Source organism: Aliarcobacter sp., assembly GCF_041672065.1.
Classification (GTDB): Bacteria; Campylobacterota; Campylobacteria; order Campylobacterales; family Arcobacteraceae; genus Aliarcobacter; species Aliarcobacter skirrowii.
Genome location: NZ_JBAZAH010000007.1, coordinates 1 through 52,092 on the forward strand (window position 1 = coordinate 1; position 52,092 = coordinate 52,092).

Annotated in this window: 57 protein-coding genes and 5 tRNA genes; 18 read left to right on the forward strand and 44 right to left on the reverse strand. The window is 28.3% G+C overall.

Features of this window, described 5'->3' with window-relative positions; all coding sequences use genetic code 11:
* The 3 genes from pyrC to WC168_RS01990 form a co-directional block, all read right to left on the reverse strand.
* Positions 1 to 775, reverse strand: a 775-nt coding sequence (gene pyrC / locus WC168_RS01980; RefSeq protein ID WP_372617249.1) for a dihydroorotase, incomplete at its 3' end; no start/stop codon positions are given.
* Positions 776 to 1,114, reverse strand: coding sequence for a P-II family nitrogen regulator (locus tag WC168_RS01985; protein ID WP_066162964.1), 339 nt, complete (start codon positions 1,112 to 1,114; stop codon positions 776 to 778).
* 56 nt (positions 1,115 to 1,170) lie between these two features.
* Positions 1,171 to 2,304, reverse strand: a complete 1,134-nt coding sequence (locus tag WC168_RS01990; protein ID WP_322897529.1) for an ammonium transporter — start codon at positions 2,302 to 2,304, stop codon at positions 1,171 to 1,173.
* Between the two features lie 280 nt (positions 2,305 to 2,584).
* Here WC168_RS01990 and WC168_RS01995 point away from each other — a divergent pair, with 280 nt between their 5' ends.
* Complete coding sequence (locus WC168_RS01995) at positions 2,585 to 4,516, forward strand: ankyrin repeat domain-containing protein (RefSeq protein WP_372617252.1); 1,932 nt, start codon at positions 2,585 to 2,587, stop codon at positions 4,514 to 4,516.
* An 11-nt stretch (positions 4,517 to 4,527) separates the two neighbouring features.
* Here WC168_RS01995 and WC168_RS02000 read toward each other — a convergent pair whose 3' ends face one another.
* Positions 4,528 to 5,004 carry an ankyrin repeat domain-containing protein gene (locus WC168_RS02000; protein ID WP_319057962.1) on the reverse strand — a complete coding sequence of 159 codons (477 nt, stop codon included), beginning with the start codon at positions 5,002 to 5,004 and terminating at the stop codon, positions 4,528 to 4,530.
* Positions 5,005 to 5,110: 106 nt separating this feature from the next.
* Here WC168_RS02000 and WC168_RS02005 point away from each other — a divergent pair, with 106 nt between their 5' ends.
* Entirely contained in the window at positions 5,111 to 5,515 is a 405-nt protein-coding gene (locus WC168_RS02005) for a DUF350 domain-containing protein (RefSeq protein WP_066162979.1), read from the forward strand.
* A 12-nt stretch (positions 5,516 to 5,527) separates the two neighbouring features.
* On the opposite strand, the gene chrA is transcribed toward WC168_RS02005, so the two are convergent.
* The 7 genes from chrA to tkt form a co-directional block, all read right to left on the reverse strand.
* Positions 5,528 to 6,682 carry a chromate efflux transporter gene (gene chrA, locus WC168_RS02010; protein ID WP_372617255.1) on the reverse strand — a complete coding sequence of 385 codons (1,155 nt, stop codon included), beginning with the start codon at positions 6,680 to 6,682 and terminating at the stop codon, positions 5,528 to 5,530.
* A 3-nt stretch (positions 6,683 to 6,685) separates the two neighbouring features.
* Positions 6,686 to 6,919: a thioredoxin family protein gene (locus WC168_RS02015; RefSeq protein ID WP_066352885.1), complete on the reverse strand. Its 234-nt coding sequence runs from the start codon at positions 6,917 to 6,919 to the stop codon at positions 6,686 to 6,688.
* Positions 6,920 to 6,922: 3 nt separating this feature from the next.
* A complete protein-coding gene (locus WC168_RS02020; protein WP_372617257.1) occupies positions 6,923 to 7,888 on the reverse strand; it encodes a permease in 966 nt (321 codons plus the stop codon).
* 12 nt (positions 7,889 to 7,900) lie between these two features.
* Positions 7,901 to 9,151: an arsenic transporter gene (locus WC168_RS02025; protein WP_372617259.1), complete on the reverse strand. Its 1,251-nt coding sequence runs from the start codon at positions 9,149 to 9,151 to the stop codon at positions 7,901 to 7,903.
* On the reverse strand, positions 9,145 to 9,456 hold the full coding sequence (locus WC168_RS02030) for a metalloregulator ArsR/SmtB family transcription factor (protein WP_066347080.1): 312 nt from the start codon (positions 9,454 to 9,456) through the stop codon (positions 9,145 to 9,147). Before WC168_RS02030 ends, WC168_RS02025 begins: the two co-directional genes overlap by 7 nt.
* A gap of 1 nt (position 9,457) precedes the next feature.
* Positions 9,458 to 9,868, reverse strand: coding sequence for an arsenate reductase ArsC (locus WC168_RS02035; protein WP_372617261.1), 411 nt, complete (start codon positions 9,866 to 9,868; stop codon positions 9,458 to 9,460).
* Between the two features lie 118 nt (positions 9,869 to 9,986).
* Positions 9,987 to 11,903: a transketolase gene (gene tkt, locus WC168_RS02040; RefSeq protein ID WP_319086856.1), complete on the reverse strand. Its 1,917-nt coding sequence runs from the start codon at positions 11,901 to 11,903 to the stop codon at positions 9,987 to 9,989.
* Positions 11,904 to 12,054: 151 nt separating this feature from the next.
* Here tkt and WC168_RS02045 point away from each other — a divergent pair, with 151 nt between their 5' ends.
* The 3 genes from WC168_RS02045 (at position 12,055) to WC168_RS02055 (ending at position 16,644) form a co-directional block, all read left to right on the forward strand.
* Positions 12,055 to 13,755: a transporter substrate-binding domain-containing protein gene (locus WC168_RS02045; RefSeq protein WP_066356233.1), complete on the forward strand. Its 1,701-nt coding sequence runs from the start codon at positions 12,055 to 12,057 to the stop codon at positions 13,753 to 13,755.
* Between the two features lie 61 nt (positions 13,756 to 13,816).
* Complete coding sequence (locus tag WC168_RS02050) at positions 13,817 to 15,898, forward strand: methyl-accepting chemotaxis protein (protein WP_372617264.1); 2,082 nt, start codon at positions 13,817 to 13,819, stop codon at positions 15,896 to 15,898.
* Between the two features lie 44 nt (positions 15,899 to 15,942).
* Complete coding sequence (locus WC168_RS02055) at positions 15,943 to 16,644, forward strand: hypothetical protein (RefSeq protein ID WP_372617266.1); 702 nt, start codon at positions 15,943 to 15,945, stop codon at positions 16,642 to 16,644.
* A 1-nt stretch (position 16,645) separates the two neighbouring features.
* Here WC168_RS02055 and WC168_RS02060 read toward each other — a convergent pair whose 3' ends face one another.
* The 3 genes from WC168_RS02060 to WC168_RS02070 are packed head-to-tail and all read right to left on the reverse strand — an operon-like array spanning position 16,646 to position 17,661.
* Positions 16,646 to 16,987, reverse strand: a complete 342-nt coding sequence (locus tag WC168_RS02060) for a TRL domain-containing protein (protein ID WP_066158653.1) — start codon at positions 16,985 to 16,987, stop codon at positions 16,646 to 16,648.
* A gap of 38 nt (positions 16,988 to 17,025) precedes the next feature.
* A complete protein-coding gene (locus WC168_RS02065) occupies positions 17,026 to 17,406 on the reverse strand; it encodes a biotin/lipoyl-containing protein (protein ID WP_279133190.1) in 381 nt (126 codons plus the stop codon).
* Between the two features lie 18 nt (positions 17,407 to 17,424).
* Complete coding sequence (locus tag WC168_RS02070) at positions 17,425 to 17,661, reverse strand: OadG family protein (RefSeq protein ID WP_167540780.1); 237 nt, start codon at positions 17,659 to 17,661, stop codon at positions 17,425 to 17,427.
* Positions 17,662 to 17,785: 124 nt separating this feature from the next.
* Here WC168_RS02070 and WC168_RS02075 point away from each other — a divergent pair, with 124 nt between their 5' ends.
* Positions 17,786 to 18,655: a GyrI-like domain-containing protein gene (locus WC168_RS02075; protein WP_066349842.1), complete on the forward strand. Its 870-nt coding sequence runs from the start codon at positions 17,786 to 17,788 to the stop codon at positions 18,653 to 18,655.
* A gap of 12 nt (positions 18,656 to 18,667) precedes the next feature.
* On the opposite strand, the gene WC168_RS02080 is transcribed toward WC168_RS02075, so the two are convergent.
* The 14 genes from WC168_RS02080 to WC168_RS02145 all read right to left on the reverse strand — a co-directional run bounded on the left by WC168_RS02080 (position 18,668) and on the right by WC168_RS02145 (position 26,349).
* Positions 18,668 to 18,744, reverse strand: a tRNA-Gly gene (locus WC168_RS02080).
* Between the two features lie 32 nt (positions 18,745 to 18,776).
* Positions 18,777 to 18,861, reverse strand: a tRNA-Leu gene (locus WC168_RS02085).
* A 41-nt stretch (positions 18,862 to 18,902) separates the two neighbouring features.
* Positions 18,903 to 18,979: transfer RNA gene (locus WC168_RS02090), tRNA-Arg, on the reverse strand.
* Between the two features lie 20 nt (positions 18,980 to 18,999).
* Positions 19,000 to 19,076 (reverse strand) — tRNA-His (locus WC168_RS02095).
* 19 nt (positions 19,077 to 19,095) lie between these two features.
* Positions 19,096 to 19,173 (reverse strand) — tRNA-Pro (locus WC168_RS02100).
* A 90-nt stretch (positions 19,174 to 19,263) separates the two neighbouring features.
* Positions 19,264 to 19,575 carry a divalent-cation tolerance protein CutA gene (cutA, locus tag WC168_RS02105; RefSeq protein WP_066159284.1) on the reverse strand — a complete coding sequence of 104 codons (312 nt, stop codon included), beginning with the start codon at positions 19,573 to 19,575 and terminating at the stop codon, positions 19,264 to 19,266.
* Positions 19,572 to 20,957: an NAD(P)H-hydrate dehydratase gene (locus WC168_RS02110; protein ID WP_372617270.1), complete on the reverse strand. Its 1,386-nt coding sequence runs from the start codon at positions 20,955 to 20,957 to the stop codon at positions 19,572 to 19,574. The genes cutA and WC168_RS02110 overlap by 4 nt, the downstream gene beginning before the upstream one ends.
* Positions 20,958 to 20,966: 9 nt before the next feature.
* The gene (locus WC168_RS02115; protein ID WP_260881472.1) at positions 20,967 to 21,314 is read right to left on the reverse strand and encodes a translation initiation factor; all 348 of its coding nucleotides are present in this window, start codon (positions 21,312 to 21,314) and stop codon (positions 20,967 to 20,969) included.
* Between the two features lies 1 nt (position 21,315).
* A complete protein-coding gene (tsaD, locus tag WC168_RS02120; RefSeq protein ID WP_372617272.1) occupies positions 21,316 to 22,311 on the reverse strand; it encodes a tRNA (adenosine(37)-N6)-threonylcarbamoyltransferase complex transferase subunit TsaD in 996 nt (331 codons plus the stop codon).
* Positions 22,308 to 22,859: an RBBP9/YdeN family alpha/beta hydrolase gene (locus WC168_RS02125; RefSeq protein WP_372617274.1), complete on the reverse strand. Its 552-nt coding sequence runs from the start codon at positions 22,857 to 22,859 to the stop codon at positions 22,308 to 22,310. The genes tsaD and WC168_RS02125 overlap by 4 nt, the downstream gene beginning before the upstream one ends.
* On the reverse strand, positions 22,852 to 23,145 hold the full coding sequence (locus WC168_RS02130) for a hypothetical protein (protein ID WP_066351878.1): 294 nt from the start codon (positions 23,143 to 23,145) through the stop codon (positions 22,852 to 22,854). Before WC168_RS02130 ends, WC168_RS02125 begins: the two co-directional genes overlap by 8 nt.
* The gene (gene dxr, locus WC168_RS02135) at positions 23,135 to 24,202 is read right to left on the reverse strand and encodes a 1-deoxy-D-xylulose-5-phosphate reductoisomerase (protein WP_066351879.1); all 1,068 of its coding nucleotides are present in this window, start codon (positions 24,200 to 24,202) and stop codon (positions 23,135 to 23,137) included. The genes WC168_RS02130 and dxr overlap by 11 nt, the downstream gene beginning before the upstream one ends.
* Entirely contained in the window at positions 24,199 to 24,957 is a 759-nt protein-coding gene (locus WC168_RS02140) for a phosphatidate cytidylyltransferase (RefSeq protein ID WP_279133175.1), read from the reverse strand. Before WC168_RS02140 ends, dxr begins: the two co-directional genes overlap by 4 nt.
* A gap of 63 nt (positions 24,958 to 25,020) precedes the next feature.
* Positions 25,021 to 26,349, reverse strand: coding sequence for an NFACT RNA binding domain-containing protein (locus WC168_RS02145; RefSeq protein ID WP_319046055.1), 1,329 nt, complete (start codon positions 26,347 to 26,349; stop codon positions 25,021 to 25,023).
* A 93-nt stretch (positions 26,350 to 26,442) separates the two neighbouring features.
* Between WC168_RS02145 and WC168_RS02150 the strand changes: the two genes are divergently transcribed.
* A complete protein-coding gene (locus tag WC168_RS02150; protein WP_115588028.1) occupies positions 26,443 to 26,763 on the forward strand; it encodes a cytochrome C in 321 nt (106 codons plus the stop codon).
* Positions 26,764 to 26,793: 30 nt separating this feature from the next.
* Here the strand turns inward: WC168_RS02150 and WC168_RS02155 are convergent, their stop codons facing one another.
* Entirely contained in the window at positions 26,794 to 27,300 is a 507-nt protein-coding gene (locus WC168_RS02155) for a hypothetical protein (protein WP_066351886.1), read from the reverse strand.
* Positions 27,301 to 27,405: 105 nt separating this feature from the next.
* On the opposite strand from WC168_RS02155, the gene thrS reads away from it, so the two are divergent.
* The 4 genes from thrS to rplT all read left to right on the forward strand — a co-directional run bounded on the left by thrS (position 27,406) and on the right by rplT (position 30,524).
* Positions 27,406 to 29,214, forward strand: coding sequence for a threonine--tRNA ligase (gene thrS / locus WC168_RS02160; RefSeq protein ID WP_372617278.1), 1,809 nt, complete (start codon positions 27,406 to 27,408; stop codon positions 29,212 to 29,214).
* A gap of 29 nt (positions 29,215 to 29,243) precedes the next feature.
* Positions 29,244 to 29,738, forward strand: a complete 495-nt coding sequence (gene infC, locus WC168_RS02165; protein WP_371317584.1) for a translation initiation factor IF-3 — start codon at positions 29,244 to 29,246, stop codon at positions 29,736 to 29,738.
* A 133-nt stretch (positions 29,739 to 29,871) separates the two neighbouring features.
* A complete protein-coding gene (gene rpmI, locus WC168_RS02170) occupies positions 29,872 to 30,069 on the forward strand; it encodes a 50S ribosomal protein L35 (protein ID WP_066157004.1) in 198 nt (65 codons plus the stop codon).
* Positions 30,070 to 30,167: 98 nt separating this feature from the next.
* Complete coding sequence (gene rplT / locus WC168_RS02175; RefSeq protein WP_066159323.1) at positions 30,168 to 30,524, forward strand: 50S ribosomal protein L20; 357 nt, start codon at positions 30,168 to 30,170, stop codon at positions 30,522 to 30,524.
* Positions 30,525 to 30,601: 77 nt separating this feature from the next.
* Here the strand turns inward: rplT and WC168_RS02180 are convergent, their stop codons facing one another.
* From WC168_RS02180 to glmM, 6 genes are all read right to left on the reverse strand, one after another.
* Positions 30,602 to 31,786, reverse strand: coding sequence for a rhodanese-like domain-containing protein (locus tag WC168_RS02180; protein WP_319046432.1), 1,185 nt, complete (start codon positions 31,784 to 31,786; stop codon positions 30,602 to 30,604).
* A 26-nt stretch (positions 31,787 to 31,812) separates the two neighbouring features.
* The gene (locus WC168_RS02185; protein WP_372617281.1) at positions 31,813 to 33,282 is read right to left on the reverse strand and encodes an NAD(P)/FAD-dependent oxidoreductase; all 1,470 of its coding nucleotides are present in this window, start codon (positions 33,280 to 33,282) and stop codon (positions 31,813 to 31,815) included.
* 85 nt (positions 33,283 to 33,367) lie between these two features.
* A complete protein-coding gene (gene mobA / locus WC168_RS02190; RefSeq protein ID WP_066159331.1) occupies positions 33,368 to 33,955 on the reverse strand; it encodes a molybdenum cofactor guanylyltransferase MobA in 588 nt (195 codons plus the stop codon).
* A 2-nt stretch (positions 33,956 to 33,957) separates the two neighbouring features.
* Positions 33,958 to 35,238 carry a 3-isopropylmalate dehydratase large subunit gene (gene leuC, locus WC168_RS02195; protein ID WP_372617283.1) on the reverse strand — a complete coding sequence of 427 codons (1,281 nt, stop codon included), beginning with the start codon at positions 35,236 to 35,238 and terminating at the stop codon, positions 33,958 to 33,960.
* 62 nt (positions 35,239 to 35,300) lie between these two features.
* On the reverse strand, positions 35,301 to 35,771 hold the full coding sequence (lspA, locus tag WC168_RS02200) for a signal peptidase II (RefSeq protein WP_066159337.1): 471 nt from the start codon (positions 35,769 to 35,771) through the stop codon (positions 35,301 to 35,303).
* A gap of 1 nt (position 35,772) precedes the next feature.
* Positions 35,773 to 37,107, reverse strand: a complete 1,335-nt coding sequence (glmM, locus tag WC168_RS02205; protein ID WP_066351902.1) for a phosphoglucosamine mutase — start codon at positions 37,105 to 37,107, stop codon at positions 35,773 to 35,775.
* A gap of 82 nt (positions 37,108 to 37,189) precedes the next feature.
* Here glmM and rpsT point away from each other — a divergent pair, with 82 nt between their 5' ends.
* Together rpsT and prfA are read left to right on the forward strand one after the other, a co-directional pair.
* Positions 37,190 to 37,450, forward strand: a complete 261-nt coding sequence (gene rpsT, locus WC168_RS02210; protein ID WP_066159343.1) for a 30S ribosomal protein S20 — start codon at positions 37,190 to 37,192, stop codon at positions 37,448 to 37,450.
* A gap of 3 nt (positions 37,451 to 37,453) precedes the next feature.
* Positions 37,454 to 38,521, forward strand: a complete 1,068-nt coding sequence (gene prfA / locus WC168_RS02215; protein WP_372617286.1) for a peptide chain release factor 1 — start codon at positions 37,454 to 37,456, stop codon at positions 38,519 to 38,521.
* A gap of 107 nt (positions 38,522 to 38,628) precedes the next feature.
* Here prfA and rpsU read toward each other — a convergent pair whose 3' ends face one another.
* On the reverse strand, positions 38,629 to 38,841 hold the full coding sequence (rpsU, locus tag WC168_RS02220) for a 30S ribosomal protein S21 (RefSeq protein ID WP_004511155.1): 213 nt from the start codon (positions 38,839 to 38,841) through the stop codon (positions 38,629 to 38,631).
* 114 nt (positions 38,842 to 38,955) lie between these two features.
* Here rpsU and moaC point away from each other — a divergent pair, with 114 nt between their 5' ends.
* The 3 genes from moaC (at position 38,956) to WC168_RS02235 (ending at position 39,989) form a co-directional block, all read left to right on the forward strand.
* Positions 38,956 to 39,426, forward strand: coding sequence for a cyclic pyranopterin monophosphate synthase MoaC (gene moaC / locus WC168_RS02225; protein ID WP_066159347.1), 471 nt, complete (start codon positions 38,956 to 38,958; stop codon positions 39,424 to 39,426).
* A complete protein-coding gene (locus WC168_RS02230; protein WP_066159351.1) occupies positions 39,423 to 39,686 on the forward strand; it encodes a YbeD family protein in 264 nt (87 codons plus the stop codon). Before moaC ends, WC168_RS02230 begins: the two co-directional genes overlap by 4 nt.
* Positions 39,687 to 39,794: 108 nt before the next feature.
* A complete protein-coding gene (locus tag WC168_RS02235) occupies positions 39,795 to 39,989 on the forward strand; it encodes a TIGR03643 family protein (protein ID WP_228137741.1) in 195 nt (64 codons plus the stop codon).
* A gap of 37 nt (positions 39,990 to 40,026) precedes the next feature.
* Here WC168_RS02235 and WC168_RS02240 read toward each other — a convergent pair whose 3' ends face one another.
* The 6 genes from WC168_RS02240 to WC168_RS02265 all read right to left on the reverse strand — a co-directional run bounded on the left by WC168_RS02240 (position 40,027) and on the right by WC168_RS02265 (position 47,498).
* Complete coding sequence (locus WC168_RS02240; RefSeq protein ID WP_066159356.1) at positions 40,027 to 40,290, reverse strand: hypothetical protein; 264 nt, start codon at positions 40,288 to 40,290, stop codon at positions 40,027 to 40,029.
* Positions 40,291 to 40,308: 18 nt separating this feature from the next.
* Entirely contained in the window at positions 40,309 to 41,094 is a 786-nt protein-coding gene (gene surE / locus WC168_RS02245) for a 5'/3'-nucleotidase SurE (RefSeq protein ID WP_372617290.1), read from the reverse strand.
* Positions 41,095 to 41,107: 13 nt separating this feature from the next.
* Positions 41,108 to 42,220, reverse strand: a complete 1,113-nt coding sequence (locus WC168_RS02250) for a restriction endonuclease (protein ID WP_372617292.1) — start codon at positions 42,218 to 42,220, stop codon at positions 41,108 to 41,110.
* Between the two features lies 1 nt (position 42,221).
* A complete protein-coding gene (locus tag WC168_RS02255; RefSeq protein ID WP_372617293.1) occupies positions 42,222 to 43,223 on the reverse strand; it encodes a DNA cytosine methyltransferase in 1,002 nt (333 codons plus the stop codon).
* 82 nt (positions 43,224 to 43,305) lie between these two features.
* Positions 43,306 to 46,854, reverse strand: coding sequence for a DNA polymerase III subunit alpha (dnaE, locus tag WC168_RS02260; RefSeq protein ID WP_372617295.1), 3,549 nt, complete (start codon positions 46,852 to 46,854; stop codon positions 43,306 to 43,308).
* A gap of 101 nt (positions 46,855 to 46,955) precedes the next feature.
* Positions 46,956 to 47,498 (reverse strand): DJ-1 family glyoxalase III, encoded by a 543-nt coding sequence (locus WC168_RS02265; protein WP_066409467.1) that lies wholly within the window; start codon positions 47,496 to 47,498, stop codon positions 46,956 to 46,958.
* Between the two features lie 119 nt (positions 47,499 to 47,617).
* On the opposite strand from WC168_RS02265, the gene WC168_RS02270 reads away from it, so the two are divergent.
* Positions 47,618 to 48,259, forward strand: coding sequence for a FlgO family outer membrane protein (locus WC168_RS02270; protein WP_372617297.1), 642 nt, complete (start codon positions 47,618 to 47,620; stop codon positions 48,257 to 48,259).
* Between the two features lies 1 nt (position 48,260).
* On the forward strand, positions 48,261 to 48,878 hold the full coding sequence (locus WC168_RS02275) for a FlgO family outer membrane protein (protein ID WP_164698902.1): 618 nt from the start codon (positions 48,261 to 48,263) through the stop codon (positions 48,876 to 48,878).
* Here WC168_RS02275 and recJ read toward each other — a convergent pair.
* Positions 48,873 to 50,438 carry a single-stranded-DNA-specific exonuclease RecJ gene (gene recJ / locus WC168_RS02280; RefSeq protein ID WP_066355435.1) on the reverse strand — a complete coding sequence of 522 codons (1,566 nt, stop codon included), beginning with the start codon at positions 50,436 to 50,438 and terminating at the stop codon, positions 48,873 to 48,875. The genes WC168_RS02275 and recJ overlap by 6 nt on opposite strands.
* Positions 50,438 to 52,054: a CTP synthase gene (locus tag WC168_RS02285; protein ID WP_372617300.1), complete on the reverse strand. Its 1,617-nt coding sequence runs from the start codon at positions 52,052 to 52,054 to the stop codon at positions 50,438 to 50,440. Before WC168_RS02285 ends, recJ begins: the two co-directional genes overlap by 1 nt.
* Positions 52,055 to 52,092 lie beyond the last annotated feature (38 nt).

Consider the following 52,092-nt stretch of genomic DNA (forward strand, 5'->3'; position numbering starts at 1 on the left):
CTGCTGCACAACCACAACACTCTTTTTTATGTTTTGGATGAGGAGCGCTATCACTTCCAAACATAAGTTTTGGATGAGCTTTTAAAGCTGCATTTAAAAGTGCATTTCTATCCTCTGGTCTTTTTGCAATTGGCTTACAAAAAAGATGAGGATCTAGCATTCCACCTGCTACATCATCTAAAGTTATTAATAGATGATGTAAAGTTACAGTTGCATATAAATTTGGATATTTATCTAGAAGCTCTACAGCATCTTTTGTTGTAATATGCTCCATTACTATTTTTAAATTAGGAAAAGCAATAGCCAAACTTTCATAAATTGGCATAAACTCTTTTTCTCTATCCATTACAAAACCATTTGTTTCCCCATGAATACAAAGAGGAATTCCAAGATGGCTCATATTTTCTAAAGTAGGTCTTAAAACTTCAATATCCATAGAAGAAACTCCAGTTTCAGAGTTTGTAGTAATTCCTGCTGGATAAAGTTTGATTCCAATTATCTCATCTTTAATATCTTCTAAAAATTCAAAACTATAGTTATTTTGAAAAAATAGTGTCATATATGGAGTAAAATTATCATCTTTACAAGCTTCTAAAATTCTACTTTTATAAGATAATAAAGCATCTTTTGAAGTAATAGGAGGAACTAAATTTGGCATTATTAAAGCTCCACTAAAACTATTTGAAGTTAGTGGACCCACTAACTTCAACATATCATTATCTCTTAAATGTAAGTGCATATCCAAAGGTTTATTTAAAACAAATATTTTACTCATTTAAATAGCTTCCTCATCCAACTCACCTGTTCTAATTCTTATAATTTTTTCAATTGGTGAAACAAATATTTTACCATCTCCAATTTTACCTGTTTTCGCAGCATCAATTATAGCAGTTGTTATACGTTCAACATCTTCATCTGCAACAATTAACTCTATTTTAATTTTTGGTAAAAAATCAACAACATACTCAGCTCCTCTGTAAAGCTCGCTATGACCCTGCTGTCTTCCATAACCTTTTACATCAGATACAGTCATACCAGCAACTCCAGCTTTTGCTAAGGCCTCTTTTACATCTTCAAATTTAAATGGTTTGATTATAGCTTCTATTCTTTTCAATATTAATCCTTTTTTTAGTTCAATTATTTTAACGAAATTTTATTAAACTAATATTATTAAAATGCTCGTTTAAATTCTGGATATGCTTCCATTCCGCACTCTTCAACATCAAGTCCTTGTAGTTGTTGATCTCTTCTGGCTCTTAAAGGTATAATTTTATTTATTAAATACAACACAATAAATGAGCTAATAAAAGCAAAAACTGCTACTACAAATACTCCTTTTAATTGACCTAAAAGTGTTATGTCATCACCATTTGAAGCAAAAATCCCAACTGCAATTGTACCCCAAATACCATTTAATAAGTGAACAGATAAAGCTCCAACAGGATCATCAATTCTTAGTTTATCAAACATAAAAACTCCACCAACTACTAATATCCCACCAATAGAACCTATTAGTATAGGTGTATAAATATCATATAAATTTGGACCAGCAGTAATTGCAACTAATCCTCCCAAAGCACCATTTAAAATCATTGTTATATCAAATTTTCTATACATTATCTGCATGATAATTGCAACCATAATTGCACCACTTAAACCAGCAGTATTTGTATTTAATATTGTAAGAGCTACTAAATTTGCATTTTCCTGTGAAGTTATTGAGCCTACACTTCCTCCATTAAATCCAAACCAACCAATCCATAATAAAAAAGCTCCAAGAGTTACAAGAGGAATATTAGAAGCTGGTATTGCTTTAATTGTTCCATCCTCCAAATATCTCCCCTCTCTTGAACCAATTATTAAAATAGCTGCAAGTAGTGCCCATCCTCCAGTGCTATGAATTACCGTAGAACCTGCTAAATCATACATTGATAAATCTAAAAAAGTTTCTTCTAAAAAGTTTGAACCCCATGTTATATTTACAACAGTTGGATATAGAAGTGAAGCCATTATTACAGTAAAAATCATCAAAGGGATTACCTTTGCTCTTTCACTAACACCACCACTCATAATATTAATAACCTTTCCAACGAAAGCCATTTGAAATAATAAAACTGCATATTTACTCACAGTATCGCTTCCTAAGTCGCCAAAAGCAAGTGAATAACCAAAAAGAAGAAAAGATAAAGATGCGATTGCATAAATAAGAATATTTATAGTTAAGACAGCGGTAACATTTTTTGTTCTTACAATTCCAGCTTCTAGCATAGCAAAACCAGGAACCATAAAAATGATTAATGTCATTGCAAACAATACGTAAAGTGTGTCAATAATGAAGGATAGAGAATCCATATGTTTGTCCTTTTTTGAGTATAAACTCCAGCGCTGGACGCGAAAATTGTACCAAAAAAAAATAAAACCAAGATAAAAAAATCTTACTTTTTACTTAAAATTATATTTTTTTATTTTAAAAAAAACAAATTGTTTCTTTTTGTTACATTTATTCTTTTTTTAATAGAAATTAACTTGAAAATTATTTATATTACTATATAATTTATACTTAATTTTAAACAATAGGAATGATATGCTAGAATTTTTATCTAATTTTAATAGATATTCAGATGAAGATTTTATTAAAGAGCTACTCAATCCAAATATAAATAAAGAAAATCTAGATAAAATTTATAAAAAATCAGATATTAACTTAAACAAACTATTTGTTGATGATGAACCTATACTAATAGTTTGTCTCAAAAAAAATCTTTTAAACAGCGCCTTATGGTTAATTCAAAATGATATTAATACTGAATTAAAAAATAGTTTAGATGAAACAGCAATATTTTATGCAATCTATAGTGATGATAAAAAAATACTAGAATCACTTTTGAAAAAAAATGCAAATATAGATCATCTTAATAACAATAAAAGAACTGCTCTTCAAGAGTCTATTTTTAATGCTAATAGCAAAATAACTAGATTTTTATTAAAAAAAACAATATCTTTGAAAAATAGTGATATAAATGGAAATAATGTTTTATTTGATGCTGTAAATAGTGGGAATCTAGTACTAATAGAAGAGATTTTAAAACTTGAAAAAATAGATTTAAATCATAAAAATAAAGAACAAAATAGCGTAATACATCTTTCTAATGCTTTAGAAAATTTAGATATTGGAAGCTTATTAATAGATTATGGTGCTGATCCTATTGGACAAAATAATAATGGAATAAGTTATATTTTTCATCTTGCAACAAAAGGCGAAAAAGCCTATAAGATTTTGAAAAAAATAGAAGAAAAAGGTTATAACCTAAATTTAAAAAATAGTGATGGTAAAAATATATTGATGTATGCAATAGAGTTTTTACAAACTATTAAAGATAGTGAAAGCATAGAATCTCAAGTAAATTTAATAAAAAGAATGTTCCAATTAAATATAGATAAAGATAGTTTAAACAATGAATCAGAAACATTTATTTTTGAAATAGCAAGAAGTGCAAATATAGATTTAATAAATTTTGTTTTTAATAATTTAGAGAAGCAAAATCTAAATAAACAGAATAAAAAAGGATTGACTCCACTATTTTTTCTAATTTTTGGTGCTTATGAAAATATTAATCAAATAGATTTATTTATTGAAAATGGTGCAAATATTAACTATAAAAATAGATATAATCTAGGAGTTGCTGAAATTTTAATCAACTCTATTTTATATTTTGAAAATAATAAAAATATAGATGAAAATATAAAAAAATATTTAGATAAGGAGTATGATTATAAAACTCTCTTAAAAATATTTATAGAAAAATATGATTTAAGTTTAGATGATTTGAACTCAAAAGATGAGCCACTATTTTTCTCTTCAATTTTAAATTTTAATTTTCCTCTATTTAAAATTTTAAGATTATCAAAAATAGATTTTAATAAAAAAGATAGCCAAGAAAATACAATTTTACATAAATTAGTTATGAAAAATTGTTCAAACAATCAAAAATGTATGGATACAGTTGAAAAAATTATAATAAATTTAATTAAAATTGGTATAAATATTGATGAACAAAATAGTGATGGTCAAACAGCTTTATCAATTTGTATGATAAATAAAAAAGATAGTTTAGTAAAACTTCTTATTGAAAATGGTGCTTCTGTAAATATATTAGATAAAAGTGGTAAAACTTTAATTCATACAGCAATATTTAATGATGCAGAAAAATATATTGATTTAATACATAAAAAAGATAGTGAAATTTTAAATAAAATAGATAACTTTGGAGTTAATGCTTTAAATTATTGTGCATTTATGGGTAAAATTGATTTAACTTTAAAACTAATTTCACTTGGAGCGAAGATAGAAAATGATGCACCTAAATCTATTAAAATTTTAGAATATTTAAAGAAATTTCATAAAAATATTCTTGCAATAAATTTTAAAATAACAGACACAAAAGAGAAAGTTGCACTTAGTAAACTAGCATCTAATATGATTGTTGAATTTAATATAGATATATCAAAAAGATAAATAATACTAAACTATTTTCTCTTTTCTAGTAGATTTTTTGCACAATTTCCCATAAAATCTTCTAGTTGTGTATCTGCTTTATGTGCTAATAAACACTCCATGCTTCTTTTTTTGTTATATAAAATAGAGTAAATAAGTGCTGAACACCCCAACTCATCAACATCATTTATATCAAATCCAGATTTTATTAAAGCTTCAATAGCTCTAACATCATCTAAACAAACAGCAAAATTAAGTGCACTTAAATGAAAATTTACTTTTAAATTAATACCTAAATCAATAAGAGGCTTTATATATTCATATTTTTTATTAGCAATAGCATAATATAAAATATTTCTACCTCTACAATCTCTGTAGTTAATATCTGCAACTCCTAGATTTAAAATCTGAATAATTTTATCCCAATCATTTTTTAAAATTAATCCTTCTAAAAGCTCTTTTGATTTCATATTATAGACTCTACTTTTTAAAACAAAATTACTGCACATACTCTATCCTTATATTAATGATAATTGATATCATAATATAGTTAATATTAAAGTTTGCTAAGCTTTATTAGATTTTCGATAAAATAAAATAAAAAAAGGATTTTTAATGGAAATAAATCTATTTCTAAGTTTTCTAGGATTTTTCTTTACAGCTCTTATTTTAATAGTTGCATTTCTTTATCTTTATGCAATCGTAACTCCATATGATGATTATAAACTTATATTTGAAGAGAAAAATGTTGCAGCGGCTTTAGGATTTTCAGGTGCAATTATTGGTGTTTCAATACCTTTATATAGTGCTTTATCAAACTCTATCTCATATATAGATTTTGCTATTTGGGGAGTTGTTGCTATTGTTATTCAACTTATTTTTGCATTTATTGTTACAAGAGTGAATGGTAAATTTTCATTTACAGAAAAAATCTCTCAAGGTGTTATTCCTGTTGGAATATTAATGGCTGGTTTATCAATCTCTATTGGTTTGTTAAATGCAGGTTCAATGAGTTACTAAAACTCATTGATTCTAAAGTAAAAAATCTTTTATTAAAAAAATAGCTACAAAAACAAAGATAATATAAAAAATATTAACTTTTAAATATCTAATCAAAACAAATCCACAAATTACAACTAAGATATCAAATAAAGAGTAAATTGCACTTGGAATAATTGTGTTTATTAATGTTGCAAATAATAAAGCTACAACTGCAGCATTTATTGCTTTTATAACTCTTGATAACTTATCATTTTGTGAAAAACTTTCATAACTTTTATAAAAAGTAAGTATTAGTAAAAATCCACCTAAAAATATTCCAAAAGTTGCAATAATTGCTCCTAAAAGTGGACTTTGCTTTATAATATCAGCTCCTAAATAAGTTGCTATTGTAAACATAGGACCACTTACTGTTTGAGCTAGTGAATATGCAATTAAAAATGTATCATTTATAACTTTTTCACCTAAACTCTCTTGCAATATTGGTAAAACAACATGACCACCACCAAAAACTAAACTACCACTTTTATAAAAATTAAAAAATAGATTTATTAGCTCATTTTTAAATTGAAATGTAAAAGCTAAAAACAGAAGAGCTAAAAATATGAATAATATGAAAAGATTTGGGAGAGTAATTTTTTCCTTAGTTTTAACTTCACTTTTAATAAATAAAAAACCAAAAACTGCACATAAAACTAAAATAAAAATTTGATTAAAAAATGAGCTAAAAAAGATAAGTAAAATAGATGCAAAAAAGAAGATAGATATTGTAATTTTATCTTTACAAAAGCTTTTAAACATACTAATTGTTGCATCAAGTACAATTACAACGGCAAAAAGTTTTAATGCATAAATAATAGAATTTATATATGCACTATCATCTTGAAATATTCCAAAGTACCAAATAAGATATAAAAATATAAAAGATGGAAGAGTAAAAGCTATAAAAGCTAAAATTGCTCCAACTATTCCGCCTCTTTTTAATCCTATTGTAAATCCAACTTGAGAAGAGCTAGGTCCTGGTAAAAATTGACTAAGAGCTACAATTTTTGTGTAACTCTCATCATCAAGCCATTTTAATCTATCTACAAAAGTTTTCTTAAAGTAAGCTATATGAGCTATTGGTCCACCAAAACTAAAAAGTCCTAATATTAGAAATCTGTAAAAAATATCTATTAAATTTAACATAATTTATTTTGATAAAATTTTTACAATTTCATCAACACTTAGTAATTTTCCAACCGATTTAACTTCACCATCAACTACAAGTGCTGGTGTACTCATAACACCATAGTTCATAATCTCAACTATATCTTCTACTTTTTTAACTTCATGAAATCCACCAATTTGAGCAACTGCTTTTTTTACAGCCTCTTCTAAAGCCTTACATTTTGTACAACCTGTTCCTAAAATCTCTATTTTCATCTTTTATCCTAATAAATAATTAAATAAATAACCAGCTAAAAGTATAGCCAGACCTACTACTGTAAAAAAGATTGCTATTAACTTCAAGCTTAAAATTCTTTTTAAAATCAAAGCTTCTGGAAGACTTAAAGCAACAACTGCCATCATAAATGATAGTGCAGTTCCAATTAACATACCTTTTTGTGTTAAAACCTCTACAAGTGGTAAAATTCCAGCTGCATTTGAATACATAGGAATTCCTATAACAACTGCAACTATTGGTGCATACCAAACATCTCCACCTGCATATTTACTTATAAACTCAGTTGGAATATATCCATGAATAAATGCTCCAATTGCAATACCAACAATTACATATAGATATATTTTTAGAAATATATCCTTTGTATATTCCCACGATTCTTTTAATCTTGAAGATATTAAAGTTCTATCTTCATTTGAATTTCCACAGCAACTATTTATTGGTTTTACCTCTATTAAAACCTCTTTTTCTAAATTTAAAGCTCCTATTATTAATCCTGCTACAATTGCTATTAACAGAGCAAAACCTACATAAAGTAAAGTAATTTTCCAACCAAAAAGTGAAATTAGTAAAGCAATAACAACCGCATCACTAAGTGGTGCTGAAATTAGATATGAAAAAGTAACTCCCAAAGGAATTCTAGCTTGTAAAAAACCTAAAAAAAGTGGAATTGCACTACAAGAACAAAAAGGTGTTAGCATTCCAAAAAATGCTGCAAAAATATGTCCAAAGATTTTATGTTTTCCAACTAAATAATCTCTTATTTTCTCAACAGGAAAATAACTTCGTAAAAATGTAACTAAAAAAATAATTGTAATTAAAAGTATAAATATTTTTATAGTGTCATAAATAAAAAAGTGTAAAGCCTCACCTATGTGGCTTCCTTTTTCTAATCCTAAAATATCAAATACAAATACCGCACTTAAATTAACTAACCAATCAAACATATAATTTATCCTTTAAATTGCTAATAGCACTATAAATAAAACAGGTGGTGTGATAATCAAACCAAATTTGCTGTATTGTGCAAATGAGATTTTTACACCTTTTTTTGCTAAAACATGAAGCCATAATAGAGTTGCAAGACTACCAAATGGTGTCATTTTTGGTCCAAGATTACATCCAACAATATTTGCATAAATCATAGCTTGATTTTGTATATCATTTAAAGCTATATCCATAATCATAATTGTTGGCATATTATTCATAATTGCACTTAAAAATGCTGCTATAAAACCTGTTCCTAAAACTGCAATTGTCTCACCTCTTACACTTAACTCTTTTAAAACAAGCGTTAAATAATCAGTTAATCCTGCATTTTTTAAACCATAAACAACAATATAAAGTCCAATACTAAACCATACAACTTGCCAAGGCGCTTCTTTTATAATTTTCAGAGGTTCAACAGATTTTGAAATAGTTGCAATAATTAAAAATATAGTTGCTCCACCTAATGCAAAGATTGAAATAGGTAAATCATAAGCATCTCCAAAAAAATAGGCACATAAAAGAAATGCTAAAAATACCCATGAAAAATAGAAGAGTTTCATATTTTTTATTACACTTTTTGGCTCTTTTAATAAAGTTATATCAACAGTTTTTGGAATATCTTTTCTCAAAATTAGCCATAAAAAAATTGTAGAAGCTATAACACTTACAATAAATGGAATTATCATATCAAAGAAATATTGTGCAAAACCTATACTAAAATAGTTTGCAGTTACTATATTTGTAAGATTTGAAAATACAAAAGGTAGTGATGCACTATCACTTATAAATCCACCTGCTAGTAAAAAAGCGATAATTGTTTTTAGGTTTAGTTGCAATATTCTCATTTTTGCTAATAATATTGGAGTTAAAATCAAAGCTGCTCCATCATTTGCAAAAAGAGCTGAAACGAACGCTCCAAGCAAAATTGAGTAGATAAACATTTTTATTCCACTACCATTTGAAAACTTTGCCATCTTTAAAGCTGCCCACTCAAAAAAACCAATCTCATCTAAAACTAAAGATAAAATAATAATTCCAATAAATGCTAAAGTTGCATCCCAAACTATATTTGTAACATCCAAAACATCACTAAAAGTTACAACTCCAAATATAAGTGCAATAAAAGCTCCAAAAATAGCACTCGTTCCAATTTGAATATTTTTTGGCTGAACAATTACAAAAGTTAAAGTTATAATAAATATTAAACTAGCAATTAGCATATATCACACTCTTTTTTTAAAATTGGAATGTCAAGTTGTAAATAACTTATCTCTTTTAAAATAGATTCTCTAAAAATATCTAAAGGTGTTCTAATACTATAATAAGCCCATCGACCTTTTCTATCTACTTTTAAAAACCCTGCATCTTTTAAAATTTTAAGATGTCTTGATACCCTTGACTGTATCATTGAAAAAGAGTTTTCAATATCACAAACACAAACTTCACCATGAATGTTTATAAAATTCAGTATCTTAACTCTAGTTTCATCATTTATAGCACCTATTGTTTGTAAAAAATTATCCATATCATCTCTTCTCTTTTAAAGCTTCAACAACTTTTGGAAGTAAAATTTCCTCAATCTCTTTGTATGTAGCTTCAAATGCTTCAAAACCTTTTCCATCTGGATCTTCAAAACCTACATGAATAACTTTTACAGCTTTTGGAAACATTGGACAAGTTTGGGAAGCATGGTCACAAACAGTTACAACTAAATCATACTCATTGTTTATTACTTTATCAATAGTTTTTGAATGATACTCCTCTTTCCAAATTCCTTTATCTTCTAAAAGTTTTTTAGCATTTAAATTTACTCTTCCACTAGCTCTAACTCCTGAACTATCGGCACTAATTCCATCTAATTTTGCATTTATTAAAGCTTCAGCGATAATACTTCTACAAGAGTTTCCTGTACATAAAATTAAAACTTTTTTGCTCATTTTTTATTCCTTTATTTTAAAAAAAGAATATTATCATATTAAATATTATATATCAAGATATATTGATATATAATATTTAATAAAAGAGAAAATAGAAATATCTATCTTCTCTTGCTACTTATTTTTTAAAGTCAGCTACGATTTTTGCTTTTAATTTATCAATTGTAAATCCAAACTCTTCAAAAAGTTTATCAGCTGGTCCACTTGCACCAAATGTATCCATTCCAAATACAACATCTGCAAATTTATAATACTCTAAAGCTCTTGAGGCTTCAACAGCATAAACTCTTGTTTTTGGATCAATAATTTTATTAATATAATCTTCACTTTGCTCTAAAAGTAAATCAAAACAAGGAACAGAAACTATATTTGCAACTATTCCCTCTTTCTCAAGCGCACAAGCTGTTTGAAGAGCAAGCATTACTTCACTTCCACTTGCCATTATTGTAATATTTGCATTTTCTCTTTGTTTTAATAAATATCCACCATTGCAAACATCTCCATAGGCTTTTTCATCTTTTAAAACTCTTAAACCTTGTCTTGAACAAACAAATGCTGTTGGAGCTTTCATTTTAAGTGCTACTTTCCAAGACTCTACATTTTCAGTTGCATCTGCTGGTCTGAATGTATAGAAATTTGGTAACGCTCTAAATTGTCCTAAATGTTCAATTGGTTGATGAGTTGGTCCATCTTCTCCAACACCAATAGAATCATGTGTCCAAATAAAATGGTGTGGAATTGAAGCCAGTGCTGCTATTCTTGCGCTTGGTTTTAAATAATCACTAAATACAAAGAATGTTGCACTATAAACTCTAAACAATCCATACAGATTCATTGCATTTGTAATAGCTGCCATAGCGTGTTCTTTTATTCCAAAATGAATATTTTTTCCATTTGGAAAATCACCCATTCCTTTTAATTCAGTTTTATTTGATGGAGCTAAATCTGCACTTCCACCTAAAAATCCTGGAATTGCACTTGCAATTGCATTTAAAATCTTATGATTTGAATCTCTTGTAGCAACACTTGAATCTGCTTCAAAAGTAGGATAAACAATTTTTGAAAAATCTGGATTTCTTAGTTCTTCAATTTTTTGTTTAATCTCTTTACTTAAAGCTTCACTCCACTCATTTTGAGCTGTACTTCCAACTATTAATTTATCAAAAGCACCTTTTACATCAGCAGCTACAAAGAACTCATCATCAGGATTAAATCCAGCTTTTATTTTTGCTTGTTTAATCTCATCAGCACCTAAAGGAGCTCCATGAGAATGGTGACTTCCCTCAAGAGTAACAGCCCCTTTTGCAATAACCGTTTTTGCAATAATCAAAACTGGCTGTGTTGAAGATTTTGCAGATATTAAAGCCTTATCAATTTGATCAAAATTATGTCCATCAATCTCTATTACTTCAAAATCAATAGCTTGAAATCTTTTTTTAACATTTTCACTCCAAGCAATACTTGTATCACCCTCAATTGTTATTGAATTACTATCATAAATTATTACAAGATTATCTAGTTTTAAATGCCCTGCAGTTGCAGTTGCCTCATAAGAGATTCCCTCTTGTAAATCTCCATCTCCACATAAACAGTAAACTTTATGATTTATTACATCTTTTCCCAATAAATTTTGAGCATATTTTCCTGCCATTGCAAAACCAACAGCATTTGCAATTCCTTGTCCAAGTGGTCCAGTTGTAATTTCAATTCCATGAGTATGTCCATATTCAGGATGCCCAGGAGTTTTTGAATTAAGTTGTCTAAAATTTTTTAAGTCATTTATTGATACATCAAATCCCCAAAGATGAAGCAAAGAGTAAACAAGTCCTGTTGCATGACCACCTGAAAATACTAATCTATCTCTATTTATCCACTTTTCATCTGCTGGATTTATATTTAAATGTTTACTTAAAACCGTTGCAATATCAGCCATTCCCATAGGAGCTCCAGGGTGTCCTGAATTTGCTCTTTGTACCATATCAGCAGCTAAAAATCTAATAGTATCTGCTTGTTTTTGTAATAGTTGTTTTGACATAATTATCCTATATTCTAATGTTTTTTTGAAATTTTAAACGATTATATCTAAACTATGTTTAAGATATTTTCTCTAATTTTTTTTAAGAATTTGTAAATTTAAGCAAAAATGTTGATATAATTTAAAATTCTTGTTAAAAAAGAGAGTTTATATGAAATTTTTAATTTATACCATTTTACTTTCTACAACACTATTCTCAAATAATATCATTCTTACTCAAGAAGAGGAAGATTTTATAAAAGATAAAACTTTTAAAATTTCTATCACTACAAATTGGGAACCTTTTAGTTTTAAAGAGAAATCAGATGAACCTATGGGAATATCTTATGAGTATTGGAAACTAATTGTTGAAAAATTAAATCTTAAAACCCAAAATATATTTTTTACAAATTTTAATAAACAATTATTTAGTATCAAACAAAAAGAGAGTGATATAATTTTTAGTGCTGGAGAGACTTCACAAAGAAAAGATTATGCTCTTTTTTCAAATAAATATTTAACTTTTCCAATATCTATTGTTACAAAAAAAGATGAAAATTTTATAGAAAATATTGATGAAATAATTGATAGAAAAATTGCAGTAGGAAATAATTTTACAGCTCATAATCTTCTAAAAGAGAAATATCCAAACCTTAGTTTAACTCCAGTAGCTAGTGTAAAAGAGGGCTTAGAACTAGTTTCAAAAGATAAAGTTTTTGCATTTATTGATATAAAACCTGTATTAAACTTCAATATAGCTAAATATAGTTTTAAAGATTTAAAAATAACTGGTAATAGTGGTTTAGATTATGAGCTTAAATTTATGATAAGAGATGATTATGAAATTTTAATTCCAATTTTAAATAAAGCAATAGATAATATAGATGAATCTTCTGTGCTAGATATTGTAAATAGATGGAATAATGTACAATTTCAAACTAATTTTGACTATACAATTATTTGGTTACTTTTAGCTGCTATATTTTTAATTACTTTTGCATTTTTATATAGAAACTATATTTTAAAAAATTTAAATAACAAACTAAAAAATTTGGTTAATGAAAAAACAAAATCTCTTCATGAAATAAATAAAAATCTTGAAACTCTTGTTGAAAAAAAGAGTAGAGATTTAATTGAAAAAGAGAATCTTTTAAATCATCAAGCAAAAATGGCAGCGATGGGCGAAATGCTTGAAAATATTGCTCATCAATGGAGACAACCACTATCTGTAATCTCAACAATGGCAACCTCTTTAAAATTAAAACAAGAGATGAAAATTTTAGAAGATAAAGAGTTTTTTCAATCATTAGATATTATAAATAATGCTTCTCAACACCTTTCAAATACAATAGATGATTTTAGGAATTTTTTCTCATCTGAAAAAGAGATTAATAAGTTTTTAATATCAAATACAATAAAAAAATCAATTTTGCTTTTAAAAAGTAGCATAGATAAACACAATATAACTATAGTAGAAGATATTGAAGATAGTGAATTACTAAGTTATGAGAGTGAATTGATGCAAGTAATCTTAAATATAATTTCAAATTCAATTGATATTTTAAAAGATAAAAATATAGATTCAAGATATATATATTTTAAAACTAAGATTTTAAATAATAATCTTATTATTACAATTTCTGATAGCGGTGGTGGAATAGATAAAAAGATTTTAAATAGAGTTTTTGAACCATACTTTACAACAAAACACAAGAGCCAAGGAACGGGAATTGGTCTTTATATGTCGCTACAAATTGTTACAAAACATCTACATGGAAAATTATCCGTAAAAAATAGTAGTTTCTTACAAAATGGTGTTGAATACTTTGGTGCAGAGTTCTCTATAAATATACCAATATCTATTGATAAGTAGGTTTGTTAAATATTTTATCTTGATTTAGTTATAATATAAAACTTTATTTTAAGGGGAATTTATGTCTGTAAAAAGTAGATTAATATCTTTATCATTAGTGTTTATTTTATCACTATTGACGATTTCAACTGTTTCATATTTTAACTCAAAAAGTACATCTAGTGATTTAGTAAATATTTCAGATGAAAGAATACCTATTCTTCTAGCAATTACCGATTTAGATACTTTAAGATACAAAATAAGAGCTGTGACTCAAGAGTTATTTTCGGTTAATGTTGATGAAAACTACAAAAAAAATCTTCAAGATATTAAAGAATATAGAGATTCAACTTGGGAACAAATTGATAAAAATTGGAAATTCTTTGCAAGCACACCAAGACAAACTGAGGCTGGTAAAAAGGCTTTTAATACTTTAGAAGCTACATTTAATGAGTGGAAAAAATCACATCAACCAATTGATGATAATCTAAAAAAATTAATCAACAATCAAGATGAGAGTAAAATAGAATCTTTGATGTTAAGCTATGAAGATAGTGTAAATAATATGATTCCAGTTTCTGTTAATTTTGGAAAGCTTTTAGATGAGCAAAAAACAAGAACTATAAATTATTCAACTAATATGGTTAAAAATTCAGTATCATCTTCAAGCAAAGCTTTAACAATTATCGTTATTCTTGCAATTATTGTTATGGCTATTAGTTTGGCATTTACATTAGTAACTATAAACTTTATTATAAAATCTTTAAGTAGTGTTAGAGATGGAATTTTAGATTTTTTTGCTTTCTTAAATGAAGAGAGCAAAAGCGCTACACTAATTGATTTAAAAAATAGTGATGAATTTGGTGAGATTGCAAAAGTAATTAATCACAATATTATAAAAACTGAAAACTCTATAAAAAAAGATGATGAGTTTATTAATGCAACAGAAAATTTCGTAAAAGAGCTTTCAAGCGGAAATATGCTTGCAAAAATTGAAAAAGAGCCTGATACATCAAATTTAAAAGCTTTAAAAACACTTCTTTTAGAACTTCAATATTATTTAGAACATACAATTGCAAGAGATATAAATATGCTTCTTAAAGTTATAGATAGCTTTAAAAAATATGATTTTACTGCAAGATTTCCAAACCCTTATGCAAAAATTGCTGTCGCTATGAATGAACTTGGAGATGAAATTTCTGCTTTACTAAGACAATCTTACTCTACAGGTTTAAATCTTGAGCTTGCTTCAAATGAACTTCTTAACAATGTTGAAGTTTTAAATCAAAGTTCAAATGCCGCTGCTGCTTCTTTAGAAGAGACAGCAGCTGCTCTTGAAGAGATTACTTCAACTGTAATTAGCAATGCAAACAATGTTGAACTTATGTCTAAATTTTCAAATGAAGTTAGTAACTCAGCTAAAAAAGGTCAAGCTTTAGCAAATCAAACAACAACTGCAATGGATGAGATAAATAGCCAAGTAAATAAAATTAATGAAGCAATTTCAGTGATTGATAATATTGCATTCCAAACAAATATTTTATCTCTTAATGCAGCTGTTGAAGCAGCAACTGCTGGTGAAGCTGGAAAAGGTTTTGCTGTTGTTGCTCAAGAGGTGCGAAACCTAGCAAGTAGAAGTGCAGAAGCAGCTAGAGAGATTAAACTAATAGTTGAAAATGCAACTTTAAAAGCAAATGAGGGTAAAAATATCAGCTTTGAAATGATTGAAGGATATACAGAATTACTTGAAAATATTGATAAACAGACTCAAACTATAAATGAAATTGCATTAGCAAGTAAAGAGCAAGAAGCTGGTATTACTCAGATAAATGATGCTGTAACAGGTCTTGATCAACAAACTCAAAATAATGCAAGTATTGCTGCTCATACTAAATCAATTGCAACAAATGCTGATATGGTTGCTAAAAAAATTGTATCTGACTCAAAAAGTAAAGAGTTTATTGGAAAGCAAGAGATTGAAAACGAGTATAAAAAATCTAATGTAAAGATTGAAAAATCTGAAAATAAAAAATCTGAAAATAAAAATGAATCTATTAAAAAAACAGAAGAAAAAAAAGATGAGAAAGAGCTTCCTAAAAAAGATATCAAACTAAAAGAGATAAAACCTTCTAAATCTAGTGATGATGAATGGGAAAGTTTCTAATATAACTAGAGAAGCTTTCTCTAGTTGTAAAATAACGTAAACATATGCCTCAAAACTTACTATATGAAATAAATTCAAACCATCTAAAAAATATTGATATATTAAATCAAATATATGAAAACGAAGAAGACAACTACTATGTAAGTTTAGATTTTTCAAAAGAGTTTTATATTTTACAAGCTAGGGCTGGATTTATTTCTACTTCAATAAAATTAAACAATATATTTTATCTATTATGTGAAATTCAATTTGAATATGCCATTTTAGATTTTAAAAATCTTCATATTAGTAAGAAAGTAAAATCTCTTATAAAAAAAGATGATTTTATTTTTAGAGTAAATCATAATATTGAACTCTTTTTTAAACAATTAAATTTATACCACAAAAATAATTGGCTTATAGATAAATATGAGAAATTAATAAAAGATATCTTTTATAATTACAAAAGTGATGATTTTAAGATTTTAACCTTTGAAGTTTATGATAAAAATGATAATTTAATATCAGCAGAGATTGGATATAAAATAGAAAAGATATATACATCTTTAAGTGGATTTTGTTCAAAAGATAAAAAATACAACAACTATGGAAAACTTCAATTAACTCTTACAGCAAATTATTTACAAAATAATAAATTTCTATTTTGGAACTTAGGACATCCATATATGAACTATAAGTTTGATTTAGGTGCCACCCTTTTAACTCGTAAAGAGTTTTTAAAAAGATGGCTTAGTAGCTTACTATAAGTTATTCACCATAAACAGTAACACACTGCTTAAAGTTATCTCTAGTTGATGAAAAAAGTCCACTTTGCTCTGTGTATTCACTATGAATATCAACATGTTTTACTTTTGATATTCCACCATTTTTTGCAGCTTCAGCAACAGAGTTGCTTCCAACATAACCTTTTCCAATAACAAACTCTTTACAAATAGTAGCTTTTTTATAGCTATCAAGCTTTGAATAATCTGTATTTGTTCCATCATACTTCATTAAAGACGATGTATCTTCACTTTTTACCTTAATTGTGCTACAAGCTGTAAAAAAAGTAGCAATAAGAACTGTTGATGCTAATAATATTTTTTTCATATTTTCTCCTTTATTTTAATCGTAATTATAACAAAAATTTATGAAATAATTGCTAAAACTGCACCCTCTTCTACAGCCTTATTTGCTTCTGTTAAAATTTTTGAAACTGTTCCTGATACAGGCGCAACAACATCAATTTCCATTTTCATAGCTTCAAGAATCATAATTTGTTGATCTTTTTCAACTCTATCACCCTCTTTAACAAGAATCTTCCAAACATTACCATTTACAGGAGCTGTTGCTTCAGTTCCAGAGTAATTTACTTTTGGTGCTGTTGTTTGAACAGGTGCTTGGTTAATTGGTGTTTGAACAACTTGTTGAACTGGAGCTGCTACTTGAATATTTTGAACATCTCCTTCAAAAACCGATACATTAAATCTTTGACCATCTACAACTACTGTATAATTTCCATTTGCCATTTTTTCTCCTATATTTATCTATTTATTTGTGTGATGTTTTATAGCTGCCATAATTGCCGCTACTTTTTTTAAATCAATTTGAGCATTTTGTGATATAACATTGTTATAAACAATATTTTGAGGAACAATCTGCTCATTTTTTGGAAAAAACTCAACAAAAGTCACACCTCTTGCTTTTAGTAAAAATCCAACAATTAATAAAATAGTAGATACTACTCCCATAACTATAAAAAAGTTTGCTAATAAAGTTTGCAAATTTCTCCTTTTTCCTTTTTTGATTTGATATTCTATGAAAAATAAATAAAATCTTCTTCTTTTTAAGTGCTTTATAAATTGTTGTATAGTGCTAAATTTATATATATTTTGCTATCATATCATTATGAAAAAAGAGACTTTAGAAAAAAGAACAAATATTGCAAACGATATTATGTATTATATCTATACACATATAGATACAAATATTGATATTGAAGAGTTAAGTATTGATTTGGGAATTAGTAAATTTCATATGCATAGAGTTTTTAAAGAGATTTTTGGAAGAAATATTTATGAAAGTATAAAATCAATTAGACTTCAAAAAGCTTCAAATTTACTGTTAACAAATAAATACTCAACAATTTCTAGTATTGTAAACTCATGTGGTTATTCATCACAATCATCTTTTATTAAAATATTTAAAGAGAGATTTGGAATGAGTCCAAAAGAGTGGAAAAATGGTGGTTATAAAGAGTATTCAAATAATATTATCAACCAATCAAAATTTTCATTAAAATCTAAAACTAACTTTGACTCAATAGTTCCAACTATTGTTAAAAATCCAGCTATTGAGAGTTATTATATTAGAAATAGAGGTTATGATAAGAATATTGAATTAACTTGGCAAAAGTTAGAGACTTGGCTTTTAACAAACAATATAAAACAGTATAAAAAAGCATCCTTATTTCATGATAATCCTACAATCACTCCACTTGAAGAGTGTCAATATATTGCTTGCATAATTGTTGAAGATGATTGTGATGTTAAAAGTGACAGAATTCCAAAATTTAATATTGCAGAGGGTGTTTATGCAAGATTTGATTTAAAATGCAAAAATGAAGATTTATTACCTTTTATTCAATGGGTTTATCATGAATGGTTACCAAAAAGTGAATATGAAACTACTACAAAACCATCTTATGCAATATATGAAAATCTTGATTTTGTAAATGATAATTTGGAGTTTAGTTTTTTTGTTTCAATTGATTTTTAGTGATTTTAAAAGTGGAGCGGGAGACGAGACTCGAACTCGCGACAGTCTGCTTGGAAGGCAGAAGCTCTAGCCAACTGAGCTACTCCCGCAACAATAAAAGAATCTAAAATATAATTTTAGATGGTGCGGATGGAGAGACTCGAACTCTCACACCGTGAGGCACCAGATCCTAAGTCTGGCGTGTATACCAATTTCACCACATCCGCATAAAATAAATTTAAAATTTAGTTGGTATTCTAAACCAAAATGGTACTCCCAGTACGATTCGAACGTACGGCCTACGCCTTAGAAGGGCGTTGCTCTATCCAGCTGAGCTATGGAAGCATTTAATACTAATTGAAAAATGGGGTAGATAATGGGGCTCGAACCCACGACCCTCGGAACCACAACCCGATGCTCTAACCAACTGAGCTATACCTACCATAAATTTTAAGTCCTAATGGTCGGGGCGAGAGGATTCGAACCTCCGGCCCCCTGGTCCCAAACCAGGTGCGCTAACCAGACTGCGCTACGCCCCGATAAACACATTTAATTCAAAAAGTGGACGGAATTATATTATATAAAAAACTTTTTGTCAAGTACTTTTTGAATATTTTTTGTTTTTTTTCCTAAAATGTGTTTTTTTCTATAAATTTTTTGTAATTTTCACTAATGTTTGTTATTTCAAGCTCAATTATTTGTGGGACTTCATAACTATGTAGTTCTAAGATTCTATCTTTTACTTGTGAAAATAAACTTTTTTTTGTTTTTATACTTAGAAGAATCTCTTTATCTTCACAAAGCTTATTATTCCAAAAATAGATTGATTTAATCTTTTGCATCTGTACACAAGCAGCTAGTTTATCTTTTATTAAACTTTTTGATATATTTTCAGCCTCTTTTTTATCTTTACAGGTTGTTTTAACAATTGTAATATTCATAATATCTTAACTCCTTCTATTATATCTCTAGGAGTCATAGAGTAGCTTCTTTTTTTATAACGTTTTGCTGATAGTGTATGGGCTAAACTTCCACTAATTGTTGCATCTAAACTACTATAACCTTGTGCTAAAAGTGAAGCTATAAGTCCACTTAAAACATCTCCACTTCCACCCTTACTTAATTTTGAACTCCCAAATATATTTACAAAAATATTATTATTTTTTGCAACAATAACATTTGCACCTTTTAACAAAATTGTAACTTTTGGATATTTTTGAGTAAATTTTTCAACATAAAAAAATCTTCTTTTTTGAAGATCTTCTACACTTATATCTGCTAAATTTGTAAGTTTTAACAAAGATATAAACTCTTTTGGATGTGGAGTTAAAACACAATCTTGCTCTAAAAATTGAAGCACTTTTTTATTATAAAAAATATCTGCATCTAAAAGTTTTGGTAATTTTAAAGCAACTATTTTATCTAATAAACTATCTTCAATAAAACCTAAACCCATTCCAAATGCTATTGCTGTGCAATTTTTGCTAAAATCTTTGCTTTGCATTAAAAAACTTGGTGTTAAAATTTTATTTTTTCTAATCACAGTTACAAGACCAACCCCAAAAGCAAAAGCAGCCTCTGAAGAGATTATAGAAGCACCCTCTTTTTCGCCACAAATTATGTTTAAATGCCCAAAACTACCCTTATTTGAATTTTTAGACTCTCTATTTGGAAGTTTTATATCACTTTTTGAAAGAAGATATTTATTACTAGAAGTTTGAAAAAAATCACTATGAATTCCTAAATTAGCAACTTTTATTTTTCCAACAAAATCTTTTACTAAATCGCCAAATAGTGAAGTTTTATATGCACCCATTGTAATAGTTACATTAGCTTTAAAGCATATCTCTTTAATTAAACCATCTTTATTAATTCCACTTGGAATATCACATGCTATTTTGTAAGCATCTAATTTATTCATCTCTTTTAATAAAGTTTTTGCCTCAAAAGATATATCTTTATTTAATCCTGTTCCAAAAATTGCATCAACTAAGATATCACACTTTTCTAATTTTGTAACAAATTCAACACCTATGGCTTTTGCTCTTTTTTCTTGAATTTTTGCCATAGGTGATTTTGCTTTTATATGTTGTAAAACTTTTACTTTGTAGCTATTTTGTAGTAATCTTGCCAATGCTAAACCATCAGCTCCATTGTTTCCGCCGCCACAAACAATTAAAACAGATTTATCTTTTTTAAAATTTTTTTTAATAAAATTAAATATTGATAAGGCTGCATTCTCCATTAAAATATCTTCGCTTAGAAAATATTTTTCAACAGCTCTTTTATCTAAACTTTGCACCTCATCAAATATTTTTTTCATATTTAACCTTTAGTTTTTAAATTTCCATCCATTATCAACTAAAATTACTCTTATTTTATCTTTTAAATCACCTTGAATCTCAATAGTTTCACCTTTTATAGATCCACCACAAGCAAGATTAGTTTTTAAAAGTTTTAAAATCTCTTTTATTCTCTCATCTTCAATTTGAAATTTTCCAACAGTTGTTACAGGTTTTCCATTTCTTTTCTCAAATCCAAAAACTAATTGATGTTGTACCTTTGGTAAAATAGTTTTTGAACTCTTTTTTGAAACTTTTTTATCCTCTTTTTTTGTATCTAAAACATTTCCCTCTAGTTTTGCACCTAAACCAAAAGTTAATTTTTCAACAATACCCATTTTAATACTCCTTAACTCTTGTTTGAACATCAAGATTATCTATAGATGTAAAATCTTGTTGTTTAAATTGCTCAACTGCAACTCTTCCAATCATCGCTGCATTATCAGAGCAATATTTTAAAGGACTTAAATATAAATTTGTATCATATTTTTCACAAAGCTTCTCTATTTCGCTTCTTAAAAACAAATTTGCACTAGCCCCACCAACAATAGCAAAATTTTTTATACTCTTTTGCTTAAATAGTTTTCTTAATTTCTGTATTATATGTTCAACTGCAGTTTTTTGAAAACTAGCACTTATATCATATTTATCTTGCTGTGTTAAAGTGGTGCGTTCAAGATTCTCTATTTGTAATCTAACTGCATTTTTTAGTCCTGAGTAACTAAACTCTATTTTAGGACTTTGAGAAAGTGGAATTGGAAAATCAAATCTATTCATATCTCCTTTTAAAGAGTACTCTTGAACAATAGGTCCTCCTGGATAACCAAGATTTAGCATTTTTGAAACCTTATCAAAACTCTCTCCAAAACTATCATCAAGTGTTCTTGCTAACAGACTCATTTGTGTCAAACTTTGTGCTTCAACAATTTGAGTATGCCCACCTGAAACTAAAAGTACAGTTATTGGGAAAATAGCATCTTTTTCTATAAAAAGTGAATAGATATGCCCTTTTAAATGATTAACTGCAATAATTGGTATATTTAAAGCAATACTTATTGCTTTTGCCATAGCAACACCCTCTGTTAAAGTTACACTTAATCCTGGTGCATTTGTAACTGCAACTGCTTTTAAATCTTTAAAATACTCTTTACACTCTTCAAGTATTTTTGGCAAAGCCTCAATATGAAGTCTTGCTGCTAGTTCTGGAACAACTCCTCCATAGATGCTATGTTGTAACTCTTGAGAAATCTTTTTGTGAAAAACTAACTCTAGCGTATCAATTTTTGTAATTGAAATTGAGCTGTCATCACAAGATGATTCAATAGCTAAAATCATAGATTTTCCTCACACTGCTCAACTCTTTTTATCCAATCTAGTGCACAATCAAGCTTTCCGAAACCAGAACTTGAATTTATATGTCCAGCATCTTCCATAATTTTCATACCAACATTTAACTTACTTTGTAGCTCTATAGCCTCTTCCAAACTCATATATGGATCATTTGTAGATGCTGCTATTATAATCTCTTTTGCTTTTAATTCTTTAGCAATTGGATATGGAAAAAAACTTTTTGCCTCTTCTAAAGGTTTATTTCTAACAGGAGCAACTAACATTAACTTATCAAGCTTAATATCAAGTTCATCGCAAGTGTGAAACCATAAAATATTTGCCAAAGAGTGACAAACTACAATATTTGGTTTGAAGTGGTTAATCTCCTCTTTTAAAAAGTTTTTCCACTCATTTAAAGATGGGCTATTTTTATTTGGTAACTCTGGAAAAGATACTATATATCTCTCTTTTATTAAATCACTTGCTAAGTGTGCTTGCCAATGAGGAAAATCACTTCCACTAAGTCCATGTAATATTAAAACTCTTTTACTCATCTTTAGCTCCATACTCTTTTATTTCAAATTTTGCTCTTTTTAAACTATCTTCAATACTCTTATCAAAATACTCTATAGAAAATTTATAATCTTTTTTAAAAACAAGAGCTACAAACTCTTTACTACTCTCTACTTTTTCTTTATCACTAGAAGAGTGTTTTTTCCAATCTTCTAATTTATTTTCATAAATAGTTATAATATTTTTTTCAAATCTATTTCTTGAATAGATTAAATAAATTGTTAAACCTATTAAAAATCCAAATGGTATTAGTAAATCAAGACTCATAATAACTTCTAACCTCTTTATCAATTAAAAAAACATCATCAATATTTGAAGCTTTTAAATTTGAAAATCTATTAACTGCATCCAAACTAATTTTAGAAATATCTAAAAAACCAATTTTATTACTTAAAAATTTTGATACAGCAACTTCATTTGCTGCATTTAAAATAACTCCTAAATCAAGATTATTTAATACATCATTTTTAATTTTCCAAATTGGGTATCTACTCTCTTCTATCTTTTTAAACTCTAAATTAGATATCTCCAAAAGATTTACAGGTTCTAATATTTCACTATCTATTTTTCCTAAAATTGCATAAGCAATTGGTAGTTGCATAGAAGCATTTGCAAGATGTGCTGTTGTGCTTCCATCTTTGAAATTTATAAATGCATGAACTAAAGATTTTGGCTCAATAACAGCATCAATTTTTTTTGTATTAAATAGCCAAGCAGCTTCTATTAGCTCAAACATCTTATTTGTCATAGTTGCACTATCTATAGTTATTTTATTCCCCATATTCCAATTTGGATGGTTAAGTGCCTCTTTTACTGTTACATTTTTTAACTTTTCAAGTGAATAATCTCTAAATGAACCTCCACTTGCAGTTATAGTCATTGAATCAATTTTTTTATCTTGAAGCAAATACCAAAGCCCAAAATGCTCACTATCAATTGCACTTAAATTTTTTTGATCAATAAATTTTCCAGCAACAACCAAGGACTCTTTATTTGCCAAAGCTAATTTTTTGCCACACTCTATTGTTTTTAAACTTGGTTTTAATCCTAAAAATCCAACCAAAGCATTTACAACAATATTTGAACTACTCTCTTCTATCGCTTCTAAAATTGCATCTTCTCCAAAATATACATTATGATGATTTACTCTATGTAAATCATCTTTTGAAGAGATAACTACTCTTTTTGGATTAAACTCTTTTATTTGAATATTTAGTAAATCAATATTTTTTCCAGCAACTAAAACCTCAACATCCAAATTAAATCTTTTAGCAACTTTTAATGTATTTACTCCTATGGATCCTGTGCTTCCAAGAATAATCAAATAATTATCCTTAACATAACAAGCATTACAACCGCTCCAAACAGATATCCATCAACTCTATCTAAAACTCCACCATGACCTGGGAAAATATTTCCACTATCTTTTACCTCAGCAGCTCTTTTTAAATAACTTTCAAACAGATCTCCAAATACTGAAGATAAAGATACAACAGCTGAAACTAAAACTGCTCCAAAAAATGAGATATCACTTATAGAAGTTAGTGTTCCTAAAACAATTGCAAAAGCCATACCACCAAAAACACCCTCTAAAGTCTTATTTGGACTTGTTTCAGAAAATGGAGTTTTTCCAAAAGTTTTTCCTACAAAATATGCTCCAATATCAGTTGCAGCAACTATAACTAAAAGCCAGAATAGAACCATTACACCAAATTCGCTATAAAGTGTCATTAAAAATACAAAAGAGGCTGTTGGATAAAGAAGTGGTAGAATCATCTTTTTATCAAGCTTTCTTTTATAAGCAATTTGAGAGGCATATCCAATAGCAACAATAAATATTAAATCAATTGGTGATGGATAAAAATATATTGCTATCCAAAGAAGTAAAACATAAATATAGATACTTTTATTTTCAAGTTTATATAAGTTTTTAGCCTCACTTACTGCAATCATTAGTAAAGTTCCAAAAAATAACCAAAATAGAAAATATGAGTCTATAATTCCTATAAATAGTACAAAAATTGTTAAAACTATTCCAGTTTTAACCCTAGTTGATAAATTTCCAATAATTTCTAACATAGCAGACTAACCTTATATTTTAAAATGCTAATATGATACTAAAAATAAGCTTTAACTTCTTAATCAAATTTTCACAACAACTGTACTATAAGGATTATAAAGTACATTCGCACCATGCTGTATTTTTACATTTCTTCTTTGAGTAAAATCTACTTCAAAAACACCACCACCATCTGAACTAAATTTTGCACAAAGTGTTGCCGCTTTTTCAATAACAATTTGTGGCAACTCTTTTTTACTATTTTGAACAATCACATGACAAGATGGTCTATCTTTTAGATGAAACCAAAAATCACTAGCTTTTGAGTTTTCAAGAAGATAGATATTCTCTCTTTCATTACTTCCAAGCATTATTTTAAAACCTTCAAAAAAGAAACTCTCATAATTTTTCTCTTTTTTAGTTTTTGTCTGATTTTTCTCTTTTTTTGGATATAAAAATTCACACTCATCAATACTCTTTGCAAGATTCAAATTTTGATGTAATCTTTTTAAAAACTCTAGTTTCTCTTTTATATTTTGCTCTTCAATAACAATATTTTGACTTTTTTGTTTTAATCTTTTTGCTTTTTTAAATAACTCATTTGTATATTTTGAAGGATTATTTATGCTACTTAAATCTATTTCTACACTATTTTCTTCAAAATCTTTTAAAATAACGCTTTTTTGATATGGTGAAATATTGTGAAGGTTTGCTAAAAGTAAGTTCGCTTTATTATATAAATTTGTTGATTCGAGCTCCAACTCCTCTTTTTTTGGTAGAGATTTTAGAAGATTTTGTAATTTTTTTATATTTTTTAATACTAAATCAATTTTCTGTTTTTTTACTACTTGTAGATTATTTTGCTCTTTTTGCTCATAAATAGTATATAAATACTCTTCAATATCATCTATATTTTCACTTTTTGCTACAAAATCTTTTTTTGGAATCTCTTCTAGTTTCACTCCAACTTTTACAACTCTAAAAGATGACTCTTCATCAATATGCCTTAAAGCTTCCAAAACAACTCTATTTTCATCTAAAATTATAATATTTGTATATTTTCCAGTAAATTCCAATTGCAATATAGAGATCTGTTTTTTATATGAACTGCTTGAATTTACAGCTATATTTATAATTTTATCATCGTTATAAAGTTCAATTTTCTCAATTTTTGAGTTATTAAATCTTTTTTGCAAAACAACATCAAAAGGGGCATTAAAATCTTTTTTTGATGAAATTAGCTCTTTTGTCTTATAAATTAAGCTATTATTTTTTGATAAATCAAAATATATAATATTTTTATTATTAAATTCAATTATAATAGTATTATTCTCAACTCTTCTTATGTTCTTTATATTTTGGGCATTTACTCTTAAATACTCTACAAAAAGTTTTAGTAAAAAATATCTCATTTATATCCATTCATTTTCAATTTTATCTATATTTTAGAAGATTTTTATATCTAATAGATATAATTGTAGCTAAATTTTATTTAGGAGAATAGTATGAAAATATTAAATATATTTATGGCTTCAATTTTAGCTTTAAGTTTAACAGCAACTGCATCTTTTGCAGATTCAGCAAGAGGTCAAAAAGCTTTTATTAAGTTTTTAAAAGAGCCTTGTGGAATGGATGGTGCAAAATTTGCATTAAAACATACTCAAGATGAGTGGAAACAGATAAAAGCTGATGGAAAAGCAGAAGAGGAGATTAAAAAAATTTGCCCAAACTATGAGATGGGAAGTGTAAAACCAAATCTTATAAATAGTATTATGGATTTCTCTATAGAGTTTGCAAGTGATTCAGGAAATGTTCCTTCTTGCTAAATTTCAATTAAGTATAAAGGATTAACTCCTTTATACCACAAAATTATCAAATTTTAAAATAGTATCTTCAGCTAAATCAATCATCTTTATATTAATGTTTCTATACTCAAGATTATCAATATTTATTAAAAACTTATCATAAATATTTGCATATGGATAGAGAATAAAAAATATATACTCCTTACTTCGACTCTCTTTATTTAACTCATTAAACCAAAGAGCTAAAAATGAAAAATAGAGCATTGAAGGATTAAATTTCTCATTTGCTTTTAATCTATTTGAAACTTGTTTATTTAGATAATTATATGCTTTAAATATTGCTTTGATTCTAAAATTACTCTGATTTTGTATATAATAACTACTTGGCTTTAAAACAGAATTTAACTCTTTATAGATATTTTCATTTATATTTAAAAACTCTTCTTCTAGCTCTTTATTAATACCAAAATCAAATTTAACATCTTTATATGAATCAATTAAGTCTCTACAAAATAGTAAAAGTGCTTCTGTTTTTATCTTTGAAATGTTTATAATCATAAGAAATTGTAACTTATTTTTATTAAATATCTATATATATTATAAGATTAAGTTTTTTTAAGATAAAATAATTGCATTTTAATAAAAACAGAAAGAAGGAAATCATTGGAACAAATTGGTTTATTAAAAGATGGTCAAATATATGACCTTCAGACTGCTGAAGCTTTAAGTATCACTGGTGATATTATTAAAGCAGATGACTCAAAAGAGTCATTAGAGATTTTAAGACACTCAACTGCTCACCTTATGGCTCAAGCTATTAAGGAGTTATATCCAGAAGCTAAATTTTTTGTTGGTCCTGTTGTAAATGAAGGTTTTTACTATGATTTTAAAGTTAATAGTAAAATTTCAGATGAGGATTTACCTGCAATCGAAAAGAAAATGAAAGAGCTTGCAGATAGAAAACTTCCTATTACAAGACATGAGACTACAAAAGAGGAGTTTTATGAAAAATTCAAAGATGATGAATTAAAACAAGCTGTTTTAAAAAATATCAAAGATAATACCTTAACTATTTATAAACAAGGTGATTTTGAAGATTTATGTAGAGGTCCTCACTTACCAAATACAAGAATGATTAGAAGTTTTAAACTTACACGAGTTGCAGGTGCTTATCTTGGTGGAGATGAGAAAAATGAGATGATTACAAGAATTTATGGTATCTCATTTTTTGATAAAAAAGCTCTAAATGACTATGTAACTATGATTGAAGAAGCTAAAAAAAGAGATCATAGAAAACTTGGAACTGAGCTTGGATTGTTTACTTTTAATGATGATGTTGGAGCTGGTCTTCCATTGTGGCTTCCAAATGGAGCAAGACTTAGAAGTAAATTAGAGCATCTTTTATATAAAGCTCACAGAATAAGAGGTTATGAACCAGTTCGAGGTCCTGAGATATTAAAATCTGAAATGTGGAAAATATCTGGACACTATGCTAACTATAAAGAGAATATGTATTTTACAACTATTGATGAGCAAGAGTATGGAATAAAACCTATGAATTGTGTTGGTCATATTCAGATTTTTAAAAATGATTTAGTTTCGTATAAAGATTTACCACTTAAATTTTTTGAATATGGTGTTGTTCATAGACATGAGATGAGTGGAGCTATGCATGGACTTTTTAGAGTAAGAGAGTTTACTCAAGATGATGCACATATTTTCTGTACACAAACTCAAGTTAAAGATGTAATATTTGAAGTTTTAGAATTTGTTGATTCTCTTTTAAAACTGTTTGACTTTAAATATGAGATTGAAGTCTCTACAAAACCAGAGAAAGCTATTGGTGATGATATTTTCTGGGAAAAAACAACAAAAGCAATTATGGATGCACTTGATGAAAAAAGTATATCTTATGGAATTGATGAAGGGGGAGGAGCATTTTATGGTCCAAAAATCGATATAAAAATTCTTGATGCTATTGGAAGAAAATGGCAATGTGGAACTGTTCAAATTGATATGAATCTACCATCAAGATTTAAAACTGAATTTATAAATGATAAAGGTGAAAAAGAGCAGCCTGTAATGATTCATAGAGCAATTTTAGGTTCTTTTGAAAGGTTTATTGGAATTTTAACTGAACACTGTGCTGGAGAGTTTCCATTTGCAATTGCTCCAACTCAAGTTATATTTGTACCAATTGCAGAGCCTCATGTTGCTTATGCAAAAGAGTTAAAAAAAGAGCTTTTAGAAAATAGTATTGATTCAAGCATTTATGATATGAATGAGAGTCTAAACAAAAGAATTAGAATGGCTGAAAAACAAAAAGTTCCTATGATTGTTGTAATTGGAGATGAAGAAGTTGCAAACAATATGATAGCTTTAAGAGATAGAAGAAAAAGAGAGCAATCAAATATAAGCAAAGATGAGTTTATAAGTAATCTAAATAAAATACTAAAAGGAAGTAAAATTTGAGTAAAGATAGAAGAAAAGACGATGTAATTATGAATGAGGACATCACAGCAAAAGAGCTTAGATGTACAAGTGATAGTGGTGAAAACTATGGAATTATTCCAACTTCACAAGCTCTTTCGCTTGCAGATGAACTTGGACTAGATTTAGTTTTAATAGCTCCAGATGCAACTCCTCCTGTTGCAAAAATCATGGACTATAGCAAATTTAAATATCAACAAGAGAAAAAGAAAAAAGAGGCTAAAAAAAATCAGAAAGTTATTGTTGTTAAAGAGATAAAACTATCTGTTAAAATTGCTGAAAATGATATTAGCTATAAAGTAAAACATGCTAGAGAGTTTTTAGAAGAAGGAAATCATGTTAAATTTAGAGTTTTTCTAAAAGGTAGAGAGATGTCAAATCCTGATGCTGGAGTTGAAGTTTTAAATAAAATTTGGACAATGGTTGAAGATATTGCAGTTATGGACAAAGAGCCAAAACTAGAAGGAAGATACGTAAATCTTCTAGTAACTCCTAAAAAAGACTAAACTATTTCTAAATATAAAAGAGATTTCCTCTCTTTTATATTATTCTATTTTTAAACTTTTATTAATATATTTTTAAGTATAATGCAAAACTTTTTCATTATGAAAATGCAAATTTATATGAAAGGATTTCTTTATGCCAAAGATGAAAAGCGTTAAAGGTGCTGTTAAAAGATTCAAAGTAAAGAAAAATGGAACTATCAAAAGAGGTTCTGCTTTTAGAAGCCACATTTTAACTAAAAAAACTCAAAAAAGAAAAAGAAATTTGAGAGGACCACAAACTGTACATAGTACAAACTTAAATGGTGTTCTTTCAACTTTATGTTTAGCGTAATTACTAAAATTATTTAGTAATTTTGTCCCTCCAATTTATTGGACAAGTTCAGCAAATGCTGACACCTTATTAAAAATAACGGTAAAGAAAGGAAAAATATGCCAAGAGTAAAAACTGGTGTTGTAAGAAGAAGAAGACACAAAAAAGTATTAAAATTAGCAAGAGGTTTTTATAGTGCTAGAAGAAAACACTTTAGAAAAGCTAAAGAGCAATTAGAAAGAAGCCTTGTTTATGCTTATAGAGATAGAAGACAGAAAAAAAGAGATATTAGAAAGCTTTGGATTATAAGAATCAATGCAGCTTGTAGATTAAATGATATTAGCTACTCAAGATTTATAAATGGTCTTAGATTAGCTGGAATTGAACTAGATAGAAAAATTTTAGCAAACTTTGCTATGAATGATTCTGCTGCATTTGCAACTTTAGTTTCTCAAGCTAAAGCAGCTCTTAAATAATAAATTTGCAATAAATAATAAAAAAGGGAGGGTTTTAAAATCCTCCCTTTTTTTATATCTAATTTATAAACAAGCCCTTACTCTAAAGGCTCATTTACATCAATTTTACAACTATTTCCACTACACATAACATTTGCATCAAAATATAAGATTTCACTCATATCAACACCTGCTTTTTGTAATTTCATCCAAGCCTCCAAAGATCTTGATCCTGCAGTACAATGAAATACAACAGTTTTACCCTTTGGTAATTTTGCTAAAAGCTCTTTTGCACTCAATTTTTCAGCTTCAATATTTATTGAACCTTTAATATTTCCCTTTTTGAAATCTTTAGCTGGTAAAACATTTACTATTTGAATATTTTTTGGAACTTTATTTTCTAAAATAAGTGCTTTTAACCACTCACCATCAATAGTACCCTCATCACTTCCAAGTTTTGCTCCATTTTTACTAAACTCTTTTTTCTCTTTTTTGGGTTTATTATCAATATTTTTAGAAGCACTTGCTGTTGTTGGAAGAGACTCTTTTTTCCATTGAGGAACTCCACCTGCATAAACAACTACATTTTTATAATCCAAATCATAAAGCTTTGATGCGACAATATGAGATTTTTCACAAACAAATCCTGAGCAAAATACTAATATTTTTTCACTCTTATTTATAGGAAATCTTCCAACTAACTTATCAAAAGATGTGTCAGGAATTGAGATACTTCCAGGAATTGTCTCTTTTAAAAACATTGTGTATGGTCTTGCATCTACTAAAAGAGCGCTATTATTTTCATAATATGTTTTTGCAACAATAGTTCCAACTTCTAAATAACTTTTTTTAGACCACTCAGGTTCACCAGCACTATAAACCTTAACATTTTTATGACCCTTATTTTTTAATAAGTTTGCTACTATTGGACTTTTTGTACAGTTATAACCTCCACAAAAAACAATTAGCTCTTTGTTTTTATCTAAAGTTGATATCTGTTTATAATCCTCTTCAAAATTACTATCTTGAATATTTAAACTTGATGGAATTGTTCCTCTTTCATATTTTGCAGTTGGTCTTGCATCAATTAAAACTGCATCAACAGAACCTCTATTTCCAACTCCAATAGCTTTTTTTACATAAGTAAAATCAACTTCTTTGAGTTTATACTTTTGTATTAACTCTTTTACTTCACTTGTAGGCTCTTTTAAAGCAACAACTTCATTTGCATTTAAAAATACAAACATACTTAAAAACAATAGTGCACTCAATAATTTTCTCATTTTAAATCCTTTTTTTAATTCTATTTTTAAGCTCTACCGCTTAACATACCATATTGTGTCATTGGTTTTAACATATACACTTTTAGCAACCACCATATCCATCTCTCTTGAGTTGGATCTAATGGAAACGATGGTGCTGGTTTTGCACTCCAATTAAACTCAGCAAGCATAACTTTTCCAATATCTGTAATCAATGGACAAACTGTATATCCATCAAATTTAGAGCTTAACTCTTTTCCTTCCATTGCAGATATTAAGTTATCCACTAAAACTTTATACTGTTTTCTTACAGTTCCACCTGTTTTTCCCATAGGAACAGCAGCAATATCACCAAGTGAGAATATATTTTTATACTTAACATGTTGCAAAGTCTCTTTATCTACTGGAACCCAACCTCTAGCAGATCCAATTGCAGATTTTCCTATCTCATCAGGTGCTTTTTGTGGTGGTGTTATATGTAAAAAGTCATAAGAAACTTCAATATTTTGACTCTTTTTAATAACTTCATGCTCTTCTAAATCAGGATCATAAGCACCTTTTTCTTCCCAATGTTTATTAAAAATTGCTATTTTATTTGCTACATTTACCTCAACTAAATTATGATTTAAATGCCAATTCATATCTCTTGCTATAAACTGTTTTTCAATAGCATCAGCATACTCTTTAACACCAAATAATCTTCCACTATCATCATAATAATCTAATGAAACATTTGCTCTTGCTTTTGCTTCATTTAGTCTTGAATTCATAAGATACATAACTTTTTTTGGTGCTCCACCGCATTTTACAGCTGTATTTGGAGCTGTATAAACTGCTTTTAAATTTTCACCACTTTTTGCTCTTTGAATAAATTTTTGTGTCTCTTTCCACATATTTTCAGCAGTTTGAATATTGTAAACTGAAGTTATTGAATTATTATTAAAAACATTCAATATTTTTGAAGCATCACCATTTGTATAAGCTTCTCCAATATCTTCCAATCCTTTTATTGCAGCAAAATCAAGTTTAACTCCAGCAGCAACAACTAAAAAATCATATTTCAGAACTTCATCTGAAGACAAAGTAAGCTCATTTGAATCTGGATTAAAATCTACAGCAATATCAGAAATAAGTTTTACACCTTTTGGAAAAAAATCTTTAGTTTCATAAATTAAATCATCTTGTGAATCATAAACTCCTGATGCCAAAAGTGTAGTTCCAGCTTGATATGATACAGATTTAGGATTTGGTTCAATCACTGTAATATCAGGATCTGTTAAACTATTCGCTAATCTAGCAGCAGTAGAAACACCAGCTAATCCTCCACCAACAATTACAATTTTTCCTTTTGCTTCACTAGCGCTTGCAACAGTTGCGGCACTAGCTTGTGTCCCTCCAGCTAAAAATGCTGCTCCACCAAGACCTGCTAATTTAAATGCCTCTCTTCTTGAAATTCCAGCTTTTTTTAGTTCACTATCTATTACTTCAAATGCTTTTTCAAACTCTTTATTTCTCATTTAATTCTCCCTTAAAAAATATAATGATGATATCCAATAAATTATAATAAATTACTTACTAATTATAAGTTATTTTTAATCTTATTTATTTGATCACCTTATAGTTACAAGCTTTTTCATACTCATTTTTATTATTTATATTTATAAACTCATTATCATCATCAAAATTTATAATTTGATATTTTGAATTTTTTACTAAATAGTTTATTTTGTGAATATCGTTTTTGATCATTTTTTCAATAGTTTCATTTAAATTATTTGAAAATACTCCACAAAGATTGTGAGTTCTTTGAGATGTTTGAGCAATTGTAATATCAAAATTATTTGAATTTTTTAGAAGTTTTTTTATTGAAGATATTTTAATTAAAGGTGTATCAACTGTTATTATAAAAACTTTATCAAATTTTTCAAGTATTGTTTGGAGTGCAAGAATTGGAGAGTAGATATCTTGATTTTTATCTAAAATTAGTTTTGATTTATCTTTTAAAAAATCAAATTTATCATTTTTTGAAGAGATATAGATATCTTTAAAATATGGTTTTAATCTATTAAATTGAAACTCTATTAAAGAGTTTGAAGAAGAAAATGGAAGAAGAGATTTATCTTCCCCCATACGAGAGCTTCTTCCTCCACTTAAAATAACACAAGGTATTTCAAATGGATTTATATTCATAATTATAAACTTCTTGGGTCTGTAATATATCCAGAAATTGCACTTGCAGCTGCAACAGCACTATTTGCTAAATATATTTTAGAACTTCTACTTCCCATTCTTCCAACAAAATTTCTATTTGTTGTAGAGATACAAACTTCACCATCTCCTAAAATTCCCATATATCCACCTAAACATGCACCACAAGTTGGATTTGAAACAACTGCTCCTGCATCAACTAAAGTATCAATATATCCAAGTTTTGTAGCATCTCTTAGAATTTTTTGAGTACCTGGAGTTAAAATAAGTCTTACATGCCGTGCAACTTTTTTATCTTTTAAGATTTCAGCAGCAACTTTAAAATCACTCAATCTTCCATTTGTACAGCTTCCAATAAATACTTGATCAACTCTTATATTATCACTTACTGCTTGTGAAACTGAGTGACCATTTGATGGTAAAAATGGATATGCAATTACAGGTTCAAGTTTTTCAACATCTATCTCTATTACTTGACAATAGTTTGCATCTTCATCGCTATAGTGAATTTTTGGCTCTGCTCTTAAGCCATTGTTATTTTTAGCAACTGTATCTAAAAACTCTTTTGTAATCTCATCGTATGCAACAATTCCATTTTTTGCACCTGCTTCAATAGCCATATTACATAAAGAGAATCTGTCATCCATGCTTAAATATTTAATTGTATCGCCTGTAAACTCTAAAGCTTTATATAATGCTCCATCAACACCTAAAATCCTAATAATTTCAAGTATTAAATCTTTTCCAGTTACATATTGTGATGGTTTTCCTTTGAATACAACTTTGATTGATTCAGGAACTTTAAACCAGTTTCCACCTGTAATCATTCCAAAAGAGATATCTGTGCTTCCCATTCCTGTAGAAAATGCTCCTAAAGCACCATGAGTACATGTATGAGAATCAGCTCCAATAATTACATCACCAGGTATTACTAAACCTTTTTCAGGTAAAAGTGCATGCTCAATTCCCATATCTTTTTCATCAAAGAAATTTTTTAAATCGTGCTTCATTGCAAAATCTCTTGAAATTTTTGCTTGATTTGCACTTGCAATATCTTTTGCTGGAATAAAGTGGTCTAAAACTATTGCAAAACCATCTGGATTTGCAAGTTTTTCAAAGCCACCATCTTCGAAAGCTTTTATTGAAATTGGAGTTGTAATATCATTTCCAATTACCATATCAATTTTGCTTCTTACAATCTCTCCAGCAAAAACTTTTTTTCCTACATGCTCACTAAATATCTTCTCAGTTATTGTTTGACCCATTTTTTTATCCTAATTATTTTTTATTTTTTTGAAAATTTAGCATCGATTATAACTAAATTTGTTTAAGCTTTTTCTTTTAGCTTCTTCTCTTTTATGCTTTCCATAATTTGCATATAAATTATAATTGCAACAGATAAATTAATCATTACATCAGCAAAATTAAAAATTGCAAATTCAAAACCATAGTGCCAGTAAAAATAGTCAACAACAGCACCATAAGTAAATCTATCCAAAATATTTGATAATCCACCAGCTGCTAATAGTGCAATTGATATGTAATATTTATAAAAAATATCTCTATTTTTTAATAAATATATAACTCCAATCAAAACTATAAAAAGTTGAATATATTTTAAATATGTATCTAAAAAAGAGAACATAGAGAATGCAACACCATAGTTATATGCTAACTTTAGACTCATCACACTTCCATTTGCATCCCATCCAAAATTTGCAAAACCAAATTTAACAATTTGATCAATTATAAAAACTGCTATGAAAATAGTAAGAGCTATTTTTATCTCTTTTCTCATTTTATAACTCTTTTTTAAAAAACTCAACTAAAAGATTCATTGAGCTCTCAACATCTTTTTTATTTTTACCTTCAAGCAAAAGTCTAATTTTGTTCTCTGTTCCAGAGTATCTAATAAGATCTCTTATCCCTTTTTCTCTTATTGGTTTTAAAATCTCTTCTAAACCTTTAATATCTTTAAGTGGAATTTTCTCATTTACTTTTAAATTTACTAAAATCTGAGGATATAGAGAAAATGGATTTAAAACTTCACTAGCTTTTTTCTTAGATTTAATAATCAAAGCTAAAACTTGAAGTGCAGAGGCTAATCCATCTCCTGTTTTTGCTGCATCTGAAAAGATTATATGTCCACTTTGTTCTCCACCAAAATTTAAACTATTCTCTTTCATCAATTCAAGTACATATTTATCTCCAACATCGCTTCTTAAAAGTTTAATTTGGTTTTGATTTAAATAGTCCTCTAAAGCTTTATTTGACATAACAGTTGCAACACAAGCATCACCTTTTAGAAGTTTCTCATTTTTTAAATATACACTTAATGCACCTATTAATTTATCACCATCAACAATATCTCCATTTTCATCAACAACAACTAATCTATCAGCATCCCCATCAAGTGCAAGTCCAATATCAGCTCTATACTCTTGAACTTGCTTTGCAACATTTTCAGGATGCATAGCTCCACAATTATCATTTATATTAAATCCATTTGGTTTATTATTAATTGTAATTACATCAGCCCCAAGCTCTTCTAAAATTGTAGGTGCAACTTTATATGCAGCACCATTTGCACAATCAAGAACAATTCTAAGTCCTTTTAGTGTTAAATCTTTAGGAAAAGAGCTCTTAATTGAAACAATGTATCTTCCAATAACATCATCTATTCTCTTTGAAGAACCAATATTTTTTCCTGTTGCTTGATTTGATTGTAATTGCTCACACTTATTAAAAATCTCTTCAATAGATTTTTCTGCTTCAACACTTAGTTTATCTCCATGATTATCAAAAAATTTAATTCCATTGTCTTCAAATGGATTATGTGAAGCACTTATCATGATACCAGCATCACATCTCATGCTCTCTGTTAAATAAGCAATTGCAGGAGTTGGCATAGGTCCAATTTGAATAACATCATATCCAACCGATGTAAGACCACTTACAAGTGCATTTTCAATCATATAACCACTTCTTCTAGTATCTTTTCCTACAAGTATCTTATTTGTAGTTGAGTGCTTTCTAAAATGAATTCCAGCAGCTTGTGCAAGTTTTATTACGGTTATTACATCTAAAAACTCTCCAGCTTTTCCTCTAACTCCGTCTGTTCCAAATAGTTTCATTAAATCTTCCTAAAATTAAACTCAATTTAAGTTATTTTGGGTAGTATTCTATCCTTTAAAAATTTACAAAGAGGTTAAAAAAATGGCAAATCATAAATCTTCTGAGAAGAGAGCTAGACAAACATTAGTAAAGACTGAAAGAAACAGATTTTACAAAACAAGAATTAAAAATATCACTAAAGATGTTTTAAGTGCAGTAGAGAGTGCAGATAAAGAGAAAGCTGTTGAAGCTATGAAAACTGCAAACAAATATATTCACCACTGCGTTTCTAAAGGTATTTTAGCAAAAGGTACAGCAGCTAGAAAAGTAAGTAGACTTCAATTAAAAGTAAACGCTATATAATTTATGCTAAAAGACAAACTCCAACCATTTATTGCTAGATTTGATGAGATAACTCAATCTTTAATGAGTCCTGATATAACTAGCGATATTAAAAGAATGACATCTTTATCAAAAGAGCAATCAAGTATTGAACCAATTGTAGAAAAAGCAAAAGAGTACATAAAAGTTCTTGAAGATATTGAAGAGAACAGATTGATGCTTGATGATAGTGAACTTGGAGATTTAGCAAAAGAAGAGTTAAAAGAGCTTGAGCTAAAAAAACCAGTTTTAGAAGAAGAGATAAAAGTTTTAATGATTCCAAAAGATCCAAATGATGATAGAAATATCTATTTGGAGTTAAGAGCTGGAACAGGTGGAGATGAAGCTGCACTTTTTGTTGCTGATTTGTTTAGAGGCTATTTAAGATATGCTGAAAACAACAATTGGAAAGTTGAAATTATGAGCTCAAGCGATAGTGAAGCTGGTGGTTACAAAGAGATAGTAATTCTAGTAAAAGGTGACCATGTTTACTCTAAACTAAAGTTTGAGGGTGGAACTCACAGAGTTCAAAGAGTTCCAGCAACAGAATCTCAAGGAAGAGTTCACACTTCAGCAATTACAGTTGCTGTTATGCCTGAAGTTGATGATGTTGAAGTTGAGATAAATGAAAACGATTTAAAAATCGATGTAATGAGAGCTAGTGGAAATGGTGGTCAATCTGTAAATACTACAGATTCTGCTGTGAGAATTACTCATATTCCTTCTGGTATTGTTGTAACAAACCAAGACCAAAAATCTCAACACAAAAATAAAGAGAGAGCTATGAAGGTTCTTAAAGCAAAACTTTTCGAAATTGAGATGGAAAAAAAGATGGAAGCAGAGGGTGCTAACAGAAAAGAGCAAGTTGGAACTGGTGATAGAAGTGGAAGAATTAGAACTTATAATTTCCCACAAAATAGATTAACTGATCATAGAATCAACTTAACTCTTTACAGACTTGATTACATTTTGCAAGATGGTTTGTTTGATGAAGTGATTGATCCTCTTATTGCTGATCATCAATCAAGACTAATTGAAGCAAACGGTTTATAAATAAAGGCTATTTTACTCTATTTTAGAGTATAGATAGTTTTTGTTTTTTAAGCATAAAAAAAGCCCAACTCCTAGGAGCTGGGCTTTTTTATTGGAAATAACAAATCTTACAATCTTGATTCGTATCTTCTTAGCATATATAATTTTTTAAGCATTTTCTTTCTAGCAGAAATTTTTTGTTTCTTTCTAATCTCTGTCATAGGCTCGAAATATCTTCTTGCTCTAGTTTCAGTTACGATTAGGTTTCTGTCGCATTGCTTTTTAAATCTTCTATACGCTTCGTCAAACGATTCGTTATCTTTAACTTTAATGCCTGGCACTAAAATCACCCTCTTTCTTTTTAAATTTGAGCTTTGATTATATTTAAAAAAATCTTAATATCTATTTAACCTATCTTAATATAAAATAATTCTTTTAAATAAAAGGAATATATTTTGAATTTAACACATATTGATGAGAATAATAGACCAAAAATGGTAGATGTTTCCAATAAAAATGATACAAAAAGAGTTGCAGTTGCAAGTGGAAAGATAACTATGAGCAAAGAGGCATTTGATGCAATTAAAAATAATATTGTAAAAAAAGGTCCAGTTCTTCAAACAGCAGTTGTTGCTGCTATTATGGCAACAAAAAAAACAAGTGAATTAATACCTATGTGTCACCCTCTTTTATTAACAGGAATAAATTGCGACATTGAAGAGTTTGAAAGTGAGCATAGCTTCAAACTATTTGTAACTGCAAAACTAAATGGTCAAACAGGAGTTGAAATGGAAGCATTAACAGGTGTTAGTGTTGGGCTTTTAACAATTTATGATATGGTAAAAGCTATTGATAAATCAATGATAATTTCAGATATTCAGCTTGAGAGTAAAAGCGGTGGTAAAAGTGGAGATTTTGTAAGATGATAGATTTAAGCAATAAAAAATTAGAACTAAATTATCCATGCTCTTGGGAGTATAAACTTGTTGTTTTAGAGAGTTGCAATATTAAAAAATGTGTAAAAGAGATAGTTTTAGAAAGAGAACACACTATTAAAACATCAAAAACTAGTGCAAAAGGTAAATTTAAAAGCTACAACTTAGAGCTTATTGTTCACAATGAGGATGATAGAGTTGAACTTTTTAGACTTCTTGGTGAGCATAGTGATATAAAAATGGTTTTATAAAAATATACAAATTGATAAAATAACTCTACAAAAAAGCCTTTTTATATTATAAAAAATAAGAAAAAAGTAGCTCAATTCTCTTTTAGTGAGTCTGATAAAAATAGACTCATAGAGATGGCTTGGCAAGATAGAGTTTCATTTGATACTATTAAAGAACTTTATGGGTTTAGTGAAAATGAAGTAAAAAATATGATGAGAGATCTTTTAAAAAGAAGTAGTTTTAAAATGTGGAGAAAACGAGTTCAAGGTAGAGCTACAAAACACAAACTAAAAGTAAACTACAAAACAACTAGATTTCAATAAACAAAAGAGTTATTTCCAATTTTGGAAATAACTCTAATTAAAACTCAACAAGCTCTTTTTTAAATAGTTCTTGATTTAATTTTTTAATTGTTGTTTGATAAGCTTTTTTTATTTTCTCACTATCATCCTCTTTAACAAGAGATTTTATCTCATCTATAGTTTTACCCTCTTCAAAAGCAACAAATATTTTATACTCTTTTTTTGTAAACTTTCTTTTTAATACCTCTTGAAGCTCCTCTTCACTCTTTAGAGTTCCTACAAGTTTTTTTACATGTTTTTTTATTGAATTTTCAAAATTCATAATTTTGTTTTCCTTTTTTTAATTTATCCATTTTTTTAAATTTTCTATATCTTTATGAGAAGTCATATCAAGCATAACAGGGGTAATAGATACATAACCATCTTTTATTGCTTCAAAATCACAAGATGCATCAGGACTTGCTCTCCAAATAAGAGGATGAAGTCCAATCCAATAGTACTCTTCTCCTCTTGGATTTATGTGTCTATGAGCATCATTTCCATACTCTCTATATCCAGCTTTTGTAATTTTTATTCCTTTGCACTCATTAGCTTTTAGTGGTGGAATATTAACATTTAAAAACTTTCTTTCATCTAGTGGAAACTCTTTATTTGATATCTTTGTTACAAGATCTATAACAACACCGCAAGCTAATTCAAAACTTTCATCAACAATAAAACTTCTGCCCATATCTTTACAAACTTGAGATACCGCAATTGCTGGAACACCATGTATTACAGCTTCCATAGCAGCACTACAAGTTCCACTATATGTGATATCTTCTCCCATATTTGCACCAATATTTATACCACTTATTACTAAATCAGGTCGGTAACCATTTTTAAAAAGGTGACCTAAAGATAGATATATACAATCTGTTGGTGTTGCATCATCTATTTTATAAAACTCATCATCAAGACTAATTAATCTTAATGGTCTATCCAATGTCAAAGAGTGACCACATGCAGATTTGTTTTTTGCAGGTGCCACTACCATAATTTTTGCAATAGGAGATAATGCTTTTATTAAAGCTTTAAGTCCTACTGCATCATATCCATCATCATTTGTTAATAATATTTTTAGCAATTTTTTCCTTTATTTAATTCTCTATAAAATTTTCAAAACTTCCATTTGAAGAGAAGTTTATCTCAAAATTTGTATCATCTATTTTATCTATTCTTACAGAATCAATACCTAAAATTTGTAGTTTTTCATAAGTTAAAAGCTCACCATCATCTAGCTTTAAAACTTCTCTTAAAATCCACTCTCCAAGCTCTTTGTTTGAATAAGACATCAAAGCTTTTCCACCATCTTGACATATTTTTGATTTCATAATTTTTCCATTTGGTAGTCTTAAATCAAAAGGCTTATCTCTTGCTGGGAAAAAATCTGGATATTTTTTATGAATAATTGCTGGAACAGGAATATAAACTTCATTTTTATCTCTTTTTCTTCCTTTTGCATTCCATTGATTTAATCCACTTCTTTCATATACAATATAATTTTTACCATAAAGTGGAAGATAAATTGTTTGATAACTATTTTTTTGTTTTAAATTAAATCTGTCTATTTTATTTAAATATCCATCTAAAATATCAAGAGGATTTTCTAAAATATCAATATTAAATTCATATATAGTATTTACACTATTAAATCTTTTTGTTAATGTATTTTTTGATGTTAAAAAAGAGTACTCTTCTTCTCCATCATCAAAGCTAATTGAACCTCTGTTTTCTTTAATATTTTTTATTTTAGAAGTATTTATTAGTTTCATATCTTCTTCAAAAATTTTAAATTTTAAATTATCTCTTACAACACAGTGATAAATAGAGTTTTCTAAGTTATGAACTCTTTGTGTAAATTCAATCCTACTATTTCTTAGCTTTGCAATTGTTCTGATTTTATCTTCAAGTGGTAGATTTAAATAGAGTTCTTTATCTTTGCCAAATTCAGCTATTTTTTGAAATGTTTTATTATTTCCAGCTAAAAATGTTTTTAATCCTATTCCTAAATTTTGTTTTTTTGCATCAGCTGAAACATCACTTCTTGATAAATCTTCCGCATCAAAGGCTTTACAAAATATCTTTTCTGCAACCCTATAATATAGATATGGAATTTGTGATTCAGAAAATAGATTTGATAGACTACCAGCAATTTTTAAAAATTTTTCATATTCATCTTTTTGATATTTTTCTTGAGCATTAAAAAACATTTTAAACCTTTAAAAATGAACAATTTATTGATTTTGCAATCTCTTTTATAACTTCTACAACCACACTATTTCCAGCTTGTTTATAAAGTTGTCCATCTGCTATATTTGGTAACTTGAAATTTCTAGGAAAACCTTGAAAATTTAAACACTCTTTTGGAGTTAATTTTCTAATACCTCTATTATCTTTTATAATTGGCACATTATGTCCACCTGTTCCCATATTTGCTGTAAGCGTTGGACAAACTCCACTCTTATTTTCTCTAACATATTTTCTTCGCCATTGATAAATAGAGTCTTTATTTGCTACATCATCTTTTATTTTTTCAAAAAGTGGTTTATTGTTATAATAATATTTATCATCTATTTTTGTTTCAAACATATCATGAATTGATACGTTTTTATTTAAATTATTTGGAAAATCAAAATCAACATTATCCAAAAAAGCGACAATATAAATTCTCTCTCTATTTTGTGGAACTCCGAAATCTTTAGCATTTAAAACTTTTGAGTAAACTTTGTATCCCAAATCTTCAAGTGTCTGTTTTACAACTTTAAAAGTATTTCCTTTATCATGATTTAAAAAGCCTTTAACATTTTCTAAAAATATTAATTTTGGTTTATGATATGTAGCAATTCTAGCAACATCAAAAAACAGAGTTCCTCTTGTATCTTCAAATCCTAGCCTTTTACCAGCAATACTAAAAGCTTGACAAGGAAAACCAGCTAAAATAATATCGTGCGGTGGAATATCTTTTTCATCTATTTTTGTAATATCACCATATGGAACTTCTCCAAAATTTGCATAGTAAGTTTGCTTGGCATATTTATCAATCTCACTTGAAAATACAAATTCAATATTTTTGCCAAAGGCTTCTTGAAATCCAAGTCTTATTCCACCAATTCCTGCAAATAAATCTATTGCTTTAAGACTATTTTTTAAAAAAGATGATGAATTTAAATCTAAATTTCTTTGATTAAAATGACTATTTTCAAACTTTGTCAAAATCTTCCTTTTTTAATTTGAACTATAACAAAAAAATAGAGAATTATCAAAATATATTACAAAATGAAATACTTTTAAAACTTTATTTAGCATCTATTATATAAACCCCTTTTACTTTTAAAATCTCTTTTTCTAAATTATCATTTACCTTTATTCCGCTCTCCAATTCAATATCAGCCAATTTTGATTTTACTAAAATCTTTAGCTCTCTTTTGCCTTGATTATTTACTACTATATCAAATAGTTTGTGCATAATAGACTCATCATCACTAAGAGGAACAGCAATAGTTAAAGGTAAAACTGGCTCCTCTTTTTGTTTAATTTTAACCTTCTCTTTTTGTGCTTCATAAATTGTCTCTATTTTTAAAACATTCATTCTTGTAAATTGCTCTGTTTTTGAAATTCGAACCTTAAAAGCTATTGGTTCATTTAAATCAAAACTCTCTTTTAGCTCTTTTAATTTATCTTCAAATAGCATAAATTCAACTGTTCCATGGAAATCTAAAATTGATACAATTCCAAATTTACTACCTTTTTTTGAGATTTTTTCAACAATCTCCTCTATTTTTCCAACTATTAAAATCTGGCTACCATCTGCTAAATCATCAATTTGTGAAGATAAAGTATAGTTAATCTTATCAATTTTATCTTTGTACTCATCAAGAGGGTGTCCTGAAACATAAAAACCTAAACTAGCTTTTTCAAGCTCCAATATCTCTTTTTGTGAATATTCAGGAAGTCTTTCAAGCTCTATATCTATTGTTGTAAGTTCACTACTATCACCAAATAGTGATCCAAAAGCCATTTTTTTTGCACTTGAGGCTTTATTTGTTGCATCTAAAATTTTCTCTATTTGACTTAAAATTGCATTTCTTGAGTAACCAAAACTATCAAAAACTCCAGCTTTTGCCAATGATTCAATTACTCTTTTATTTACCTTACTTGAGTCAATTCTTGAAATAAAATCTGCTAAATCTTTAAAATCACCCTCTTCTCTTGCTTTTAAAATAGATTTAATGGCTACATCACCAGCACCTTTAATAGCACCCATTCCAAACATAACAACCTCTTTGCCATCTATGTTTGTAGCTGAAAAAACTAGGTCTGATTTATTTATATCAGGTGCAAATAACTCTAATCCTAACCTTTTTACCTCATCAACATATCTTACAACCTTATCTGTATTATCTTTTTCAAGCGTTAATAAAGCTGCCATAAACTCAGCTGGATAATAACACTTTAAATATGAAGTATAAAAAGTAACTAAAGCATAAGCAGCAGAGTGAGATTTATTAAACCCATATCCAGCAAACTTTACAATTAAATCAAAAAGCTCTTCTGCATAAGCTCTTGTAAATCCTTTTTCTTGGGCTCCATCTGCAAATTGACCTTTTAGCTTATCCATCTCCTCTTTAATCTTTTTACCCATTGCTCGTCTTACTAAATCGGCTCCTCCAAGCGAAAAACCTCCAACACTTTGAACAATTTGCATAACCTGTTCTTGATAAACAATTACTCCATAAGTATTTTCAAGTATTGGTTTTAAAACCTCTTCAAGCTCATCATGGAAGTAATCAATTTTTGCTCTTCCATGCTTTCTTTCAATAAAATCATCAAGCATTCCAGACTCCATAGGTCCTGGTCTATAAAGTGCTAAAACGGCAACAATATCCTCAAAATTTGATGGTTTTAATCTTTTACATAAATCCTGCATTCCATCAGACTCTATTTGAAATAGTCCTAATGTATCTCCTGTTTGAATTAAATCATAAACACCTTTATCATTTACATCTATGGTTTTAAAATCTATTATTTTTTGATGTCTTTGTTCTATTAATTTTATAGCCTCATCAATTACAGTTAAAGTTTTAAGTCCAAGAAAGTCAAATTTAATTAAATCCACATCTTCAATATATTTTCCATTGTATTGAGTAGCTATTGTATCAAGTCCACTTGGTTTAAATAGTGGTGTTTTATTCCAAAGTGGTTCATTTGAGATAACCACTCCAGCTGCATGAGTTCCAGCATTTCTATTTAATCCTTCAAGAGCCAAGGCATACTCCCAAACTCTTGCAGCTTGAGGATCTGCTTCACATAGCTCTTTTATTTTTGGCTCTTTCTCCCAAGATGAAGATAAATTTATTCCCAACTCATCTGGAATTAATTTTGCCATAGCATCAGCTTTTGCATAAGGCATATCTAAAACTCTTGCAACGTCTCTAATAACCCCTTTTGCTAAAAGCTTACCAAAAGTGATAATTTGTGCAACGTTTGCACGCCCATATTGCTTAACTACATAATCAATAATCTCACCTCTACGGCTTTGACAAAAATCCATATCAATATCGGGCATTGAAACCCTCTCTGGATTTAGAAATCTCTCAAAAAGTAATCCATAAGGAATTGGGTCAATATCTGTAATTTTTAAACTATATGCAACTAGACTTCCAGCAGCCGATCCTCTTCCTGGACCTACTGGAATTTTCATATCTTTTGCAACTTTCACAAAATCCCAAACAATTAACATATATCCAGGGAATTTCATATTATTTATAATATTTATCTCTGTTTCTAATCTATCTTTATACTCTTGATGTTTATTTTGTGGAACTAGTTTTAATCTATCTTCTAAACCTTTTCTACACTCAAATGCAAATAAAACCTTATCATTTTCTAGTGAATACTCATTTTGTGGTTCTGGGATTTCAATATTAAGTTCTTTTAATTTATCTCTTGTAAATTTAAAGTTTGGTGGAGTTGGATTTCCTAGTTTTATTGTAAGATTACATTTATTTGCAATCTCTTGAGTTGCTTCGATGGCTTCAGGAATATCTGCATAAAGTTTATAAATTTGCTCAGGAGATTTTAAATAAAACTCATGAACACTATGTCTTAATCTATTTGGATCATCATAGAGTTTATTCATTGCAATGCACATAAATGCTTCATGTGCATCAGCATCTTTTTGCTCTAAGTAGTGAGTATCATTTGTTGCAACTACTTTTATTCCAGTCTCAGCAGAGATTCTTAAAATCTGGTCATCAACAAAAAGTTGATCACTAATTCCATGTCTCATAATCTCTAAATAAAAATCATCTCCAAATATCTCTTTATATTCCAGTGCTACTCTTTTTGCCTCTTCATAACCCTTTGAACCATTTTTTACATTTCGTTCATTTTGAGTATTTAAATGCCAATTAACTTCACCTTGTAAACAAGCAGCACTACAAACAAGACCAGAACTATGCTCTTTTAAAAGCTGTTTATTGATTCGGGGATAGTAATAAAAACCTTCCATATATGCTTTTGAACTAAGATACATAAGATTTTTGTATCCCTCTTCATCTTTTGCATAAAGGCATAAGTGAAATCTTTGTCTATTTGTTTTATCACTCAAATCTTCACTATTATGAATATAAGCCTCCATTCCAATTATTGGCTTTATTCCTTCAGCTTTCATAGCGTTGTAAAAATCTATTGTTCCAAACATATTTCCATGGTCAGTCATAGCAACGCTTGTCATTCCAAGCTCTTTAATCTTTTTAGCTAGTGGTTTTATTTTGTTTGCACCATCAAGTAGTGAATACTCTGTATGCAGATGTAAATGTGTAAATTGTGGTATTTTTGACATATTCTATAAATCTTCTATTTTATTTTTTAAGTAAAGATTTTATCTAAAATTTTATTGAGAAGATATTAATATAATATAAGCCCTAAGAGAGCTTATATTAATTATGCTAAAAGTCCTGTTTTAACTTGAAAATAAATATCATCACCTTTTAAAGTTTTTACTATCTCCAAAGCAAAATCAACAGCAGTTGCTGGTCCTCTTGAAGTGATTACATTATTATCAGTAACAACATTTTTATCATCACGATAACCATCATCTTTTATCTTTTTTTCAAAACTAGGATAGCAAGTATAGTTTTCGTTTAAAACTCCTGCTTTGTGTAGTGCATAAGGAGCTGCACAAATAGCTCCTATTTTTTTGTTTTTCTCTTTAAACTCTTTTAAAAGTCTTTGAACGTCTTTATCTTCTGCTAAAGTAAAAGCATTTGGAAGACCACCTGGAAGAACTATCATATCAAAATCACTTGAATCTACTTCAGTTATTTTTTTATCCATCTCTATTTTAATATTATGAGCACCAACTAAGTTTTTACCTTCAACTCCAGCAGTTATAACTTCAATTCCCGCACGACGGCAAATATCAATTATACTAACAGCTTCTATCTCTTCAAAACCATTTGAAATTGCTACTAAAATTTTTGACATAAAATCTCCTTTATTAATTTTCTAAAATATTATATATAAAATTGTTTATAGTAGCTTATATAAAGTTGTTGTAAGTATATTTTAAATAAAATCTTAAGAATTTATAAAGAGGATAGCATATGTCTAAAAAGTTTTTAAGATTTTCAATTCTTTTGGCAGTTATTTCTGTATTCGCAGGGTGTAGCCATAAAAATAAAGATACTAAATCTGAATATGATAGAGTTAAATCTATGAGTGATGGTATGAACATTGCAAACTTTAAACAAAACAAAGTTGTAATGCAAAACACTCTTGAAGCAACTATAGCTTCTTTGGCTACTCAGATGGTAACTAATAGAAAAGTTGATACAAACAAATCAATTATTGTAACTTCTTTTGTACAACTTGATAAGTTTAAACAAACTTCAGAGTTTGGAAGAGTTATAGGGGAGAGTATGATTGATGAGCTTTCAAATAAAGGCTTTAGCGTTACAGAGTTTAGGGGACAATTAGCAGTTTCTGTAAATGATAAGGGTGAATATTTTCTATCAAGAGAGAGAAAAAGCTTAAAAAGTGAAATTCCTAGCAACTATGTTGTTGTTGGAACATACTCAAGACAGCTTGGAAAGATAATTCTAAATGCAAGAATTATTGATAATATCACTGGAAAAGTAATCTCAAGTGCAAGAGCTACATATAATCACAATTATGCAAATGATTGTGTTATATTTGGTGATTGTCCACCTTTAAGAACAATTAAAATAGTTGATGAGAAGAGATAAGATGCCTCAACTATTTTTAAAGAAGCTAGGGCTAATTTTAGCTCTAGCTTTTTTTTCTTTTTTTCTTGTATCTTGTTCATACAAAAACCCAATTACAAAAGCTACAAATTTTCACTTAATGATTACAAATATGGTTGATAAACCATCTTTAAATTTAAGTAGACATATCTATTTGGATGATGTTGTTTTAGTTTCAGACTTTGTAAATGTTGATAACTTAAAAAATCGTTCAGAACTTGGTTTTTTATTATCAAATATGTTAAAAGATACATTGGCTTCAAAAAATATTATTACTAGAGAAGTTGAACTTACAAAAGAGTTTGAGTTTGGTAAAAGTGGTCTGAATGTTTTAACAAGAGAGCATAAAAAGATATTATCAGATGAAGTTGATTCAAGATATGCACTTGTTGGCTCTTACTCAATTACAAGTAAAACTTTAAATATTTTTATAAAATTAATAGAGCTTAGAAGTGGAAATATTGTAGGTAGTGCATTTGAGAGAACACAAATTGATGATGAGATTTTAAATCTCGAAGGATTTCTTAATCCAGAAAATCAAAAAGAGCTTGAAAAAGAGAAGTTCTTAAGAGAGAATACTAGAAGACCTTTGGTTTTATAGTATCTCTTGAATTAGAAATTGAGGTTTAACAACTCCTCTAAACTCATTTTTTGATATTGACAAAACCAAATCTAAACTCTCTTTTAAATCTAAACTCTTTTCGTTAAATTTAATTGCTTCAAATAAATATCCATCACTATTTAAAATCAACTTTAAATGATTTTTATCTCTTCCAATTAGTTCATATTTAATTAAATTTGCATTTGAAACTTTAAATATAGGTCTCTCATTCTCTAAACCATATGGTTCAAAACTCTCAATAATATCTAAGAACTCTAAATCAACACTTTGAACATCTAACTCACCCAAAGTTTCAAGCTCATCGTGAAGATTATCTTCAAAGTTATCTAAACTCTTATTTATAATATCTTTAAACTCTTCAAGTTTTAAAGCATTCAAAGATAATCCAGCTGCATTTTTATGACCACCAAAACCATTTAAAATATCTTTTGCATTTGAGATTAAATCATAAAGATTTATTGAAGAGTTTGCTCTAGCACTACCTTTTGCAAGATTATCTTTTATTGAGAATATAAAGGCTGGTTTTTTATATTTATTTGATAATTTTGAAGCAACTATTCCTATTACTCCTTCATGCCAATCTTCACCCCAAACAACAATTGCTCTATCTTCATTTTTAATCTGACTTTGTGCTTTTAAAGTAATCTCTTCTTGTAGTGCTTTTCTATAATTATTTAACTCATCCAATAAAGCTAAACTCTCATAAGCACTATTTTGTGATTTTGATAATAAAAACTCTAAAGCAATAGATGCATCATCCATTCTTCCAGCACTATTTATCTTTGGTGCTATCATAAATCCAACATCATCAGATGCCAAAATATCTTTTGCTAAGCTTTGATTTAATAGTTTAAAAGCCTCTCTTGAAGAGAGTTTCATCTTCTTTAAACCCTGTTTTACCATTGTATAATTAAGAGTTGTCATTGGCATAATATCTGCAATTATTGCCAAAGATAGAAGATCTAAAAAACTTGACATATCAACATTTAAATTCATCTGCTTTTTTATTGCAGCACAAAAATACCAAGCTACTTGAGCTCCACAAATCTCTTTAAACTCAAAATTGCAATCTTTTTGTTTTGGATTAATAATTGCAAGAGCAACTGGGAGTTTATCTCCTACAGTGTGGTGATCTGTTATGATTAAATCAATATTTTTATCTTTTAAAATGATAGATGCTTCATAAGCACTTATTCCATTATCAACTGTAATTACTAAGCCACTATCTATCATATCTGCAATTTTAGGAGATAAGCCATATCCATGTTCAAATCTATTTGGAATTATATAATCAACTTTTACACCAATAAAGTCAAAAAACTCTAACATAATTGTAGTTGATACAACTCCATCAACATCATAGTCACCAACTATAGTTATTTTTTCCTTGTTTTCTATAGCCTCTTTAACTCGTTTTGATGCAATATCTATATCTTTAAAACTGTTTGGAGATGGTATTGATGCAAGCTTTGAATATGGATTATTCAAATGTCTTGCATTTAAGATTTCAAAAAGCTTCTGCTTTGTAATTTTCGACATTATTTTGGTTTATTAGCCTGTTTTACAAACTCTAAAATAATTGGATTTGGTGTCTCTAAGTGAGATGTAAACTCTGGATGGAACTGTACTCCAACAAACCAAGGATGATCTTTTAGTTCAACCACCTCAATAAGCCCATTTGACTCTCCACTTACAATCATTCCAGCCTTCTCTAAAGCCTCTTTATATTTTGGATTTGCTTCATATCTATGTCTATGTCTTTCAAAATATTGATCTTTGTCTCCATAAGCTTTTTGTAATTTTGAGCCTTTTAGCGGAGTAAATGGATACTCTCCTAGTCTCATAGTTCCGCCCATTGGTGATTTACTAGTTCTTAATTGTTTATGTCCACTTTGATCTATAAACTCATCAATTAAATATATCATTGGATTTGCTGTGTTCTCATCAAATTCAACAGAGTTTGCATCTTCAAGTCCTAAAACATTTCTTCCAAACTCAACAATTGATAGTTGCATTCCAAGACAAATTCCTAAAAATACAATATTATTCTCTCTTGCATATTGAATAGCTTTTAATTTACCTTCAACACCTCGTGCTCCAAATCCACCAGCAACTAAAATTGCATCAACATTTCCAATAACTTCATAAACACCTAAATCTTCAATTCTTTCACTATCACACCAATGAATATTTATTTTTGTATTTAAGTGAGCTCCAGCGTGAATTAGTGACTCAACTAAAGATTTGTATGACTCTTTTAAATCAAGATATTTACCAACTAAAGCAATATTAACCTCATCTTGAGGAACTAAAATATTTTTAACTAAAGTATCCCATTTTTCCATATTTGGTTTAATTTTAATATTAAAATGCTCTTGAAGAGGGTTTAAAATACCATCTTTTATAAAATGTAGTGGCATTTGATAAATAGATTGAGCATCACCAGCTTCAATAACTGCATTTCTATCAATATCACAAGATAGTGCTAATTTATCTTTTAAGGCTTTTGGTAACTCTTTTTCTGTTCTACAAACTAACATATGAGGAGTAATTCCAATTCTTCTTAACTCTTGAACTGAGTGTTGAGTTGGTTTTGTTTTAAGCTCACCAGCTGCTTTAATATAAGGAACTAAACTAACATGAATATTCATTGTATTTGTTTTTGGAAGTTCATGTCTAATAGATCTAATAGCTTCTAAAAATGGAAGACTCTCTATATCACCAACTGTTCCACCAATTTCAATAATTAAAAACTCATTCCCTTCAGCAGCAGCAAAAATTCTACTTTTTATCTCATCAACAACATGAGGAACAACTTGAATAGTTTTACCAAGATATCCACCTTCCCTCTCTCTTTTAATTACACTTTGATAAACCTGACCAGTTGTAAAACTATTCTTTTTTGTTAAAGTTCTATCTATAAATCTTTCATAGTTTCCTAAATCAAGGTCAGTTTCAGCTCCATCAGCTGTTACAAAAACTTCTCCATGCTCTAATGGACTCATAGTTCCAGGATCCACATTTAAGTACGGGTCAATTTTTAACATACTTACCTTAAAACCAGATTGTTTTAAAATTGCAGCAATGGATGCAGAAGTTATTCCTTTTCCTAAAGAACTTAAAACACCACCCGTTACAAAAATGAATTTTGTCATAAAAATACTCCGTTAAATTTAATAAGTTTGAAAAATAT

Excerpts from the sequence above, each read along its gene's own strand:
- WC168_RS02145 (WP_319046055.1), bottom strand. The coding sequence starts at position 26,349 with ATGAGATATTTTTTACTAAAACTTTTTGTAGAGTATTTAAGAGTAAAT.
- WC168_RS02155 (WP_066351886.1), bottom strand. The coding sequence starts at position 27,300 with ATGATTATAAACATTTCAAAGATAAAAACAGAAGCACTTTTACTATTT.
- rpmI (WP_066157004.1), top strand. The coding sequence starts at position 29,872 with ATGCCAAAGATGAAAAGCGTTAAAGGTGCTGTTAAAAGATTCAAAGTA.
- prfA (WP_372617286.1), top strand. The coding sequence starts at position 37,454 with ATGCTAAAAGACAAACTCCAACCATTTATTGCTAGATTTGATGAGATA.
- WC168_RS02075 (WP_066349842.1), top strand. The coding sequence starts at position 17,786 with ATGAAAAAAGAGACTTTAGAAAAAAGAACAAATATTGCAAACGATATT.
- tkt (WP_319086856.1), bottom strand. The coding sequence starts at position 11,903 with ATGTCAAAACAACTATTACAAAAACAAGCAGATACTATTAGATTTTTA.
- WC168_RS02275 (WP_164698902.1), top strand. The coding sequence starts at position 48,261 with ATGCCTCAACTATTTTTAAAGAAGCTAGGGCTAATTTTAGCTCTAGCT.
- WC168_RS02180 (WP_319046432.1), bottom strand. The coding sequence starts at position 31,786 with ATGAGAAAATTATTGAGTGCACTATTGTTTTTAAGTATGTTTGTATTT.
- cutA (WP_066159284.1), bottom strand. The coding sequence starts at position 19,575 with ATGAATATTACAATTGTTAAAACAACCTGTAAAGATAAAAAAGAGGCT.
- WC168_RS02015 (WP_066352885.1), bottom strand. The coding sequence starts at position 6,919 with ATGAAAATAGAGATTTTAGGAACAGGTTGTACAAAATGTAAGGCTTTA.
- WC168_RS02045 (WP_066356233.1), top strand. The coding sequence starts at position 12,055 with ATGAAATTTTTAATTTATACCATTTTACTTTCTACAACACTATTCTCA.
- mobA (WP_066159331.1), bottom strand. The coding sequence starts at position 33,955 with ATGAATATAAATCCATTTGAAATACCTTGTGTTATTTTAAGTGGAGGA.
- WC168_RS02060 (WP_066158653.1), bottom strand. The coding sequence starts at position 16,987 with ATGAAAAAAATATTATTAGCATCAACAGTTCTTATTGCTACTTTTTTT.
- WC168_RS02110 (WP_372617270.1), bottom strand. The coding sequence starts at position 20,957 with ATGAAAAAAATATTTGATGAGGTGCAAAGTTTAGATAAAAGAGCTGTT.
- dnaE (WP_372617295.1), bottom strand. The coding sequence starts at position 46,854 with ATGTCAAAAATACCACAATTTACACATTTACATCTGCATACAGAGTAT.
- tsaD (WP_372617272.1), bottom strand. The coding sequence starts at position 22,311 with ATGATTTTAGCTATTGAATCATCTTGTGATGACAGCTCAATTTCAATT.
- WC168_RS02065 (WP_279133190.1), bottom strand. The coding sequence starts at position 17,406 with ATGGCAAATGGAAATTATACAGTAGTTGTAGATGGTCAAAGATTTAAT.
- WC168_RS02000 (WP_319057962.1), bottom strand. The coding sequence starts at position 5,004 with ATGTGCAGTAATTTTGTTTTAAAAAGTAGAGTCTATAATATGAAATCA.
- WC168_RS02265 (WP_066409467.1), bottom strand. The coding sequence starts at position 47,498 with ATGTCAAAAATTTTAGTAGCAATTTCAAATGGTTTTGAAGAGATAGAA.
- WC168_RS02030 (WP_066347080.1), bottom strand. The coding sequence starts at position 9,456 with ATGGATAATTTTTTACAAACAATAGGTGCTATAAATGATGAAACTAGA.
- glmM (WP_066351902.1), bottom strand. The coding sequence starts at position 37,107 with ATGAAACTATTTGGAACAGACGGAGTTAGAGGAAAAGCTGGAGAGTTT.
- infC (WP_371317584.1), top strand. The coding sequence starts at position 29,244 with ATGAATGAGGACATCACAGCAAAAGAGCTTAGATGTACAAGTGATAGT.
- WC168_RS02240 (WP_066159356.1), bottom strand. The coding sequence starts at position 40,290 with ATGAATTTTGAAAATTCAATAAAAAAACATGTAAAAAAACTTGTAGGA.
- WC168_RS02050 (WP_372617264.1), top strand. The coding sequence starts at position 13,817 with ATGTCTGTAAAAAGTAGATTAATATCTTTATCATTAGTGTTTATTTTA.
- WC168_RS02185 (WP_372617281.1), bottom strand. The coding sequence starts at position 33,282 with ATGAGAAATAAAGAGTTTGAAAAAGCATTTGAAGTAATAGATAGTGAA.
- leuC (WP_372617283.1), bottom strand. The coding sequence starts at position 35,238 with ATGGGTCAAACAATAACTGAGAAGATATTTAGTGAGCATGTAGGAAAA.
- WC168_RS01995 (WP_372617252.1), top strand. The coding sequence starts at position 2,585 with ATGCTAGAATTTTTATCTAATTTTAATAGATATTCAGATGAAGATTTT.
- WC168_RS02020 (WP_372617257.1), bottom strand. The coding sequence starts at position 7,888 with ATGTTTGATTGGTTAGTTAATTTAAGTGCGGTATTTGTATTTGATATT.
- WC168_RS02035 (WP_372617261.1), bottom strand. The coding sequence starts at position 9,868 with ATGAGCAAAAAAGTTTTAATTTTATGTACAGGAAACTCTTGTAGAAGT.
- WC168_RS02270 (WP_372617297.1), top strand. The coding sequence starts at position 47,618 with ATGTCTAAAAAGTTTTTAAGATTTTCAATTCTTTTGGCAGTTATTTCT.
- WC168_RS02115 (WP_260881472.1), bottom strand. The coding sequence starts at position 21,314 with ATGGGTATTGTTGAAAAATTAACTTTTGGTTTAGGTGCAAAACTAGAG.
- recJ (WP_066355435.1), bottom strand. The coding sequence starts at position 50,438 with ATGTCGAAAATTACAAAGCAGAAGCTTTTTGAAATCTTAAATGCAAGA.
- lspA (WP_066159337.1), bottom strand. The coding sequence starts at position 35,771 with ATGAGAAAAGAGATAAAAATAGCTCTTACTATTTTCATAGCAGTTTTT.
- WC168_RS02055 (WP_372617266.1), top strand. The coding sequence starts at position 15,943 with ATGCCTCAAAACTTACTATATGAAATAAATTCAAACCATCTAAAAAAT.
- WC168_RS02130 (WP_066351878.1), bottom strand. The coding sequence starts at position 23,145 with ATGAGTCTTGATTTACTAATACCATTTGGATTTTTAATAGGTTTAACA.
- rpsT (WP_066159343.1), top strand. The coding sequence starts at position 37,190 with ATGGCAAATCATAAATCTTCTGAGAAGAGAGCTAGACAAACATTAGTA.
- chrA (WP_372617255.1), bottom strand. The coding sequence starts at position 6,682 with ATGTTAAATTTAATAGATATTTTTTACAGATTTCTAATATTAGGACTT.
- WC168_RS02285 (WP_372617300.1), bottom strand. The coding sequence starts at position 52,054 with ATGACAAAATTCATTTTTGTAACGGGTGGTGTTTTAAGTTCTTTAGGA.
- WC168_RS01990 (WP_322897529.1), bottom strand. The coding sequence starts at position 2,304 with ATGACATTAATCATTTTTATGGTTCCTGGTTTTGCTATGCTAGAAGCT.
- WC168_RS02125 (WP_372617274.1), bottom strand. The coding sequence starts at position 22,859 with ATGAGTAAAAGAGTTTTAATATTACATGGACTTAGTGGAAGTGATTTT.
- WC168_RS02025 (WP_372617259.1), bottom strand. The coding sequence starts at position 9,151 with ATGCTAATTGCTAGTTTAATATTTATTATAACTTTAACTTTTGTAATT.
- WC168_RS02250 (WP_372617292.1), bottom strand. The coding sequence starts at position 42,220 with ATGTTTTTTAATGCTCAAGAAAAATATCAAAAAGATGAATATGAAAAA.
- WC168_RS02140 (WP_279133175.1), bottom strand. The coding sequence starts at position 24,957 with ATGTTAGAAATTATTGGAAATTTATCAACTAGGGTTAAAACTGGAATA.
- WC168_RS02150 (WP_115588028.1), top strand. The coding sequence starts at position 26,443 with ATGAAAATATTAAATATATTTATGGCTTCAATTTTAGCTTTAAGTTTA.
- rplT (WP_066159323.1), top strand. The coding sequence starts at position 30,168 with ATGCCAAGAGTAAAAACTGGTGTTGTAAGAAGAAGAAGACACAAAAAA.
- WC168_RS02230 (WP_066159351.1), top strand. The coding sequence starts at position 39,423 with ATGATAGATTTAAGCAATAAAAAATTAGAACTAAATTATCCATGCTCT.
- WC168_RS02005 (WP_066162979.1), top strand. The coding sequence starts at position 5,111 with ATGGAAATAAATCTATTTCTAAGTTTTCTAGGATTTTTCTTTACAGCT.